Origin of the sequence: Undibacterium sp. TJN19, from assembly GCF_049339485.1 — a bacterium.
In the GTDB taxonomy this organism is placed as follows: Bacteria; Pseudomonadota; Gammaproteobacteria; order Burkholderiales; family Burkholderiaceae_D; genus Undibacterium.
Window position 1 is genome coordinate 342,890 of sequence record NZ_JBMPPL010000002.1, and the last position, 57,671, is coordinate 400,560.

Annotated in this window: 48 protein-coding genes (2 of these 48 running past the window's edge); 36 read left to right on the forward strand and 12 right to left on the reverse strand. The window is 51.5% G+C overall.

The window, feature by feature from the left end; all coding sequences use genetic code 11:
* Together obgE and proB are read left to right on the forward strand one after the other, a co-directional pair.
* Window positions 1-284, forward strand: partial view of a GTPase ObgE gene (obgE, locus tag ACO0LH_RS09745; protein ID WP_422940877.1) — the end only. Its footprint begins 832 nt before the window's first position; the window shows 284 of its 1,116 coding nt (coding positions 833-1,116); its start codon lies off the left edge, out of view; the stop codon is at window positions 282-284.
* Between the two features lie 294 nt (window positions 285-578).
* A complete protein-coding gene (proB, locus tag ACO0LH_RS09750; RefSeq protein WP_422940878.1) occupies window positions 579-1,697 on the forward strand; it encodes a glutamate 5-kinase in 1,119 nt (372 codons plus the stop codon).
* A gap of 73 nt (window positions 1,698-1,770) precedes the next feature.
* Here the strand turns inward: proB and ACO0LH_RS09755 are convergent, their stop codons facing one another.
* Window positions 1,771-2,295, reverse strand: coding sequence for a CNP1-like family protein (locus ACO0LH_RS09755; protein WP_422940879.1), 525 nt, complete (start codon window positions 2,293-2,295; stop codon window positions 1,771-1,773).
* A 3-nt stretch (window positions 2,296-2,298) separates the two neighbouring features.
* Window positions 2,299-2,871, reverse strand: a complete 573-nt coding sequence (locus ACO0LH_RS09760; protein ID WP_422940880.1) for an RNA pyrophosphohydrolase — start codon at window positions 2,869-2,871, stop codon at window positions 2,299-2,301.
* A gap of 224 nt (window positions 2,872-3,095) precedes the next feature.
* On the opposite strand from ACO0LH_RS09760, the gene ACO0LH_RS09765 reads away from it, so the two are divergent.
* The 4 genes from ACO0LH_RS09765 to ACO0LH_RS09780 all read left to right on the forward strand — a co-directional run bounded on the left by ACO0LH_RS09765 (window position 3,096) and on the right by ACO0LH_RS09780 (window position 7,317).
* Entirely contained in the window at window positions 3,096-4,832 is a 1,737-nt protein-coding gene (locus ACO0LH_RS09765; RefSeq protein ID WP_422940881.1) for a proline--tRNA ligase, read from the forward strand.
* Between the two features lie 140 nt (window positions 4,833-4,972).
* Window positions 4,973-5,554, forward strand: a complete 582-nt coding sequence (locus ACO0LH_RS09770) for a lytic transglycosylase domain-containing protein (protein ID WP_422941172.1) — start codon at window positions 4,973-4,975, stop codon at window positions 5,552-5,554.
* 287 nt (window positions 5,555-5,841) lie between these two features.
* Window positions 5,842-6,528, forward strand: a complete 687-nt coding sequence (locus tag ACO0LH_RS09775; protein WP_422940882.1) for a hypothetical protein — start codon at window positions 5,842-5,844, stop codon at window positions 6,526-6,528.
* A 9-nt stretch (window positions 6,529-6,537) separates the two neighbouring features.
* On the forward strand, window positions 6,538-7,317 hold the full coding sequence (locus ACO0LH_RS09780) for a hypothetical protein (RefSeq protein WP_422940883.1): 780 nt from the start codon (window positions 6,538-6,540) through the stop codon (window positions 7,315-7,317).
* A gap of 121 nt (window positions 7,318-7,438) precedes the next feature.
* Here ACO0LH_RS09780 and ACO0LH_RS09785 read toward each other — a convergent pair whose 3' ends face one another.
* Window positions 7,439-7,846 (reverse strand): SWIB/MDM2 domain-containing protein, encoded by a 408-nt coding sequence (locus ACO0LH_RS09785; RefSeq protein ID WP_186952101.1) that lies wholly within the window; start codon window positions 7,844-7,846, stop codon window positions 7,439-7,441.
* 246 nt (window positions 7,847-8,092) lie between these two features.
* Window positions 8,093-9,460, reverse strand: a complete 1,368-nt coding sequence (gene ffh / locus ACO0LH_RS09790) for a signal recognition particle protein (RefSeq protein WP_422940884.1) — start codon at window positions 9,458-9,460, stop codon at window positions 8,093-8,095.
* A 348-nt stretch (window positions 9,461-9,808) separates the two neighbouring features.
* Here ffh and ACO0LH_RS09795 point away from each other — a divergent pair, with 348 nt between their 5' ends.
* The 15 genes from ACO0LH_RS09795 to ACO0LH_RS09865 all read left to right on the forward strand — a co-directional run bounded on the left by ACO0LH_RS09795 (window position 9,809) and on the right by ACO0LH_RS09865 (window position 29,172).
* Entirely contained in the window at window positions 9,809-10,966 is a 1,158-nt protein-coding gene (locus ACO0LH_RS09795) for an ABC transporter substrate-binding protein (RefSeq protein ID WP_422940885.1), read from the forward strand.
* A gap of 296 nt (window positions 10,967-11,262) precedes the next feature.
* Window positions 11,263-12,234 carry an ABC transporter substrate-binding protein gene (locus ACO0LH_RS09800; protein WP_422940886.1) on the forward strand — a complete coding sequence of 324 codons (972 nt, stop codon included), beginning with the start codon at window positions 11,263-11,265 and terminating at the stop codon, window positions 12,232-12,234.
* Window positions 12,235-12,326: 92 nt separating this feature from the next.
* Entirely contained in the window at window positions 12,327-13,145 is an 819-nt protein-coding gene (locus ACO0LH_RS09805) for an ABC transporter permease (protein WP_422940887.1), read from the forward strand.
* 1 nt (window position 13,146) lies between these two features.
* A complete protein-coding gene (locus ACO0LH_RS09810; RefSeq protein WP_422940888.1) occupies window positions 13,147-13,944 on the forward strand; it encodes an ABC transporter ATP-binding protein in 798 nt (265 codons plus the stop codon).
* 103 nt (window positions 13,945-14,047) lie between these two features.
* Window positions 14,048-14,506: a cache domain-containing protein gene (locus ACO0LH_RS09815; protein WP_422940889.1), complete on the forward strand. Its 459-nt coding sequence runs from the start codon at window positions 14,048-14,050 to the stop codon at window positions 14,504-14,506.
* A gap of 32 nt (window positions 14,507-14,538) precedes the next feature.
* Complete coding sequence (locus ACO0LH_RS09820; protein WP_422940890.1) at window positions 14,539-16,353, forward strand: sensor histidine kinase; 1,815 nt, start codon at window positions 14,539-14,541, stop codon at window positions 16,351-16,353.
* A gap of 30 nt (window positions 16,354-16,383) precedes the next feature.
* Complete coding sequence (locus ACO0LH_RS09825) at window positions 16,384-17,745, forward strand: sigma-54-dependent transcriptional regulator (RefSeq protein WP_422940891.1); 1,362 nt, start codon at window positions 16,384-16,386, stop codon at window positions 17,743-17,745.
* Window positions 17,746-17,804: 59 nt separating this feature from the next.
* Window positions 17,805-18,617, forward strand: coding sequence for a cytochrome C assembly family protein (locus ACO0LH_RS09830; RefSeq protein WP_422940892.1), 813 nt, complete (start codon window positions 17,805-17,807; stop codon window positions 18,615-18,617).
* The gene (locus ACO0LH_RS09835; RefSeq protein ID WP_422940893.1) at window positions 18,614-18,856 is read left to right on the forward strand and encodes a PP0621 family protein; all 243 of its coding nucleotides are present in this window, start codon (window positions 18,614-18,616) and stop codon (window positions 18,854-18,856) included. The genes ACO0LH_RS09830 and ACO0LH_RS09835 overlap by 4 nt, the downstream gene beginning before the upstream one ends.
* A 24-nt stretch (window positions 18,857-18,880) precedes the next feature.
* A complete protein-coding gene (locus ACO0LH_RS09840; protein ID WP_422940894.1) occupies window positions 18,881-20,638 on the forward strand; it encodes a sensor histidine kinase in 1,758 nt (585 codons plus the stop codon).
* Window positions 20,635-22,086: a sigma-54-dependent transcriptional regulator gene (locus tag ACO0LH_RS09845; protein ID WP_422940895.1), complete on the forward strand. Its 1,452-nt coding sequence runs from the start codon at window positions 20,635-20,637 to the stop codon at window positions 22,084-22,086. Before ACO0LH_RS09840 ends, ACO0LH_RS09845 begins: the two co-directional genes overlap by 4 nt.
* A gap of 678 nt (window positions 22,087-22,764) precedes the next feature.
* Window positions 22,765-25,698, forward strand: coding sequence for a ribonucleoside-diphosphate reductase subunit alpha (locus ACO0LH_RS09850; RefSeq protein WP_422940896.1), 2,934 nt, complete (start codon window positions 22,765-22,767; stop codon window positions 25,696-25,698).
* A 95-nt stretch (window positions 25,699-25,793) separates the two neighbouring features.
* Window positions 25,794-26,972: a ribonucleotide-diphosphate reductase subunit beta gene (locus tag ACO0LH_RS09855; protein ID WP_422940897.1), complete on the forward strand. Its 1,179-nt coding sequence runs from the start codon at window positions 25,794-25,796 to the stop codon at window positions 26,970-26,972.
* Between the two features lie 680 nt (window positions 26,973-27,652).
* Window positions 27,653-28,534, forward strand: coding sequence for a transcriptional regulator (locus ACO0LH_RS09860; RefSeq protein ID WP_422940898.1), 882 nt, complete (start codon window positions 27,653-27,655; stop codon window positions 28,532-28,534).
* Window positions 28,535-28,623: 89 nt separating this feature from the next.
* Complete coding sequence (locus tag ACO0LH_RS09865; protein ID WP_422940899.1) at window positions 28,624-29,172, forward strand: YggT family protein; 549 nt, start codon at window positions 28,624-28,626, stop codon at window positions 29,170-29,172.
* On the opposite strand, the gene ACO0LH_RS09870 is transcribed toward ACO0LH_RS09865, so the two are convergent.
* Complete coding sequence (locus ACO0LH_RS09870) at window positions 29,169-30,173, reverse strand: LacI family DNA-binding transcriptional regulator (RefSeq protein WP_422940900.1); 1,005 nt, start codon at window positions 30,171-30,173, stop codon at window positions 29,169-29,171. The genes ACO0LH_RS09865 and ACO0LH_RS09870 overlap by 4 nt on opposite strands.
* A 124-nt stretch (window positions 30,174-30,297) precedes the next feature.
* Between ACO0LH_RS09870 and ACO0LH_RS09875 the strand changes: the two genes are divergently transcribed.
* Window positions 30,298-31,575, forward strand: coding sequence for an amidohydrolase family protein (locus ACO0LH_RS09875; protein ID WP_422940901.1), 1,278 nt, complete (start codon window positions 30,298-30,300; stop codon window positions 31,573-31,575).
* An 85-nt stretch (window positions 31,576-31,660) separates the two neighbouring features.
* Here the strand turns inward: ACO0LH_RS09875 and hemL are convergent, their stop codons facing one another.
* Both hemL and thiD read right to left on the reverse strand, forming a co-directional pair.
* Window positions 31,661-32,941, reverse strand: a complete 1,281-nt coding sequence (gene hemL / locus ACO0LH_RS09880) for a glutamate-1-semialdehyde 2,1-aminomutase (protein WP_422940902.1) — start codon at window positions 32,939-32,941, stop codon at window positions 31,661-31,663.
* A 65-nt stretch (window positions 32,942-33,006) separates the two neighbouring features.
* Window positions 33,007-33,822, reverse strand: a complete 816-nt coding sequence (gene thiD / locus ACO0LH_RS09885) for a bifunctional hydroxymethylpyrimidine kinase/phosphomethylpyrimidine kinase (protein ID WP_422940903.1) — start codon at window positions 33,820-33,822, stop codon at window positions 33,007-33,009.
* A 168-nt stretch (window positions 33,823-33,990) separates the two neighbouring features.
* On the opposite strand from thiD, the gene ACO0LH_RS09890 reads away from it, so the two are divergent.
* From ACO0LH_RS09890 to ACO0LH_RS09915, 6 genes are all read left to right on the forward strand, one after another.
* Complete coding sequence (locus ACO0LH_RS09890) at window positions 33,991-34,143, forward strand: rubredoxin (protein WP_186947275.1); 153 nt, start codon at window positions 33,991-33,993, stop codon at window positions 34,141-34,143.
* Window positions 34,144-34,269: 126 nt separating this feature from the next.
* Window positions 34,270-34,662 (forward strand): response regulator, encoded by a 393-nt coding sequence (locus ACO0LH_RS09895; protein ID WP_110255216.1) that lies wholly within the window; start codon window positions 34,270-34,272, stop codon window positions 34,660-34,662.
* Window positions 34,663-34,694: 32 nt separating this feature from the next.
* Window positions 34,695-35,060, forward strand: coding sequence for a response regulator transcription factor (locus ACO0LH_RS09900; protein WP_422940904.1), 366 nt, complete (start codon window positions 34,695-34,697; stop codon window positions 35,058-35,060).
* A gap of 76 nt (window positions 35,061-35,136) precedes the next feature.
* Complete coding sequence (locus ACO0LH_RS09905; protein ID WP_422940905.1) at window positions 35,137-35,721, forward strand: chemotaxis protein CheW; 585 nt, start codon at window positions 35,137-35,139, stop codon at window positions 35,719-35,721.
* Between the two features lie 61 nt (window positions 35,722-35,782).
* A complete protein-coding gene (locus tag ACO0LH_RS09910; protein ID WP_422940906.1) occupies window positions 35,783-38,122 on the forward strand; it encodes a methyl-accepting chemotaxis protein in 2,340 nt (779 codons plus the stop codon).
* A 252-nt stretch (window positions 38,123-38,374) separates the two neighbouring features.
* Entirely contained in the window at window positions 38,375-45,208 is a 6,834-nt protein-coding gene (locus ACO0LH_RS09915) for an Hpt domain-containing protein (protein WP_422940907.1), read from the forward strand.
* 213 nt (window positions 45,209-45,421) lie between these two features.
* On the opposite strand, the gene ACO0LH_RS09920 is transcribed toward ACO0LH_RS09915, so the two are convergent.
* The gene (locus tag ACO0LH_RS09920; RefSeq protein ID WP_422940908.1) at window positions 45,422-46,915 is read right to left on the reverse strand and encodes a cryptochrome/photolyase family protein; all 1,494 of its coding nucleotides are present in this window, start codon (window positions 46,913-46,915) and stop codon (window positions 45,422-45,424) included.
* A 148-nt stretch (window positions 46,916-47,063) separates the two neighbouring features.
* Here ACO0LH_RS09920 and ACO0LH_RS09925 point away from each other — a divergent pair, with 148 nt between their 5' ends.
* The 6 genes from ACO0LH_RS09925 to ACO0LH_RS09950 all read left to right on the forward strand — a co-directional run bounded on the left by ACO0LH_RS09925 (window position 47,064) and on the right by ACO0LH_RS09950 (window position 51,849).
* Entirely contained in the window at window positions 47,064-47,681 is a 618-nt protein-coding gene (locus ACO0LH_RS09925; RefSeq protein ID WP_422941173.1) for a YqgE/AlgH family protein, read from the forward strand.
* Window positions 47,681-48,076: a Holliday junction resolvase RuvX gene (gene ruvX / locus ACO0LH_RS09930; protein WP_422940909.1), complete on the forward strand. Its 396-nt coding sequence runs from the start codon at window positions 47,681-47,683 to the stop codon at window positions 48,074-48,076. Before ACO0LH_RS09925 ends, ruvX begins: the two co-directional genes overlap by 1 nt.
* Window positions 48,073-48,585, forward strand: coding sequence for a bifunctional pyr operon transcriptional regulator/uracil phosphoribosyltransferase PyrR (gene pyrR / locus ACO0LH_RS09935; protein WP_422940910.1), 513 nt, complete (start codon window positions 48,073-48,075; stop codon window positions 48,583-48,585). Before ruvX ends, pyrR begins: the two co-directional genes overlap by 4 nt.
* Window positions 48,578-49,549, forward strand: coding sequence for an aspartate carbamoyltransferase catalytic subunit (locus tag ACO0LH_RS09940; RefSeq protein WP_422940911.1), 972 nt, complete (start codon window positions 48,578-48,580; stop codon window positions 49,547-49,549). The genes pyrR and ACO0LH_RS09940 overlap by 8 nt, the downstream gene beginning before the upstream one ends.
* A gap of 7 nt (window positions 49,550-49,556) precedes the next feature.
* A complete protein-coding gene (locus tag ACO0LH_RS09945; protein WP_422940912.1) occupies window positions 49,557-50,843 on the forward strand; it encodes a dihydroorotase in 1,287 nt (428 codons plus the stop codon).
* A gap of 268 nt (window positions 50,844-51,111) precedes the next feature.
* A complete protein-coding gene (locus ACO0LH_RS09950) occupies window positions 51,112-51,849 on the forward strand; it encodes a lysophospholipid acyltransferase family protein (RefSeq protein WP_422940913.1) in 738 nt (245 codons plus the stop codon).
* Window positions 51,850-51,856: 7 nt separating this feature from the next.
* Here ACO0LH_RS09950 and ACO0LH_RS09955 read toward each other — a convergent pair whose 3' ends face one another.
* The 4 genes from ACO0LH_RS09955 to ACO0LH_RS09970 all read right to left on the reverse strand — a co-directional run bounded on the left by ACO0LH_RS09955 (window position 51,857) and on the right by ACO0LH_RS09970 (window position 56,459).
* Window positions 51,857-52,681, reverse strand: coding sequence for a symmetrical bis(5'-nucleosyl)-tetraphosphatase (locus ACO0LH_RS09955; protein ID WP_422940914.1), 825 nt, complete (start codon window positions 52,679-52,681; stop codon window positions 51,857-51,859).
* Between the two features lie 12 nt (window positions 52,682-52,693).
* Window positions 52,694-53,797, reverse strand: a complete 1,104-nt coding sequence (hemH, locus tag ACO0LH_RS09960) for a ferrochelatase (protein ID WP_422940915.1) — start codon at window positions 53,795-53,797, stop codon at window positions 52,694-52,696.
* A gap of 8 nt (window positions 53,798-53,805) precedes the next feature.
* Window positions 53,806-55,452 carry a DNA repair protein RecN gene (gene recN, locus ACO0LH_RS09965; protein ID WP_422940916.1) on the reverse strand — a complete coding sequence of 549 codons (1,647 nt, stop codon included), beginning with the start codon at window positions 55,450-55,452 and terminating at the stop codon, window positions 53,806-53,808.
* Window positions 55,453-55,565: 113 nt separating this feature from the next.
* Entirely contained in the window at window positions 55,566-56,459 is an 894-nt protein-coding gene (locus ACO0LH_RS09970) for an NAD kinase (RefSeq protein WP_422940917.1), read from the reverse strand.
* A 75-nt stretch (window positions 56,460-56,534) separates the two neighbouring features.
* Here ACO0LH_RS09970 and ACO0LH_RS09975 point away from each other — a divergent pair, with 75 nt between their 5' ends.
* A complete protein-coding gene (locus ACO0LH_RS09975) occupies window positions 56,535-57,221 on the forward strand; it encodes an HAD family hydrolase (RefSeq protein ID WP_422940918.1) in 687 nt (228 codons plus the stop codon).
* Between the two features lie 44 nt (window positions 57,222-57,265).
* On the forward strand, window positions 57,266-57,671 hold the start of the coding sequence (hrcA, locus tag ACO0LH_RS09980; protein ID WP_422940919.1) for a heat-inducible transcriptional repressor HrcA. 614 nt of this gene lie beyond the right edge of the window; the window shows 406 of its 1,020 coding nt (coding positions 1-406); the start codon lies at window positions 57,266-57,268; the stop codon falls past the right edge of the window.

Below are 57,671 nucleotides of genomic sequence, written 5' to 3' on the forward strand. Positions count from 1 at the left end.
CACGTTGGCTGGTATTGAACAAGCTTGATGTATTGACGGCGGAAGAACGCAAGAAAAAGGTCAAGGATTTCATCAAGCGCTTTGCCTGGAAAGGCCCGGTATTTGAAATTTCTGCCTTGAACCGCGAAGGCTGTGAAGAACTGGTCACGGAAATTTACAAGTATCTGGAACAAAAGCGTACGCAAGAACAGCGTTCGCAAGAAACCACCATGAAAGAAGAAGCGCAGGGTATTTTGTCTATTGACCCGGATGATCCGCGTTTCAAGGTGCTGGACGAAAGTTAAGCAAAGAGAATAAGCAAGAAAATTAAGCCTGGTTCTGCCAGGCTTTTTTACGTGCATGACGGATAAAGAGGGATACGCAGGTCGGTAAGAAGTCTGATATTAAAGCCAGGCATGGTTGAAATTTCTTTAAAGCAAGAAATTTCTTTTAAATAAGATAAATCCAAGAAAAATAAGAATAAATTGATTTAATCTAAATTTAATTCCGATTGTGTCGATCGATTCCATATAAAGTATAATTTCTCTAGATGATAGCTATCGCAGTTATCGAAATTTCTCTTTTGCCCTCAATCATTTATGCATTCTGTTATTCAACAGGCGAAGCGCCTGATTATCAAGGTTGGTTCATCGCTGGTGACCAATGATGGCAAAGGCCTGGACAGGGTTGCCATCGCCACATGGGCAGCGCAGATTGCCCAATTGCGCAAGATGGGCAAAGAAGTCGTGCTCGTCAGCTCCGGTGCCATCGCTGAAGGCCGTCAGCGCCTGGGGTTTGACAAGCGGCCTACCGGTATACATGAATTGCAGGCTTGTGCAGCGGTGGGGCAAATGGGGCTGGCGCAAATCTATGAAAGCAGCTTTCGTGCACATGACATCGGTACCGCGCAAATTCTGCTTACCCATGCAGACCTGGCTGACCGTGAACGTTACCTGAATGCGCGTTCCACCCTGTTTACCTTGCTACGTTTTGGCATCGTTCCCATCATCAATGAAAATGATACCGTTGTTACGGATGAGATCAAGTTTGGTGACAACGACACGCTGGGCGCGCTGGTTGCCAATTTGATAGAAGGCGATGCCCTGATTATTTTGACTGACCAGCGCGGCTTGTATACAGCTGATCCACGTAAAGAACCTGATGCGCAATTTGTTCATGAAGCCAGGGCAGGTGACCTGGCGCTGGAGGCCATGGCTGGCGGCGCAGGTTCCAGTCTGGGCAGCGGTGGCATGCTGACAAAAATTTTGGCGGCCAAGCGGGGTGCAAGTTCTGGCACACACACCGTGATTGCCTGGGGGCGTGAAGAAAATGTACTCGTGAGGCTGGCGCAAGGCGAAGCCATAGGCACACAACTGATTTCACAAATGGCACCGCTGGCCGCTCGCAAGCAATGGATGCTTGATCATTTGCAGACGGTAGGGCAAATCGTACTCGACGCTGGCGCAGTACAAAAACTGAGCAGGGAAGGCAAGTCCTTGCTGCCTATCGGTGTCATTGATGTACGCGGTGAGTTCAGCCGTGGTGCCGTGGTTACCTGCTGTGATGAGGCTGGTGTGGCCATAGCCCGGGGTTTGTGCAATTATTCCAGCGCTGATGCGCGCCGCATCAAGCGCCATGCATCGACAGAAATCGCGGCCATACTCGGCTTTGTCGAGGAACCTGAATTAATTCATCGAGATAATCTGGTCTTGCTATAAAGGCTGCTCACCATATTAAAAAGGGTGCAGTTCAATCTTGCGCCCTGGAAGAGAATAAGAACACAAGCCTGTATCAAGAATACGGTGCTTTTTTACCACGCAACCTGTCCAGCAGAGTGTTCAGCTTGCCTGCTACGCTTCTGCCGTCGCAAAAATAGTCAGTGAACAAAGTGCTGTGCTGTGTATTGACGCCGCGATTGGAAATGTCAGTCCACTGGTTGCGGCGTGAACGTGACCAACTGCCATCCGCACGGCCAAACGCATACAGTTTCACCTCATACGACTGGCAGCGTATGCCTTCATAACTGATATTCTTGGCACCACCTGAACTGGTGGCGATCAAGGTATAGCGAACAGTGCCGTCAGAGGCTACCGTCAGGGACTTGGTATCGATAGCAAAAGACTGACTGCCGCTTTTATAAAAATTGATCAGGTTTTCAGGCTTGGGTGCTTCCGGTAATTGCAAGGCGACTTCATGCCATTCCTTGTCATCTTCATCCATTTCTGGCTCAGCTGCATACGCGCTGACAGAAGAAGCCAATAACAGGCTGGCATAAACGAAACAGGCCGTCATGCGGCGAAATTTTAAATGTGACATAAATTATTTAGATTCTTCCGGCTCAGTTTTCTTGGATTCACGACTGGGTTGTCCTTGTTGCTGACTGCGCAAATAGCGGTTGCGATTGGAATTCGGATGCTCGGCACGATGCACATAGCGTGATAATTCCTGCAAGGCCAGTTGGTAGACACCCCGCTTGAATTCAATCACCACATCCAGTGGTACCCAGTAATCATGCCAGCGCCAGGCATCAAATTCAGGATGCGTACTGGCGCGCAAGTTCACGTCGCAATCGCGACCTATCATACGCAAAAGGAACCAGATCTGTTTTTGTCCGCGATAATGCCCACGGATTTCACGTTTGATAAAATGATCTGGCACTTCATAGCGCAGCCAGTCACGGGTGCGACCTATGACTTTGACGTGCTCTGGCAATAAGCCGGTTTCTTCTTCCAGTTCGCGGAACATCGCCTGTTCTGGAGATTCACCGTATTTAATGCCACCCTGGGGGAATTGCCACGAGTGCTCGCGCACGCGCTTACCCCACCAGACTTCATTGTTGGCGTTAAGCAAAATTATGCCAACGTTTGGGCGGAAGCCTTCACGATCCAGCATGTTCAACCTCAAAACTTTCTGTGGCTAAACGGCTTGCTCCTGCAATAGATAGCGTAGAGAGCGTTTGTTTCGTCGGAAAACACCGCATTTTTCAGCGGATAGCCCCCATGGAGGCGAACAAATCGCAGTTTCCTTCATCAAATGTGCAAAGAGTGGGCGCATTAGCCAGCTAATCCTTTAAAATTGAGTCGATTATAACCCTCCATTTAAAAAGAATCACTGTCATGCGTGCTACACGATTTTTTATTTCCACACTGAAAGAAGCGCCTGCCGATGCCGAGATCGTCAGCCATAAACTGATGATGCGTGCGGGCATGATCAAACGCCTGGGTTCCGGCATCTATAACTACATGCCCATGGGCTTGCGCGTCATCCGCAAAGTAGAGAATATTGTTCGTGAAGAAATGAACCGTGCCGGTGCGATCGAGATGCTGATGCCTGTCGTGCAACCAGCCGAGCTCTGGCAAGAAACCGGCCGCTGGGACAAGATGGGGCCAGAACTGATGCGCGTGAAAGACCGCCATGGCCGCGATTACATCATCCAGCCAACTTCGGAAGAAGCTGTGACTGACATCGTCCGTACAGAAATCCGTTCTTATCGTCAGTTGCCTGTGAATTTTTATCATATCCAGACCAAGTTCCGTGACGAGCGCCGCCCACGTTTTGGCCTCATGCGTGGTCGTGAATTCACCATGAAAGATGCCTATTCCTTTGACCGTGATGTCGAAGGCCTGCAAAAATCATATGAAATCATGTATGACGCCTACACACGTATTTTCCAGCGCTTCGGCCTGGAGTTCCGTGCGGTGGCGGCTGACAACGGTGCAATCGGCGGTTCTGGTTCACATGAATTCCACGTCATTGCCGATACCGGTGAAGACGCGCTCGTGTATTGCCCGACCTCTGATTACGCCGCCAATATGGAAGCGGCAGAGGCCCTGCCCACGCAAACCAGCCGCCCAGCCGCAACAGCTGCACTGACCAAGACCGCCACGCCTGGCAAAGCCAAGTGTGAAGATGTCGCACAGTTGCTGAACATTCCGCTGGAAACCACGGTCAAATCCATCGTGCTGGCCGTTGATGCTGAAAAAGACAGTGGCAAGACAGCGCAAATCTGGCTGTTGCTGTTGCGCGGCGACCATGAGCTCAATGAAGTCAAGGCTGCCAAGATCGATGGCATGGCCAACTACCGCTTTGCCACCGAGGCTGAAATTGTCGAACATTTCGGTACCAAACCAGGTTACCTCGGCCCTATAGGCACGCAAAAGCCAGTGCATATTGTCGCTGACAGAACCGTCGCCAACATGGCAGACTTTGTCTGTGGCGCGAATGAAGCTGACTTCCACTTCACCGGCGCCAACTGGGGGCGCGATTTGCCTGAGCCTGTGGTTGCTGATTTGCGCAATGTCGTCGCTGGCGATCCATCACCAGATGGCAAAGGCGTGTTGGCTATCCAGCGCGGTATTGAAGTTGGCCACGTATTCCAGCTCGGCACCCGCTATTCCGACGACATGAAAGCCACTTTCCTTGATGAGAACGGCAAGCCTCAATTGTTGCAAATGGGTTGCTATGGCATCGGTGTCACCCGCATTCTGGGGGCCGCGATAGAACAGAATTTCGATGACAAGGGCATCATCTGGCCTACGTCCATTGCACCTTTTGAAGTCGTTATCTGTCCTATGGGCATGGATAGGAGTGAAGCCGTCAGAACAGAAACAGAGGCGCTATACCATTCCCTGCTGGCTGCTGGTGTTGACGTGATCCTGGATGACCGCGGTGAACGCCCTGGTGCCATGTTCGCTGACTGGGAACTCATCGGCGTACCGCATCGCGTGGTGATCGGTGACCGTGGCCTGAAAGAAGGCAAACTGGAATATCTGGGCCGCCGCGATGCAGAAGCCAGCAATGTCCCTGTTGCCGAAATGCTGAGCTTCATCCAGTCAAAACTCGCTGGAAAATAAGTCGCAGAATGAAGTATTTTTTATTGCGCTTATGCGTATGGCGCAAGCTTAGCCTTGATCTGATGTACAAGCAGCATGCCGGTTTACTGCATGAACTGGCAAGACGATGGACAAAATCCATCGTCTGCAGCCTGGCCTGCATGCTGGTTTTGGCAGCATTACCGGCATTGCCAGCTTATGCCGGTAATCAAAAAGAAGAAGCCATGGCAGATTCTGTGCGACTTGCACTGGCCAAGGCTATTTCTGATTCCACGCCGCCCAAACCGACGTTTGCCAATATCGAAGAACGTATCAAATACATTAACTGGCAGGGCGAAATGGCATCCCGCCTGAAGCGGCGCATCCCCGATCTGCAAACGCGCAAGGAATTGCTCGACGCGATCTGGTATGAGTCCAAACGTGCCGGACTCGATGTCGCCATGGTCATGGGTTTGATACAGGTAGAATCTGCCTTTCGTAAATATGCCACTTCTGTTGTCGGTGCGCGTGGCTACATGCAGGTCATGCCTTTCTGGTCGCGAGTGATTGGTGATGGGGATGCAAAAAAATTGTTCCAGATGCAAACCAATCTGCGCTATGGCTGTTCCATCCTGCGTCTGTATATCGATATGGAAAAGGGAGATCTGTATCTGGCACTGGGGCGTTATAACGGCAGCCGTGGCCGGCCTGAATATCCCAAGGCTGTATTGGCAAACTGGAAGAACTGGGAATTTATCAGTTAGTATCAGCTAGTGTTTGATGAATTGCAGAGCAGCGAATCTGCTGAATACAATAGGGTGCGCATCCGGGCACCCTATTTTCTTATGTCTGAACAGGTGTTGTCTTATGATACCTTGAGTACTTCGCTATGCGCCTTTTTAAAATTCCCTGTTACGCGACGGACTGGAGTTACAAAATACCAGGCTTGTTGCGTATGCCTCAGCTTCTTGCTATTGCCCCTCTTTTGATTTATCAATAAAAATAATATTGCGCATCCAAACTCAGTATTTCAGATCAGGTGAAGGTATCGATGCACGCACTTTATCGTAGTCAAGACTTCCCGTATGCTGAAGGCCAGCCAGGACAATCTCGCTGGCAGTTGTTCTTGCTGGTGTCTGTTGCCCATCTTTTGTTATTTTTGTTGTGGCCCAGTATCAACCGATACAAAAGCGAGGTCATTCATCCGCTGAGCTTTCTGGTCAGGATGCTGGAAGCACCCAAGCAAGTGCAAAGTGTCGCTGCACCGGTCAGGCAAGCACCTGCCGTGAACAGATCAACCAGACTAGCAGAAAATCAGGCCGGCGATAAGCCTGCGCCGACAGATGTCCCGCCAGCAATGGCCACGCATGAAGTGGTGTCTCCTTCATTTGACTCGCTCAATTCTGTCACCCCAACTGCGCCCGTAGAGGCCGCAGGCAGCGGTATCAGCGTTCAGCGCGACATTCGCCAAGTACTAAAGGAGGTGCAACGTGAATTACCGAATCGCAATCTGACCGAGACCAAGCCGGATAAATCTTCTTTCCTGGCGTTTCAAAAAAATGTCAGTGAAGCTGCTCGTCCCCGCGGTACGACGTTCCAGAATTTTGTACTGCCTGATGGGTCAGCCATGACCAAGGTGACGACATCCCTGGGTTCCTATTGCGTGATTGGGGCCAAGCTGGGATGGGATTTCAGCAAGGCACCAGGCGTCAAGACGGTCAGTTGCGGTAGCTATTGAAGAGACCAGATGCAAGCTTCATTGAATCGCGGTTACGAAAAAACAGCCCCGTCTTCTGGCTGGCTAATACTGCTGGGCATCACTTTGTTGCATGCCAGCCTATACTTATTGTGGCCGGTCATCAAGGCAAATGCCGGCTATGACAAATCAAATTCGGGCGACCTGGTTTTCCTGAATGTACCTGCGCTAAAAAAACAGGAATTGCCAGCCGAGGTGAAGACAGATCAAAAAGACTTGTTGTTGCCGGCAAGGCTCCGATCTGTCGTTTCGAAACCCCTGACGACCTCCAGAGATGATGCACCTGCCAAAACAACCCAGCCATCAGGCCAGCCAGCCCCGCCAAAGCTGCCGCAATCTACTGAGTCGGCTGAAGCTCAATCCCCATCTCAATCACCAGCATTGTCATCGGCACCCGCGGCGATCAACCGTGACGTGGCGGGCATCTTTCAAGGATTGAAGAAGGATTTTGAAGTGCGTGACCGCGTCAGCAGCAAGGCAGTGATTCCGCCTATTGCGAAACTGGGCGAACGTATTGCCGGATCCTCGCTTGTCATGCGGGAAGGTTATAAACATGAAGTACATATACTCGGTGACGGCAGGCCAGTGTCAAAAGTCATCACCCCCTTCGGCACATATTGCATCCTGCACCGCAAACCAGGTGAGACCATAGGCAATGAACTGGCAACGGTGCCGGTTACTTGCGGCAATTTATTAAAAACAGGAAAAGGGCCATTGAAGGAGCTAGAAAAAGGCCAGGAAATCAGTAAGCCCCAAGTAAGCCCCAAGTAAGTCAAAAGTAAGTGCGATGAAAACAAAAATGCCCGCGCGATGCGGGCATTTTTGTTTGGGATGGGACTGACTGCTTCCCTTTAAGTCTCCCAAAGCAACTCGGAAACCGTTTCCTGAAAAATCAGGACAGATGACCGGAAATGAGTTTAGTCATTTCAAACATGGACACTTGTTTTTTGCCATCAAAGACAGCTTTCAACTTGTCATCCGCGTTGATGTTGCGTTTGTTTGCTTCATCTTGCAGTTTGTGTTTCTTGATGTATTCCCATACTTTTTTGGTGACTTCAGTACGTGGAATTGCTGCTGCACCAATTACTGCCGCCAGAACTGGGGAGATAGTCATTGGTTTCATGAATGCTGCATTTGGCTTGCGTGCTGCTGCTGGCTTGGCGGCTGCTGCTTTTTTAGGAGCTGCTGCTTTCGCTGCCGGTTTAGCCGCTGCTGCTTTTGGAGCGGCCGCTTTTGCTGCAGGTTTGGCAGCTGGTTTAGCCGCTGGTTTTGCTGCTGGTTTTTTTGGTGCTGTTGCCATAAATAGCCTCCTTCACAAATTTCGTGGATGGAGCTTTGATCGTTTTGAAAAGCTCCTGCATTGCGTCACTTCACGCATCGCTAATAGTGGTGCGGTTTTTACGGGGACGCAAGTGTTTTTTGCTGGTTTTTGCTGAAAAAGTGCCGGAAATTGCAGGTCGTTGGATTTCCGTCGAAAAAAAAGCCGGATACAGCACATTTTCTCTGCTATCCGGCCTTCTTTTTTATTCCTGGCAATAGAGGGAAATCAGCGTTTTCCCGGCATCATTCCCTTCATGCTGCGCAGCATTTTCATCATGCCGCCGCCACGCAATTTCTTCATCATCGATTGCATCTGGTCAAACTGGGCCAGCATGCGATTGACTTCCTGTATCTGTACACCGGCACCGGTAGCGATGCGGCGTTTGCGTGAAGCCTTGATCAATTCCGGTTTTGCCCTTTCCTGCGGGGTCATGGAATTGATCATGCCTTCCATGCGGCGTACCTGCTTCTCAGCCTGATCCATATTGGCGCCGCTGGCAGCCTGCTGCATTTGTGCCGGCAATTTATCCATCAGGTTTGATAAGCCGCCCATGTTCTTCATTTGCGAAATTTGCAGCTTGAAGTCATTGAGGTCAAATTTGCCGCCATCCTTGAGCTTGTGGGCCAGGTTCTGGGCAGCGGCAACGTCCATGCCTTTTTGCGCCGATTCAACCAGTGCCAGGATATCGCCCATGCCCAGAATGCGATTCGCCATGCGGGTCGCATCGAAGGACTCCAGTCCATCGAGCTTTTCCGCCACGCCGACAAATTTGATCGGCTTGCCAGTGATATAGCGCACTGATAAAGCCGCACCACCACGCGCATCACCATCCAGCTTGGTCAACACCACGCCAGTCAAGGGCAGGGCATCATTGAAGGCCTTGGCCGTATTGACTGCGTCCTGACCCAGCATGGCATCGACCACGAACAGGGTTTCGATTGGCTTCAAGGCAGCATGAACAGCGGCAATTTCCTGCATCATCGCTTCGTCAATGCCCAGGCGACCGGCAGTATCGACGATCAATACATCGTGATAATGTTTTTTTGCATAATCCAGCGCAGCCAGGACGATATCGACCGGTTTGTCTGTCGGCAAGGAAGGGAAGAAATCTGCGCCTACCTGCTGTGTGACGGTTTGCAACTGGCCTATCGCCGCCGGACGATACACGTCGGCAGAAACAGTTAATACTTTTTTCTTTTTCTGCTCACGTAAATATTTGGCAAGCTTACCGACCGTTGTGGTTTTACCCGCACCTTGCAGGCCCGCCATCAGGATAACCGCGGGTGGCTGGCAGGCAAAGCTAAGTTGTGAGGCTTCTTCGCCCAAATCGGCACCCATCAGGGCGGCCAGTTCTTTTTGTACGACGCCAACCAAGGCCTGGCCCGGGGTCAGTGAGGAAATGACTTCTTCACCCATGGCTTTTTCTTTGACGCGGGCGATCAGCTCACGTACGGCGGGCAGGGCAACGTCGGCTTCCAACAAGGCCATGCGCACTTCGCGCAACATTTCTGCGGTATTGGATTCGGTCAGACGGGCTTCGCCACGCATGGTCTTGACGACTTTGGCGAGGCGCTGGGTGAGGTTATCGAGCATGGTTGCTTAAGAAATCTTGAATAAAAATCAATGTAGCGGGGCCATCTGGCGCCAATTGCCAACCAGAGGCGAATAAAGCAGGCATTTTACCTGATGTGACTGGAGACTCGGGCATTTCGCTTTTTCGTCTTAATTAGTTGGGGACAAAAGTCTGGAAAACCAGAATCCGCGCTACTGGTTTGTGCGGGTTTTCGCCCGCATGCGGGTTATTACTGATGTAAAGCCTTGGTGTTTCCGGTTAAATCGACATCTCCAGCCTTCATTTTTGCTTGGTATGAAGTCTGCTTATATAAGAAATCATAATAAGAGCACTCTATATAAAGAGGCTCATAAAATCGGGAGACAAATATGAGACGACTTCAATGCGCGTGGCGGTTGCCGCGTGTCCCTGGCCTTTTAACCCTGTTACTGCTCACCAGTCTTTCCAGTTCCTGCCTGGCAGAAGATGGCGTGACCGACAACAGTATATTAATAGGGCAGACCGTGGGCCTGACCGGGCAAATTGCCGGACCTGTCAAGGAAATGAATGCAGGCGCAGCTGCCTATATAGCGCAAATCAATAAAAACGGTGGCATCAATGGCCGCAAGCTTGAACTTCGCATACTCGATGACAAGTTTGACCCTGTGCTGGCAGCCAGCAATGCTGAAACACTGGTAAAGAAAGAGCATGTATTCGCCTTGTTTCAAAGCCGGGGCACACCCCATACCCAGGCTATTTTACCGATATTAAGCAGCAACAAAATCCCCCTGATTGCCCCCAGCACCGGTGCCACGGTATTTCACACGCCGGTCAACCGCTATGTATTTAATGTACGGGCGAAATACCAAGATGAAGTTCGAAAGGCGGTGGAGCAGTTTTCCACTACCGGCCTGAAAGAGATCGCCCTGGTGCATGTGGATGATAGCTTTGGCGGTGACGGGCTGGCGGGTTTCAATAGTGCGATGGCCAGTTTCAAATTGCAGCCTTCTGCCATCGTCAAATACGACAGAGCCAAGCCTGATGTGGCCAGAGCAGTCGATGAGGTGACCAAATCTGCTGCCAAGGCAACGATCATTGTCGGCTCGGCGACCACGGTTTCCGAAATTATCCGCGCCATTCGTGCCAAAGGCAGTGTCATACAAATCATGACGCTGTCGAACAATGCATCGCAGTCGTTTGTTGATTCCTTGGGGCCGGCAGCACCAGGCATTATTGTTTCCCAAATCATGCCTGCACCGCATCTGTTATCCACCGTGCTGGGTCAGGAGTTCAAGACCATTGCAAAAGATGCCGGCGTGACGGTATCGTATGCGGCCATGGAAGGTTTTGTCTCCGCCAAAGTATTGGTAGAAGGTTTGCGCCGCAGTGGCAAGACGCCGACGCGTGAAGGCTTGATTCGTGGACTGGAATCCATGCATAAAGCCGACCTGGGTGGCTTGACCGTAACTTATAGTGATCACGACCATAGCGGCAGTGAGTTTGTCGACCTGACCATCATCGGCCGCGACGGCAAGTTTGTACGCTAGTTTGTATATAAGTGTCGTGTATTCATTCATGCATTCATAATGAATACAAATCCCGACGAAACTTTTAATATAGTGGCATGCTTGCAGGCGAAGTCCATATGTTTGATTTGCATGTTTGTGCGAAAACCCCGACTAGCATGGCCTGCTTATCTGGTACTCCGCACAGCGGTTTAACCAGAACAGGAAAAAAGTGAATAAAATCAGTTGTTTGCTACCGACCTGATGCTGGCACAATACCTGCTAGATATCAAACGTAGGAAAAATTAAACCAAAATGTAAAGTTCCAGGAGACAAATATGTTCAAGAAATTAGTTCTCGCCAGTTTCATCACTTCCGCCATGTTGGCCAGCGCAGCGCAGGCTCAGGACGTCGTCAGATTGGGTAACTTGAAATTCGCCCACTATGGTGCGGTATCTTATATCAAGGAAATTGCGCCGAAATGCGGAATCAAAGTGGAAGAACGGGTATTCGCCAAAGGCCTGGATGCGATGCAGGCCGTGCTTGCCGGTGAGCTTGATGTCGGCGCTGTCTCTTCAGAAGCCGTTATTTCTGCACGCGCCAGTGGCGCTCCCATTTACCTCGTGGCTGGCTTTGCCAAAGGCGGTGCACGCCTGGTAGGCAGGACCGATCTGGGTATCAAAACAGTCAAAGACCTTAAAGGTAAAAAAGTCGGTGTGACACGCGGTGGTATCCAGGACATTTTGCTGGCCGCAGAACTGGCGCAAAATGGCCTCACTTATTCTGACCAGCCAGGCAAGGATGTGCAAATCATTTATCTTGGTTTTCCTGACCTGAACCAGGCTTTGCTGGGCAAGAATATTGATGCCATCATGCAGTCTGAACCGTATTCTTCTCAGGCGATAGGCAAGGGTTATGGCAGTGAAATCATCAAGCCTTACGATACACCCATTGGCGAACCCGTACGTACCATGGTGATGACAGAAAAATTCTATAAAGAGCGTCGTCCAGTCGCAGAAAAATTCATGCGCTGTTTTGTTGAAGCGACCAAGACCTTTATTGAAAACAAGGACCTGGCTGAAAAATATGTACGTGAAAATATGTTCAAAGGACAGGTCAGCCATGAAGATTTTGTCAATGCGATAGAAAATTCACCTTATTCGTATGATGTCACGGCCGAACACATACAGATCACCACGGATCTGATGCAGAAATATGGCGTTGGCAAAATGGCCAAACCGCCGGTCGCCAAAGATTGGGTAAAGACCGATCTTCTGGAACAAGCCAAGAAGAGCTTGAACATTAAATAAATCTCCAGATTGAGTCAGGATGAATGCTGCTTGCAAGTGATAAGCACTCACCTAGGTACGCGCCTGACTCACACTCTCTTGAAGGAAAAAACATGAAATTCAAATGGCGTGAAATTGGCGCGGGGCTGATCGTGCCCGTAATTCTGATTGCGATCTGGCAATTCGTTACCAGCATGGGCTGGGTGAATGCCCAGGTTTTGCCATCCCCACTGGCAGTGGTTAAAAAATGGATAGAGTATGCGTCGCCGTATGAACCAAGGGACGCCGCCACCACCAGTTGGCTGGCCTGGGCTTTTTCTGGTGAATTGATACGCGATACCATGGGCAGCATGTACCGCGTGCTGGTCGGGTTTATCATAGGCGCAGGCCTGGCGTTACCGCTGGGTCTGGCGATGGGCTCCAGCCAAAGGGCTTATGCGTGGATGAATCCCTTGCTCCAGGTATTGCGTCCCATCCCCCCGATTGCCTATATCCCGCTGTCTATCCTGTGGTTCGGCCTGGGTAACCCGCCAGCGATTTTCCTGATTGCCATCGGTGCATTTTTCCCGGTGTTGATGAATACCATCGCCGGTGTGCGCCATGTTGACAGCATCTATATACGTGCAGCGCGCAATCTTGGCGCCAGCCAGACCACCATGTTTATCCGGGTCATGTTGCCCGCTGCTGTGCCATATATCCTGTCGGGTGTACGCATAGGCATAGGTACGGCTTTTATCGTCGTCATTGTTTCGGAAATGATCGCCGTCAATAACGGCCTGGGTTTCCGTATCCTGGAAGCGCGTGAATATTTTTGGTCTGACAAGATTATTGCCGGCATGATCAGTATCGGTTTGCTGGGCCTGGCGATCGATATGGTCATGAACAAACTGAATAACTACCTGTTGCGCTGGCATCGTGGATTGGAAAATTAAGATGAACACTACCCATATCAAAATTCAAGGCGTCAATAAAATTTTCAAGACTGCCGACAAGGAAGTCGTGGCATTGCGCGATATTAACCTGGAGATACCGGAAGGCCAGTTCGTTTGCCTGCTGGGGCCGTCAGGCTGCGGTAAATCGACGCTGTTGAATGCCATTGCCGGTTTCTCCCTGCCGACTTCGGGCAGCATCACTGCCAACGACACGAAAGTCAGTGCTCCCGGGCCAGACCGTGGCATGGTGTTTCAGGAATATGCCTTGTTCCCCTGGATGACGGTTGAGCAGAATATTGCCTTTGGCCTGGAAATCAAGGGCATGGGCAAGGCAGAAATCCAGCAGCGTGTCGCCAGCTTGCTGGCCATGCTCGGCCTGGCAGACTTTAAACTGCGCTTCCCCAAGGACTTGTCAGGTGGTATGCGACAAAGGGTGGCGATTGCACGTGTGCTGGCGCTGGATTCGCCTATCATGTTAATGGATGAACCATTTGGCGCGCTGGATGCATTGACGCGTCGTAATTTGCAAGATGAATTGCTGCGCATCTGGTCTGAATTGAAAAAAACCATCATCTTTGTGACCCATAGCATAGAAGAGGCAATTTATCTGGCTGACCGTATCGTCGTCATGACCTATCGCCCGGGTACGGTGAAAAAAGACCTGTTGATAGACCTACCTCGCTTGCGTGATCCTTCTGCGGCTGAATTCAATGCCCTCAAGCGGGAACTGGGCCAACTGGTCATGGAAGAACAGCAAAGGCATCACAATGATGAGTTGAAAATGGCAGCGGTCGATTAAAAAAGATACAAACTTGAGCAGGCATTTGTCTTGACCCTGGGGAAGTCCATTCCGGTTTTCCCCAGGTTGTAGTGGCAGTTCAAAACTATAAGGGAGATGCATCATGTTGCAATTGATACGCGTAGGTTTTGCCGGTTTTATTCTTTTGTTATCAACCATGGCTTTTGCGCAAGGTGCGCATGGCACTGCCGAAGAAGCAGTTGCGATGGTGCAAAAAGTCATCGCCTCCATCAAGACCAATGGCAAGGAAAAAACCCTGGCCGAGATCAATAATATACAAGGCCGTTTCCGCGACCGCGACTTGTACATTACCATCAACGACATGAATGGTAAAAACCTCGCGCATGGCGCGAATGCCAAGATGCAGGGCAAGGACCTGCTTGATTTGAAAGATGCAGACGGCAAATTGTTTGTACGCGAAAGAATGGAACTGGCCAAAACCAAGGGTAAAGGCTGGCAGGATTACAAGTTTGTGAATCCGGTCTCAAAACAAATCGAGCAAAAGTCCATGTACTTTGAAAAGTATGAAGACATGGTGATCAATTGTGGCATCTATAAATAGTTGTTCTTTGTCTGACGAGAAGTGAGCAAGAAATGATCGTCAACAAACGCTTGCTCATGTTGGTATGCCTTTCTGCGCTGGCAATAGTTCTTGTCGTCGCTGCCTATTTTTTTGGAGCAGGTATTGCCAGAGAAAATATCCAGCAGAGTGGTGAGCGTCAATTGCAGATCATCGCGCTTGATATTGAGTCAGTGCTCGAACGTTATGAGACGCTGCCCTTTGCCATTTCTTACCTGCCATTGACGGCTCAGGCCCTGGCTAAAGCAGATGACATCGCTGTTACCCAGGCCCTGAATCTGAACTTGCAGGAACTGGCCGGGCAGGCCAAGGTGGCGGCTATTTATCTGATCGATGCCAGAGGCAAGACCATTGCAGCCAGCAACTGGGCGACCCCGCAAAGTTATCTGGGGCAGAATTTCGGTTTCCGCCCGTATTTTTCTGAAGCGATACGCGGTGGTGGCGCCGGGCATTTTTATGCCATCGGCAATACCACCAGTATCCCTGGTTATTTCATTTCACAGCCGGTTTATCCTTTGGGCAGCAAGCGCGGCAGTACGCCGCCCATCGGTGTCATTGCCGTTAAAATCAGCCTGGATGAATTCGAACAGGCCTGGCATAGCAGTGAAGAACCGATTGCGCTTAGTGATAGTCATGGCGTGGTGTTTTTGAGCAATCGCCCTTTATGGAAATATCGCAGCTTGCGTCCTTTGCCAGCCGCCGCGCAGCAAGGTTTGAAAGACACACTGCAATACGGTGGTAAAACCATCGCAGCCATTGCGCAATTGCCTGCCACTGATCAGCAGGGTTTCCATGAATATCTGCTGCGTCCCATAGGCAGGTTGAACTGGCAACTGATGTTATTCCCGGATCAGGCAAAGGTCTTGCGCGCCGGTTTGCAGTCAGCCTTGCTGGCCGCCCTAGTGGTCGGTATCGCCCTGGCATTTGCCGCCGTCATTGACCAGCGCCAGCGGCGCTTGGAAGAGGGACGGCTGGCACAACGCGCGCTCAAGCAGGCCGCCGATGAACTTGAACTGCATATCGCGCAACGCACGCAACAACTGACCGAAGCCAATGAAGAACTGGAAGAGAAATACCTGAAATTACAGCAAACCGAAAATTTGTTGCGTTCTACGCAGAATGAAATGGTCCAGGCAGGCAAGCTGGCCATGCTGGGGCAAATGGCGACCGGTATCACCCATGAATTGAACCAGCCTTTGACTGCGATACGGGCATTTGCCGACAATGCCATCACTTTCATGCATCGTGGCAAAAGCGAACAGGCACTCGGCAATCTTGAGCATATTAGCAATGCCAGTGAGCGTATGGGCAGTATCATCGCCCAGTTAAAAGGCTTCGCCAGAAAAAGCCCGAACGCGGTTGCTGTCGTTGATGTACAAACGGCCATTAAGGCCGCCGTCAGTTTATTGCAAAGTGAAACCGAGCGTCGTGGTGTCCACTTGCAAATTCAGGCAGATCAGACCGTCAAGGTATTGGGCGACACGGTAAGGGTGGAGCAGGTTCTGATCAATTTGATACGCAATGCGATGGATGCGGTAGAAAACAGTGCGCACAAGGAAGTGGACGTCAGCCTTACTGCCGAAAAAGACATGGCCAGGATCAGCATTGCCGATACCGGTACGGGTTTGCCTGAGCAGGTAGTGCAGCATTTGTTTGAACCCTTTTTTACCACCAAGGATATCGGACAGGGTCTGGGATTGGGGCTAGCCATTTCTTCTTCCATCGTACAGGCCATGAACGGTAGTCTGACTGCGACAAATCGCCAGCAAGGCGGGGCAGAATTTACCGTGACGCTGCCTGTGTACCTGCCAGTGCAAACAGAACACTGAATTACGCCATAAGTTGAAGGAAGAAATACCATGGCAGACTTGCTTGCTATATTAATAGAGGATGAACAGGCCGTGCGCCTGGCGACTGCACAAACTCTGGAACTGGGTGGTTTCGACGTACAAGCCTGTGCCAGTGCAGAAGCGGCCGAGCTATTTTTGAAACCGGATTTCGCCGGCATTATCGTGACCGATGTGCGCTTGCCGGGAAAATCGGGCCTGGACGTACTGGAAAAAATACGCGCCCTCGATACCGAGCTGCCAGTGATTTTGATTACCGGCCACGGCGATGTCAGCATGGCTGTTGCGGCCATGCGACAGGGCGCCTATGACTTCATAGAAAAACCTTTTGCTGCCGAGCGTCTGTTGGATGCCTGTCTGAGGGCGCAGGAAAAACGTCGCCTGGTCATGGAAAACCGCAAGCTCAAACTGTCATGGCTGACGCATGCGGCAACACCCGATCTGATAGGGCAAAGCAGCCAGATAGAGCGGGTACGCAAATTTATCCAAGGTATCGCGGCGACGCAGGTAGATGTCTTGATCAATGGTGCTACCGGCTCTGGCAAAGAAGTCGTTGCGCGGCAACTGCATCTGGCCAGTGGTCGCAAAGGTGAATTTGTCGCCATCAATTGCGGCGCTTTGCCTGAAGCTGTTTTTGAAAGCGAGATTTTCGGGCATGAAGCCGGCGCCTTCACCAGTGCGCAAAAGCGTCGCATAGGCAAGCTTGAATATGCACAAGGTGGCACGGTATTTCTTGATGAAATAGAAAGTATGCCGCTGAACCTGCAAATTAAATTGCTCAGGGTCTTGCAAGAGCGCAGCCTGGAAAGACTGGGCGGCAACCAGACAGTGACACTGGATTGCCGTGTGATTGCTGCCAGCAAGACCGATTTGCTGAAGCTCAGTGCACAAGGCCTGTTTCGTGAAGACCTGTATTACCGTCTGAATGTAGTCACCATCAATCTCCCCAAATTGAATGACAGGCGTGAAGACATTCCTTTGCTGTTGTCGTATTTTGTACAAAGGGCAGCCATCCGCTATCAAAAAGCCTTGCCATCGTGGTCAAGCGCACAAATGCAGCACTGGATGCAGAGTGACTGGCCAGGCAATGTACGTGAATTACGCAATTTTGCTGATCAACTGGTGTTGGGCGTGGCAGAATTTGCTGACCGTGATCCCATACCCGAACCCGCAGACCAGTTCAGGCCGGACAATGTCAGCAGCTTGCCGGAAAAACTGGATGCGTACGAGGCCAGCCTGATCCAGGCAGCGCTGGAAAACAAGGCCAATAATGTGGCGGCTGCAGCTGAAACCCTGGGCATACCGAAAAAGACCTTATACGACAAGATCAAAAAATATCAAAAAATCCTGTCGGTGATCAATCCGCCATTGTGATGCGAAAGGCAAAATACACCGATCCCGACTTTTACGGCGACATGGTGTAAACTTGCCTGATGCAAATCTATCTATCATTTCTTGCTGCCGCCCTGTATATCCTGAGCATAAGCTTGCCAGGCCGTCTGCTGATGCTGACGAATATCCTCAGCGTTATTGCCTGGTTACTGCATGGCGCATCATTGTGGCTGACTATTTTTCCCACGCCTGACGCTTTGCGGGTTGGTTTTGCCGTGATGTTGTCGGCGGCTTTATGGATATCAGTCTTTGTCTGCTGGCTGGAAAACCGCAAGGCTGCACTGGATGGCCTGCGCCTGTTATTGATGCCGAATGCCGCATTGATGTGTATATTGCCGAGTTTTTTCCCCGGCAGCCTGATCGCCCTGGCGGGAAAAACCACGATGTTCCCCTGGCATGTGGTCGTGGCCTTGCTGGCCTATGGCACGCTGACGATTGCTGCTTTTCATGCGGTGGTCATGACCTTGCAGGATAAACATCTGCATAAATTGCGTGGGCCGCAACAACATCGCTGGCTCAACACCCTGATAGATCGTCTGCCTGCCTTGCTGACCATGGAAAAAATCCTGTTTCGTTTCATCGTCTTTGGTTTCGTCTTGTTGACACTGACGGTCTTGTCGGGCGTGATTTTTTCTGAGCAGATTCTGGGTGTGGCCTTCAAGTGGGATCACAAAACCATACTGTCGCTGCTGTCCTGGCTGTTGTTTGCGATTTTGCTGGCAGGCCGTCACTGGCGTGGCTGGAGAGGTAAAACAGTGCTAAGTTTTACCCTGTCAGGCTTTGTTACGCTGCTGCTGGCTTATGTTGGCAGCCGTTTTGTGCTGGAAGTACTGTTGCACAGGAGCCTGACATGAACCTGGTCTTCTGGCTGGTGTTGGTAGTGCTGGTGGTTCTGGCTTTGAAAAAAAAGAGCCAGTCTGTCATGCCGCCAGAATCAGGCACTACCCCGTCTGCTCCGCCGGCCAGCGCCAAAGAGCCTGCTGCTGAAACCATGGTTTGTTGCGCACGCTGCCAGATTTACCTGCCTGCTTCAGAAGCCGTGCACCGTGGCCAGCAAGTGTATTGCTGTGACGCGCACGCAGATAATTCATGAGTTATACCCTTATGTTACTGCGCCATGCCTGACGCTTACCGATCGGCGTCCGAGCCTACCTATTCATTCTGGCGATCACTGCAAACGCTGAACGGCTCGCGTATTGTGGTGGCGGTCAGCCTGCTGGCCTTGTTAAGTCTGCGCAGCGGCAAAGATATCTGGGTTGCCGAGCATCTGTTTGTACGCGACGTCTGCCTGTTCTACTTCTGCGCTTCGGTCAGTTTTGTTGTCTTCAAACTGCTTTACCGCCACCGGTTTTTGTGGCAACTGACTATCCAGATACTGCTTGACCTCGCTGTTATTTCCATCATGTATGCAGCGGCCGGCGGCAGCAAGAGTGGGCTGGGCATACTGTATTTATTCCCGCTGGCAGGCGCTGCCATACTGAGCCCGCTGGTGTGGGCCTTCTTTTTCACGTCGATTGCCGTTCTGTTCCTGTTGTCTGAAAGTGTGTATCACATTCTGCAGTTGGAAGAAGGTACGCCTTTGTCGCAGGCAGGTTTATATGGTGCTGCCTATTTTGCCGTAGTGTATGTGGTCAGCCGGCTGGCGAACAATGTCATACGCCAGGAGCAATTGGCCACTTTACGTGGTAATGCATTGGCCATACAGCAGGCGATTAACCAGTTGGTGATTGCCGACATGGGCGATGGCATTCTGGTGCTTGATCAGGCTGGCCGCATGTTTGAAATTAATCCGGCAGCAGTACGCATGCTGGGTGGTAATTTGACCAAGGACATGGTTGGCGTTGAGCTGGCACATATCTCGGCCTTGCGCCCTATTGTCGAAATACTGAGTGTTATGCAGGGCCGTCAAAGTTTGCCAGACCGCAAGAAAGAGGAAGAAATTTCCTTTGTTTCCATACGTTGCTATCTCGACGATGCCAGAACCGAGGCGCGTAATACCATTACCGAAACCGAATTGCATGACCGCAGCGACCGCCCGCATTTCGTGACTCACTTGAAATTGCGCTTTGTTGCTGTAAAAGGCGTGAATGTGGCGGGCATGGCTGCACACGCCGGAACTTATACCATCATCTTCATGCAAGATGTATCTGATATAGAAAATCAGGCGCAGCAATTGAAACTGGCATCCATGGGGCGCCTGACCGCCAGTATTGCGCATGAAGTACGCAATCCCCTGTCTTCCATTTCCTATGCGGCATCGCTGCTGAACGAAGACCTGGAAAATCTCGGGCCGGACAGGGCACAGACCAGTCGTCTGTTAAAAATTGTCGATGACAACGTGGCACGCCTGAATCAACTGATAGAAGACATCCTGAAACTATCGCGTAAAGCGCAGCCAGATGTAGAGCCGTATGGTTTGATGGATACTATTCATGCGATGGTGCAGGATTTCGCCGAAACCAAGGGGCTGGCAGGTGATTTGATGCTGGTGGTGAAGGGTCAGGATTTCCAGGTCAGCTTTGACCCCAGTCATTTGCGCGAAGTCGTTTTGAATTTGCTGTCGAATGCGATACGCTATGCCAGTGGACAACCGGCCAGCATACGTTTGTATGCGCACATCAATCCTACCGGACGGCAGGAATTGCATATACAAGATGATGGGCCAGCTATCCCGTATGATGTAAGAGCACATCTGTTTGAGCCGTTTTACACCACCTCACGCATGGGAACGGGTCTGGGTCTGTATATGGCAAGGGAGTTATGCCTGAACAATCATGCCCTGCTTGACTATGAATACCGGGTGGAAGAAAACGAAAGTGGGATGCATGAACCTAGTGGGCGTTTTGTGATTAATTTTTCTGGATACAGCGCATGAGTACGAATGAAGCCAGCGCCTGTCCCCGCATTCTGGTGGTGGATGACGAAGCACATCTGCGTGAGTTGCTTGAAATTACCCTCATCAAGATGGGATTGGATGTCGACAGCGCTGAAAGCCTGGCTATCGCCAGAACGCATCTGGCCAGGCATAGCTATGCGCTGGTGTTAACGGACATGCGTCTGCCTGATGGATCAGGCATGGAACTGGTGCAGGAAGTCGGCACACTATATAAAAACACGCCCATCGCCGTCATTACTGCTTTTGGCAGCGCTGATAATGCGGTCATTGCCCTGAAAGCCGGTGCCTTTGATTATGTCTCCAAGCCAGTGGCGCTTGATCAGTTGCGTAAATTGGTCAGGTCGGCATTGCAAACCAGCGAAGTCCAGAAGGAGCAGCAAGAACAGCCTGCGCACGTCGCCCGCGCATCCAGTTCTTTCCTGATCGGGCAATCGGCCGGTATGCAAGAGGTCAGGGTCCAGATCAGTCGCCTGGCCCGCAGCATGGCACCGGTGATCATTACTGGCGAATCGGGCAGCGGCAAGGAACTGGCTGCCAGGGAAATTCATACCAGCAGTGCCCGTTCGGGCAAACCTTTTGTTGCTGTCAATTGCGGCGCTATTCCCGAAAATCTCATGGAGGCTGAATTTTTCGGTTATCGCAAAGGTGCCTTCACCGGTGCAGCCGATGACAGGGACGGCTTTTTTCAGGCGGCCAACGGCGGCACGCTGATGCTTGATGAGGTGGCAGACCTGCCTTTGCCCATGCAGGTAAAGTTATTGCGGGCCATCCAGGAGCGCCGCGTACGCAAGGTGGGGGCGACCGTCGAAGAAGCGGTGGATGTGCGTATCATCAGTGCCACGCATCAGAACCTGGCGATCTGTGTGGAAGAAGGACGTTTCCGCCAGGATCTGTTTTACCGCTTGAATGTGATAGAGCTGCATCTGCCCCCTTTGCGCGAGCGCCTGGAAGATATTGTCGAATTGTCGTCGAATATTCTGAAAAAACTGACGGGTAACGATATCAGCATGTCGTCACCAGCGATAGATGCACTGATCAGCTATGATTTTCCAGGCAATGTCCGTGAACTGGAAAACATATTGGAGAGAGCGATTGCCTTTGCCAATGACGATTGCATCGAAGTCGCTGATCTGGCATTGCGCGGCGGACGAAAATTGGCGGAGCCGGTTTATTCAGACGCAGTAGCTGTCGAAGCGATGCCCATGATGGAGGTGACCGACAGCGCTACCCATCTGGTCGATGTCTTCAATGCTCCTGACTTACCGTGTTCTCTACCTGAGTATCTGGAAAGCGTCGAGCGTGAAATGATACGGCGTGCACTGGTTCAGACCAAAAACAACCGCACCCAGGCAGCAGAATTGCTGGGCGTGAGTTTCCGGCAATTGCGTTACCAGATACAAAAACTCAAAATTCAGGAACTTGAATAGTCCGTGGATGTGTGGATGCATGGACTTGTTGATCCGTTGTATACAGGCATTTTCACACTGACGCGATACGGTATCAGGGCAGATCCCAGGCCTGTGACGGTGGCCTGAATCCAGCCCCTGCATCAGGCGCAAGTGCTGTGCTTCCCTCTTTTATACGAAGCCGTTTCTGCGACGGCTCTTATTACATCTTGAAACAACCTCGCGCATCGTCTGCTGCCTTTGCCTTCATCGGCAGGAGGCAATTATTTGCCATCAGCGTTTGCAGGTTAGTACCCACTCGCGGCTCTGGCATCACTTTTAATCGCTTTGCGAAAGTCAACACCTTATCTCCGGTTTGCTTAAAAAAATAAATCAATTATTTAAATGAAAAGCGGTTGCATATGCGGGGTTGCGGCACTAGAATTAGGGCAAATAAAAATTAGCGCACTATATCTAGTGGTTGATGATGATTTTCAGATTTGGTTTGTTTTCTTGCCCTGCTTCAATTTCCCTTCTGATTAGTAATTGAATTTGCAATAGATTTAGCAATTGATTTGAAAAAATAAAATGGATATGACTATCCGTGATATCAGGCCCTTAGCTGTAATGCGCAATACTTGTTTAACTCTAATTCACCGTCTGAATCCGCATTAGCAGCGGCTTTCAACGGAAAAAAATAACACTGCATCCGGAGGATCAATGCACTCTTCAATTGAAATTTCCACATTATCCAAGTCAGATATGGGCTTGGCTCTGAATATCCCGGCATCATCTGCCAGCAACATCGGCAGCATAGGTACGACCGCCAGCGGCTACAGCGAATATCGCATCATTCGCCGCAATGGTTCGGTTGTCGGGTTCGAGCCGTCCAAGATCGCGATTGCCATGACCAAGGCCTTCCTTGCGGTCAATGGTGGCCACGGCGCAGAATCGGCAAGGGTAAGAGAGTTGGTGGAACAATTGACAGCCAGTGTAGTCGGTGCCTTGATGCGCAGGCAGCCAGCCGGCGGCACCTTTCATATAGAAGACGTACAGGATCAGGTCGAACTGGCCCTGATGCGTTCTGGCGAGCATGATGTTGCACGCTCCTACGTGTTGTACCGTGCCAAACGCATGGAAGAGCGTCGTCGCATTCATGATGCGCCTGGCCATGTTGAACCTGCTGCGCCGCAATTGCATGTGATCGTTGATGGTCAATCCCGTCCGCTGGATGTGGCTGAAGTACGCAAGATGATCGCCGCCGCCTGCCTGGGTCTGGACAAGCTGGCTGATCCTGATGCGATCCTGGCCGAGACCCTGAAGAACCTGTACGACGGCGTACCGGTAGAAGAATTGTATAAATCAGCCATCCTGGCTGCCCGTGCCCTGATGGAAAAAGAACCTGCATACAGCCAGGTTACTGCACGCCTGCTCTTGCATACAGTACGTAAAGAAGTATTCGGTAAAGAAGTGGCGCAACAGGATGCGGCACAAGAATATGTCGAGTACTTCCCGAAATTCATCAAAAAAGGTATAGAAGCTGATTTACTTGATGCCAAGCTGGGCCAGTTTGATTTGAAAAAACTGGCAGATGCCCTGGTTGCTGACCGCGATCTGCAATTTGGTTATATCGGTCTGCAAACTTTGTATGACCGTTACTTCCTGCATATTCGCGGTACCCGTGTTGAAATGCCACAGGCCTTTTACATGCGCGTGGCGATGGGTCTGGCATTAAATGAAATCGATCGTGAAGCCCGTGCGATAGAATTTTACAATCTCTTGTCCAGCTTTGATTTCATGAGCTCGACACCGACCCTGTTCAATTCGGGTACACAACGTTCACAACTGTCTTCGTGCTACCTGACAACTGTGGCAGATGATCTGGATGGCATCTACGAAGCCATCAAGGAAAACGCCTTGCTGGCAAAATATGCCGGCGGTCTGGGCAATGACTGGACACCAGTACGCTCGCTGGGTGCGCATATCAAAGGCACCAATGGTAAATCACAGGGTGTCGTACCTTTCCTGAAAGTCGTCAATGACACGGCCGTGGCTGTTAACCAGGGCGGTAAACGCAAAGGTGCAGTCTGCGCCTATCTGGAAACCTGGCACATGGATATCGAGGAATTCCTCGACCTGCGTAAAAATACGGGCGATGACCGTCGCCGCACGCATGACATGAATACATCCAACTGGATTCCTGACCTGTTCATGAAGCGTGTCATGGAAAAAGGCGACTGGACACTGTTCTCACCTTCCGATGTGCCAGACCTGCATGACAAATACGGTAAATCTTTTGAACAGGCTTACACTGCGTATGAAGCCAAGGCAGCTAGTGGTGAACTGACATTGTCGAAAAAAATCCCGGCGCTGGACCTGTGGCGCAAGATGTTGTCGATGCTGTTTGAAACTGGCCATCCATGGATTACTTTCAAGGACCCATGCAATATCCGTTCGCCACAACAGCACGTCGGCGTGGTTCACAGCTCCAATTTGTGTACAGAAATCACCCTGAACACCAACGATAGCGAGATCGCGGTCTGCAACCTGGGCTCGGTCAATATGCCGGCGCATATGAAAGATGGCCAGCTGGATCAGGTCAAACTGCAAAAAACCATACGTACAGCAATGCGCATGCTGGATAACGTTATCGATATCAACTACTATGCAGTCAAGAAAGCGCGTGATTCGAACTTGCGTCACCGTCCTGTCGGTCTGGGCATCATGGGTTTCCAGGATTGCCTGCACATGATGCGCATCCCTTACGCATCGATGGATGCCGTGCAGTTTGCTGACACGTCGATGGAAGCAGTTTGCTATTACGCCTACCTGGCATCTACCGAGTTGGCTGAAGAGCGTGGCCGTTACAGTTCTTACCGTGGTTCTTTGTGGGATCGTGGCATCTTGCCGCAAGACTCATTGAAGTTGCTGGGTGAAGAACGCGGCGGCTATCTGGAGGCCGATTTCTCGGAAAGCATGGATTGGTCGGTCGTACGTAACCGTATCAAACAATTTGGCATGCGCAATTCGAATTGCGTGGCGATTGCACCTACTGCAACAATTTCTAACATTATTGGTGTGTCTGCCTGTATCGAGCCGACTTACCAGAACCTGTATGTGAAGTCGAATCTGTCGGGCGAATTTACTGAAATCAATGAACACCTCGTGCGTGATCTGAAAGACCGCGGCCTGTGGGATGAAGTCATGATCGCCGACCTCAAGTATTTTGATGGCAGCCTGGCCCGCATTGACCGCATCCCTGAAGACTTGCGTGCCCTGTATGCCACCGCATTTGAAGTCAGCCCATCCTGGCTAGTGGAAGCTGCATCGCGCCGTCAGAAATGGATAGACCAGGCACAATCCCTGAATATCTATATGGCAGGTGCTTCAGGTAAAAAACTGGATGAAACCTATAAGCTCGCCTGGTTGCGTGGTTTGAAAACAACGTATTACCTGCGTACTATCGGTGCCACACATACAGAAAAATCGACCAGCAAAACCGGCGCACTGAACGCGGTTGGTGTGGATGGTAACCATAGTTCCTATGGTGCCAGTGCTACAAGCGCAGCACCGGCAGCGCAGGAAACTGATGGCCCAGCCTGCATGTTGCGTCCTGGCGACGCCGGTTTCGAAGAGTGTGAGGCTTGTCAATAAGCCGGAAGACCATCGTTGTCTTCAGCGTGGCCAGCCATTTGACCTGGCTGGCCACGCCACTCTAATAATATGTATTCAAAAGTAAGGAATTAAAAATGCTATCTTGGGATGATGAAGTCGCGCCTGCGGCTCCCGCTGCACCGGCACCACGACATACTGCTGCCACCAATTTACAACAGTCTTTGCAGACGCAAGACATCGCTCTGAACCCTGCGCTGGTGACCAAGCCGGTTGTCGTTACACCTGAAGTCATGGCGCGCCGCGTCAATGCCGCCGACAAACGCATTATCAATGGCACCACGGACGTGAACCAGCTGGTCCCTTTCAAATATAAATGGGCATGGGATAAATACCTGGCCGGTTGCGCCAATCACTGGATGCCGCAAGAGATCAATATGCAGCGCGATATTGAACTCTGGAAAAACCCGAACGGCCTGACCGAAGACGAGCGTCGTCTGGTCAAGCGCAACCTGGGTTTCTTCGTCACTGCCGATTCACTGGCTGCCAACAATATCGTGCTGGGTACCTACCGCCATATCACGGCACCAGAGTGCCGCCAGTACCTGTTGCGTCAGGCATTTGAAGAGGCCATTCATACCCACGCCTATCAATACATCGTTGAATCGCTGGGCCTGGATGAAGCTGAAATCTTCAATGCCTATAATGAAGTGGAGTCCATCCGCGACAAGGATCAGTTCCTGATTCCTTTCATCGATGTGCTGACCAATCCTGAATTCAAGACAGGTACGACCGAGTCAGACCAGACCTTGCTGAAGTCGCTGATCGTTTTTGCCTGCCTGATGGAAGGCCTGTTTTTCTATGTCGGCTTCACACAGATTCTGGCGCTTGGCCGTCAAAATAAAATGATGGGTGCGGCTGAACAATACCAATACATCTTGCGTGATGAATCGATGCACTGCAATTTCGGGATCGATTTAATCAATACGATTAAGATGGAAAATCCGCATTTGTGGACGCCAGCATTTCGCGATGAAATTAAATCGTTGTTTTTGCGTGCAGTAGAGTTGGAATATCGTTACGCAGAGGATACAATGCCGCGTGGAGTGCTCGGTTTGAATGCGCCTATGTTTAAAGGTTATTTACGCTTCATCGCAAATCGCCGCGCACAACAAATCGGTCTCGAAGCGCTGTTCCCTCAGGAAGAAAATCCTTTCCCTTGGATGAGTGAAATGATAGACCTGAAAAAAGAGCGCAACTTTTTTGAGACACGTGTGATCGAGTATCAAACTGGCGGAGCCCTCAACTGGGAATAAGTGCTGCAGCAAAAAAGCGCACGCCGGTATCCGGGATTTTTGAAGCTCTGATTACGTGTAGTGAGCGATTTTAGTTTGAAAGTTATACGTATCATGTACGTTGTGCTTTACAAGCGTGAAAAAGCAAATACACTATACGTAATAAATAATTAGAATTCGAATAGGGCTTCGAATTGAACTTCCCGGGATTACTCATCGTTTGCACAAGACGTAAAATGCGAGAGGCCTCACCAAACTGAATGGACAGTCACAGACTACATTGTGTTGAGCTGTTAGTGCCGCAATACCTGGCGTAACTGGGTATTGTGGCTTTTGGTCTTTGTGTTTTGCAAAAACAGGATGGAAGCAAATTGTTACAAGTGACGAGGTGGCAGAAACATTGCGTAGTCGTTTTTACCTTATAAAGTCCTTGTCACGAATTTGTCTGATCCTGAAAAGAATACCGAGGCCGGCAGGTTTAGCCGGCTGATTTAGGTTTGTGAGTTGATCCGATGTCTGGGTTGCACAAACCATGATGGCTGAAGTGCTACATCAATAGAGGGGATGGAGCAGTTCGGCTGGTGCAGAATTCATTAGCGCAAACAGCCTTCTTGTTTGTGCCGATGAATAATCCGCTTGAATGGATCGAGCGGATTTAATTTTTATCTGATTTTTTCCATCTCTACCGAAGGAGAAACAAAATGGCAACAGCACCACAACCGTCACCAGACGAACCAGCAGCAGCTAAGAAACCAGCTGCAAAAAAGGCAGCAGCTAAAAAAGCAGCGGCTAAACCGGCAGCAAAAGCAGCAGCCAAACCAGCGGCAAAAGCAGCAGCCAAGCCAGCAGCTAAAAAAGCAGCGGCCAAGCCAGCGGCAAAAGCAGCAGCTAAGCCAGCGGCAAAAGCAGCAGCTAAGCCAGCAGCAAAAGCGGCGGCTAAGCCAGCAGCAAAAGCAGCAGCCAAGCCAGTAGCTAAAAAAGCGGCAGCTAAACCAGCAGCTAAAAAAGCAGCGGCCAAGCCAGCGGCAAAAGCAGCAGCCAAGCCAGCAGCAAAAGCAGCAGCCAAACCAGCAGCTAAAAAAGCAGTAGCTAAACCAGCAGCTAAAAAAGCAGCGGCCAAGCCAGCGGCAAAAGCAGCAGCCAAACCAGCGGCTAAAAAAGCAGTAGCTAAACCAGCAGCTAAAAAAGCAGCAGCCAAGCCAGCAGCAAAAGCAGCAGCCAAGCCAGCGGCAAAAGCAGCGGCCAAGCCAGCAGCTAAAAAAGCAGCAGCCAAACCAGCAGCTAAAAAAGCAGTAGCTAAACCAGCAGCTAAAAAAGCAGCAGCCAAGCCAGCAGCAAAAGCAGCAGCCAAACCAGCGGCAAAAGCAGCGGCCAAGCCAGCAGCTAAAAAAGCAGCAGCCAAACCAGCAGCAGCTAAACCAGCAGCAGCTAAACCAGCAGCAGCGAAGCCAGCAGCAAAAAAAGCCGCGGCTAAGCCAGCCGCAAAAAAGGCCGCTCCAGCAAAACCAGCGACACCTGATGCGAAAACCGTTGTTAGTCCAAATGCAGCATGGCCTTTCCCAACTGGTAATCGCCCAGCATAATCGTTGATATGCTTGGTTGCCTGGTGTTATTCAGGCACAATACCCACTGTATGATTCGTCATTCAGTGGGTTTTTTTTGAGGGCATAGCGTGTTATACGATATTTTTACTTTTGTCATTGATACGGTGACAGGCTTGTTCGCTGGTTTTTTGCTACTGCGTTTTTGGATGCAGGTGCAAAGAGTCAGGCCACCAAATGGTCTGGCACAGGCAATTTTTCAACTGACAGATTGGCTGGTTCACCCGATACGCCGCATCGTCCCGGGTTTTCGTGGTTATGACTGGGCGTCGCTGATTGCAGCTTTTCTGGTTGCCTTGCTGGCGATGCTGGCCAAGGTATGGTTAATGGCCCAATTTGCCCCGCTGGCCATCTTGTGGCTGACGATTTTCCGTATGCTGCAATGGATATTGTATGGCTTGATGGCGCTGTTGGTGCTGGAGGCTATCTTTAGCTGGGTGAATCCGCATGCCCCGTTTGCACCCTTCATACGCGCCTTGAATGAGCCGGTGTTGTCGCCTTTGCGCAAGTTGATACCTCCATTGGGCGGGCTTGATTTCTCCCCACTGGTGGCATTGATCATATTGCAGATACTCAATATGGTACTGGTCAAGGCGTTTGCGGCCTTGCCCTGGTTTTAACGCTCAGGCCGGGCAGTCGACTGGCGGATGACCAGGCTCGATTTCAGCATTTCACGTCGCAGTGGCGCTTCTGGGTCGACAATGCGGTTGACCAGTATTTGTGCAGTCAGGTTGCCGATGGCCTGCTTGGGTTGGGCGATCGTGGTCAGTGGCGGCGTGCTGAAGGAGGCCAGCGCGATATCATCGTAACCGATGACAGACAGCGCTTCGGGTATCCTGATGCCTGCTTCATTGGCGGCGCGTATGCCACCAATCGCCATCAAATCATTGCTGGCAAAAATGGCGGTGGGCCGTTGTGGCAATGCCAGTAGTTGCTGGAAGGCGTTAAAGCCACCCTGACTGGTAAAGTCTGCATGTATCAGATATTCTGGCCGAAACGGCAGGCCAGCTTCGCTGAGCGCACGCCGGTAGCCGGTGACGCGATCCCCGCTGGGCAGCAAAATATCAGGGCCAGCAACGCAGGCAATGTCGGTATGCCCCAGACCAATCAGGTAGCGCGTCGCTTCATAGCCACCTTGTTCATGGTCGGCTTCAATAAAATCAGCGACGACACCTGATACTTCCCTGTCCACCAGCACTTTGGGGATGCCCTCATCTGCCAGCAGTTGCGTGAGTTCTTCATCCGAACCCGATGACACCAGAATCAGCCCATCAATGCGTTTTTCCATCAACACGCGGATATAGGCGGCCTGTTTTTTCGGGTCATCATACGAATTGCACAAAATAATGTTGTAACCTAGCTTGAATGACGCATCTTCAATGCCCTGGATGATTTCGGCAAAATAGGGATTGGAGTTATTCGGTATCATCATACCCAGGGTATGGGTACGGTCGTTTTTCAGGCTGCGCGCGACCGCGCTGGGGATGTAGCGCAATTCCTGAATGACGGCCAGCACACGTTCGCGTGCATCTTCACTGACGACCCGGGTATTATTGATGACGTGAGAAACCGTGGTGGTGGAGACGCGCGCTTTCTCTGCGACTTGCTTCATTGTTGCCATAAGATTCCTGCCTTTCTGTGCCAAGATTATGACGCAGGATGGGGCTTGTGGCGCATATTTTATGTAATAACTATGTACTAATCGATGTACTAATCGATGTACTAATAATAGAGAGAGATTTCTGATGAACGATCTTGTCATCCGCAATGCCAGTTTGCCAGATGGTCGCAAGGGTATCGATATAGCCATTCAGGATGGCCGCATCAGCGCCGTTGGCGTGGCTTTGCCGGTCAGCGCGGCAGAAGAAATCAATGCCAATGGCAACCTGGTGACGCCACCGTTTGTGGATGCCCACTTTCATATGGATGCGGTGCTCAGCTATGGTTTGCCACGGGTTAACCAGTCCGGCACTTTACTGGAAGGTATCGCCCTGTGGGGCGAACTGAAACCCATACTGACGCAAGAGGCGCTGATCGAGCGGGCTCTGCGTTATTGCGACTGGGCGGTGGCGCGTGGTTTGCTGGCGATCCGTTCGCATGTCGATATCTGTGATGACCGCTTATTGGCTGTGGAGGCCTTGCTGGAAGTGAAGCGCCGGGTGGCGCCTTATCTGGATTTGCAACTGGTGGCATTTCCGCAAGATGGCATTTTGCGCAGCCCGACTGCCATGGCGAATCTAAAACGGGCGATTGCCATGGGTGTCGATGTGGTCGGCGGTATCCCGCATTTTGAACGCACCATGGCCGATGGTGCAGAATCAGTGCGCCTGTTGTGCGAGTTTGCCGCTGAACAGGGATTGCGGGTAGACATGCATTGCGACGAATCGGACGACCCCATGTCGCGCCATATTGAAACCCTGGCTTATCACAGCAACCGGCTGGGTTTGCATGGCCGTGTTGCCGGCTCACACCTGACTTCCATGCACTCCATGGATAATTATTATGTCAGCAAGTTGCTGCCGCTGATCCGTGAGGCAGGCGTTGCCGCCATTGCCAATCCCCTCATCAATATCACTTTGCAGGGGCGGCACGATACCTATCCAAAACGTCGTGGCATGACCCGTGTGCCAGAAATGCTGGCTGCCGGTATTGATGTTGCCTTCGGCCATGATTGTGTGATGGACCCGTGGTATAGCCTGGGTTCGGGTGACATGCTGGAAGTGGCGCAAATGGGTTTGCACGTTGGCCAGATGACTGGTCAGGCCGCCATGCGCCAGTGTTTTGACGCTGTGACAGAAACGCCAGCACGCATACTTGGGCTGGAAGCCTATGGCTTGCAAGCAGGATGTTTTGCCGATCTGGTTTTACTGGACGCCAGTGACACGATAGAAGCATTGCGTTTGCGTTCTGCTAGATTACTGGTACTGCGACGTGGCAAAGTCATCAGCCAGACGCCAGCGCCACATGCAAATTTGCACTTGCCTGGGCGGCCATCACATATCGAGTTCAGGACAAAAAACTGAACGGCATCTCCGATTGGTAGTGTGGTCCTGGTTTGAAAACACTCAAACCAGGTTTGGCAGCCAGCAGGAGGTTGATGCCGGTGACTTACAATTGCGCGAAAGCCTTGCCAGCGATGGCGATGGTTTCGGCAATGACGCCATCATCATGTTGTGCTGAGACGAAGCCGGCCTCAAAGGCGGAAGGCGCAAGGTAGACGCCCTGATCGAGCATCAGATGGAAGAAGCGGTTGAATTTTTCCTTGTCACTGGCCATCATGGCGGCGTAAGAATCCGGTACTTCTTTGGCAAAGTACAGGCCAAACATGCCGCCGACAGCATCGGCGCAGAACGTGACATTGGCAGTTTTGGCGGCAGCACTTAAACCATCCACGAGCTTGCGGGTTTGTGCTGTCAGGTTTTCATAGAAGTCTGCCTGCTGGATAATTTTCAGGGTAGTCATGCCCGCCGCCACGGCGACCGGGTTGCCTGACAAAGTGCCGGCCTGATACACGCCACCCAAAGGTGCCATGTGTCCCATCAGATCTGCACGACCACCAAAAGCCGCCACTGGCAAACCACCACCGATGACTTTGCCAAGGCAAGTCAGGTCAGCCTGCACGCCATACAGTGCCTGTGCACCATGCAGGCCAACGCGGAAGCCGCACATCACTTCATCGAAAATCAATACAGTGCCATGCGCGGTACACAGCTTGCGCATAGTGTTGATGAACTCTTGCGTGGCACGGATCAGGTTCATATTACCTGCCACCGGTTCAACAATTACACAGGCAATCTGGTCGCCTATAGACTTGAAAACTTCTTCCAGTTGCTCACAGTTATTGTAATCAAGCACCAGCGTGTGCTTGCTGAAGTCTTCCGGTACGCCGGCAGACGTCGGGTTGCCAAAAGTCAGCAAGCCACTGCCAGCCTTGACCAGTAAAGAATCAGCATGGCCGTGATAACAACCTTCAAACTTGATGATCTTGTCGCGTTTGGTAGCACCGCGTGCCAAACGCAGGGCGCTCATGGTCGCTTCGGTGCCGCTGGAGACCAGACGCACCTGCTCTACGCCAGGGACCAGTTTGCAGATTTCTTCGGCCATCTGTACTTCGCCTTCGGTCGGTGCGCCAAAACTCAGGCCACGTGCAGCGGCGGCTTGCACTGCGGTGATGACCTCGGGGTGGGCATGACCGACAATTGCCGGTCCCCATGAGCCTATATAGTCAATGTAGCGCTTGTCTTCGGCATCCCAGAAATAAGGGCCGAGTGCACGGGTGATGAAACGGGGAGTGCCACCCACCGAGCGGAAGGCACGAACTGGTGAATTGACACCGCCTGGTGTGGTTTTTTGCGCACGTGCAAACAGAATGTCGTTTTTATCAGTCATAAATGTGTCAATGAATTATCAGTGTATGTTACAAATCGTTAAATTTCGGTGGAACAAACCAGCCTTTAGCCTGGTTCTCTGGCCCAGAAATAGCGATCAGGGATGAGCCTGCCCATGCCCAGTCTTTGCGCATGGTTTAAGGCGGCATGGGTGAACTCCTGTGCTTCCAGCACAGCGTCGGGTATGTCCAGGCCATTTGCCAGCAAGGCGGCAATCGCTGCTGACAAGGTTGAGCCGGCGCCAGCATGAGAACCGGGAATTCTCTGCCAGGTATCGCGCCTGACCACCCCGGCATCGCTAAATAAAGTGTTCGCGACCTCACCAATATCGCTACTGGTGCCGGTTACTAATATATACTCGCAGCCGGATTCGATCAGTGTCATGGCGTCGGCTTCCAGATCTTCCGGTTCCGGGCCTTCCTTCCAGGTTTCTGCCAGGCGTGACAGCTCAACCGCAGAGATCATCAGCAGGCTGGCTTGTGGAACCAGCAGTTCTCGTATCGCCAGGACCAGATCTTCGGCTTCCGGACCCTGTTCGGTGATGGCAGCATTGAAGGGGTCAAGTACCAGCGGCAGTTCGGGATAGTCAGACACGATTTCGGCAATGACGGTGACATTTTCCACGCTGCCAACCTGGCCAACCTTAAATGCCAGTACCGGCATGTCTTCGAGAATGGTGCGCGCCTGTTCATCGACCAGATCGGCCTCAAGCGGATGCAAATCGTCAATTTGTGAGGTATCGCCAGTTAAAATGGCGGTGATGACGGGCAAGCCATAACAGCCCATGGCCGCAAACGAGGCGAGGTCGGCATGAATGCCAGTTGCCGCCACAGGATCTGAGGCGCCAAAGCTAAGTATTAGTGGAGAAATTTGGTTTTGCACGTTTGGTAGATTAATATAGCTGACTTCGTGGGGACTTAAATTACTCGCGCAAATGCCATTAATAACACAATGCAAACAAAAGTTTGCAGCAGTTTCAATATTTTACTTGATTGAAGGGTTTTAGTCGTGACTGATACGGTAGCGGAGAAGGGTGCCTACAAGGCGTGGATGTGTTTGATTTGCGGCTGGGTATATGACGAAGAACAAGGCTCGCCAGAAGACGGCATCGCTGCCGGCACGCGCTGGGAAGATGTACCCATGAACTGGACCTGCCCGGAGTGCGGTGCACGCAAAGAAGATTTCGAAATGGTCGCAATTTGACCGAATTGACAATTTTGACGCGAATCGCACGTGAATCGTATGTTTATTCATGGAAAAAAAGCGCAAAAGTGCTATTTTTTGTTACAGTGATATGTAACCTTAATACTGCCGGGAAGAGATGATTTTATGTCAACGTTGACGGGCAATGAGAACCTGAAAATCATGGTGATTGACGATAGCAGCACCATACGCCGTTCGGCGGAGATTTTTCTTGGGCAGGCCGGATACAAAATCGTGTTGGCTGAAGATGGTTTTGATGCTTTAGCCAAAATCAATGATTCTCATCCAGACCTGATTTTTTGCGATATCCTGATGCCTAGACTCGATGGATATCAAACTTGCGCTTTGATTAAGAAAAGTGCGAAATTCCGGGATACACCGGTAATTATGTTGTCTTCTAAGGACGGGTTATTTGACCGCGCCCGTGGTGCGATGGTCGGATCTGATGAATACCTGACCAAGCCCTTTACAAAAGATAGTCTGCTGAAAACGGTAAAAAATTACACGTCAGCGACCTAGTTCTAATATTAGTTAATGTGAGGTAAAAATATATGGCCATTCAAAAAATTCTGATTGTGGATGATTCTCCAACAGAACGTTATTTCCTGACCGATGTACTGGTTAAAAACGGTTTCTCGGTTTCCACTGCTGAAAATGGCGAAGAAGCGCTGACGAAAATCAAGGCTGACAAGCCACAACTGATTTTGATGGATGTGGTGATGCCTGGGCAAAACGGTTTTCAAATTACCCGTGCCATTGCCAAAGATCCAGACACGCAAGACGTGCCAGTGATTATCTGCACCAGCAAAAATCAGGAAACTGACCGCATCTGGGGTTTGCGTCAGGGTGCCCGTGATTACTTGGTAAAGCCTATTGACCCGGCAGAACTGCTGGCGAAAATTTCTGCGCTCGGTTAAGCAGGATTGGTCAGGATTTATCAGGATAGTAAAGTTTTATTTCCTGTATCTACAATAAGATATCTTCGGATTGCTCATGAATCAGACTGTACTTGAACCTGCTGCCAAAACCCCGGAAGTTGTTAAGACCGACAAGGGTGTGCGTCGTACCCGGCTGCGTGAATTTCAGGCGCAGTTGCTGGAACGTATGCAGGCCGCCCAGCGTGGCGGCTATACCAAACTCAGTCAGCTGGGCATCATGATAGGGCATGGGCGTTACCTGCTGGATTTACGTGAATCTGGTGAGATTGTTACTGCCGGTGCTTTAACCAGGGTGCCATTGACGCGTGACTGGTATATCGGCCTGTCTAATATCCGGGGTAACTTGACCGGTGTTATTGATTTGCCGCGTTTCCAGGGACTGGATGCGACCAAGCTCGATGGGTCTTGCCGTATCGTTGCTTTTGCACCCGGCATGGCATTCAACAGCGGTTTGCTGGTGTCACAGGTTTTGGGTTTGCGTACGGTTTCTGAAATGGAAGAACTGCCTTTTGAAGCCGGTGAACTTGAAAATAAGGCCTGGCTGAAAAAGAAGTACCGCGACCGTGACGGCAATGTATGGTTTGAACTCAGCCTGGCCATGCTGGTGCAGGATCAGGATTTTTTGCAAATAGGTTTATAAGTCAGTATGCGCAATCAAGCAAGAATACTGACTGCTTTTCAATCGTTTAGGAGACTTAGTAATGGCATTTAATCTACCGTTCGTGTCCAAGGGTAAAGAAGATCCGGAAGTTGACGGAGCAGAGGTCGCGGCGAGGTCATTCGGGAATGCTGATTCGGTTGAAGTTGAAGAAGCAAGCAACGTCAAAATGTTGTCACCCGAAGCGCATGGCAGCACACACAGCCTGGCTACAGCAGAGCCTGCTGCGCTAAAGGCTGACGCACATGCCGATGCGACTTTTATTGGCGATGCGCTGGAAAAAGGCGGCGATATTCGTTTGCCTATTATCGGCAGAATGTCGCTGCAACAGCAGATGCGTATCTTGTCCATCATCATGGCGCTGGCCTTGTTGCTGGGTGCAGTTTTCGTCTGGTTGAACTCCAACCAGTCAGCATTGCTTTCCACGCAGGCGCAGATCGCCGGTGAGGCGCTGATGCACTCGCAGCGTATCGGTAAAGCGGCACCGAATGCGATTCAGGGTAATGTTGAAGCGTTTAAACAGCTCAAAGACAGCCGTACTGAGATGAACAACGATTTAACAGTCCTGTTAAATGGTGGTAACTACCAGGGCCGTACAGTTGATAAAGCCGATTCTAATCTTGAGCCGGTCGTCAAGGATGCGAAGAAAGCCTGGGACAACTCCAATAAAGCAGCGGAAACTATCCTGAACCGTCAGAAAGAATTGACCGGTTTCGGCCAGACACTGCAAAAAATGAATGCCTTGTCCCCAGTCTTGCTGGAATTGACCGAGCAGATTTCGACCTTGAAAGTACAGGGCGGTGGTTCTGCGCGTGAAATTAATGCGGCAGGTCAGCTCGTGATGTTGACGCAGCGTCTGGGTCGTAGCGCGAATGAATTCCTGACTTCTGAGGGTGTTAATCCTGAAACGGCGTTCTTGCTGGGTAAGGATACAAATACTTTCCGTGATCTGGTCGATGGCTTTCTGAAAGGTAGTGATGTCTTGCGCCTGACCGCCACCAAAGATGCGGACACACGCGACAAATTAACTGAACTGCAAAAAACATTTACCGAATACCAGGTATCGGTATCAAGCATTCTGGGCAACCTGCAAAACTTTATTGCTGCCAAACAGTCCGAACAGTTGCTGTTTAATGAAAATGAAGATTTGAAAAACAAGCTGTCCAAGCTGCAAAAAAATTACACGGCACAACAGGATTCGGTCAATCTGTCTTTCTGGCTGATGTTGGCAAGTGCCTTCGTTGCCTTGCTGGCTGCGGTTGGTGTGGCGTTGGTACTGTTGCAGGATAGCCGTAACCGGGCGAAAGAGGCGAATGAACGCCGTCTGGAAGCTGGTGCGCAAATGATGCAGGCGCAAAAACAAGAGGAAGAAGCGAAAGCTGCAAACGATCAGAATCAGGCCGCGATTTTGCGACTGATGAATGAATTGCAGGAAGTTGCGGATGGTGACTTGACTGTGCAGGCGACGGTTTCCGAAGATATTACCGGCGCGATTGCCGACTCGGTTAACTACACGGTGGAAGAGTTGCGCGGACTGGTAGGACGGGTTACAACAACGGCAGAACAAGTTACTTCCGCATCTAGCCATGCGCAAGGTATTTCTACTGACTTGTTGAGCGCTTCTGAACAGCAATCGCGTGAGATTTCCGATGCAGGTCAGGTTGTTCTGACCATGGCGGCTGAAATTACTGACGTTTCCCGCTCTGCGAATGAATCAGCACTGGTTGCGCGTCAATCGGTTGCTGCGGCGGAACAGGGTGCGCATGCGGTGGAAAACGCGATCAAGGGTATGAACGAGATCCGCGAGCAAATCCAGGAAACTTCCAAGCGTATTAAACGTCTGGGTGAATCGTCACAGGAAATTGGTGAGATCACTGAACTGATTTCCGACATTACCGAACAAACCAACGTACTGGCGCTGAATGCGGCGATTCAGGCGGCGTCAGCGGGTGAAGCAGGTCGAGGCTTCTCGGTGGTTGCGGAAGAGGTTCAGCGTCTGGCGGAACGTTCGGCTGAAGCGACCAAGCAGATTGGTGCGCTGGTACGTACGATTCAAACGGATACCCATGACGCGGTTGCCGCGATGGAAAAATCCACTCAGGGTGTGGTTGAGGGAGCGAAACTGTCCGATGCGGCCGGTACGGCGTTGTCTGAAATCCGTAGCGTTTCGAACCGCCTTGCGGAACTGATTCAAGGTATCTCGCTGGCGACGGAACAACAGGCAACATCAGCCAATGGCGTGGCACAGAATATCCAGCATATTTTGACCATCACCGAGCAGACACAAAATGGTACGCAGCAAACGGCGGTCTCCATTAAAGAATTGTCCATGCTGGCTGAAGAACTCAAGAACTCAGTGTCACGGTTCCGGGTTGCTGCCTGATTTTCACGCCCCGGTTGTGAGAGTGGACTGTAAAAGTGAAAAGCAAAGTGCTTGCCATGTGCGCGCCGACCAGAGCTGCGTTGCAAATACTCGCGATAGCCCAGCTATCGCTACGTTTTGCGCCTTGCCCTGGTTCGACGGGCGCATGTCCTTCACTTTCGCTTTTCACTGTTACAGTCCACTAGCTGCAACCCTATCATATTTGCTCGGTAATGGACTGCGGTTCATTGCCCTTGAGTTTGCGGAGTACGCATGACATCCGATTTTTCAAAATCGCCAGATCTTCCACAGGAACAGTTCGACATCGGGCCGCTTTCCTGGGTGATGGGAGAAGTGCGGGAAGCAATCACGAATGCCGGCAAAATGCTGACAGACGCGCTTGCTCAAGACGCAGAAACCCGCCCCACGACCATATTGCATGCGAAAAGCTATCTGCATCAGGCCCATGGTGCCTTGCAGATCGTTGATATTGATGGCGTTTCCATCGTTACTGAAACCATAGAAGAATTGCTGGAACGCCTGCAAAGCGGCCAGCTTGAGATGACACAGGCCAATGTGGAAGTGATTGTTGACGCTTTTCATGCTGTCTTGCGCTATCTTGAGGATCTGCTTTCCGGCGCGCCGCATCAGCCGGTACGTTTGTTCCCTTACTATCGTGCGTTGCTGGAACTCAAAGGTGCAGAGAGAATTCATCCTGCCGATTTGTTTTTCCCCTCCCTGTCTGCCAAAGAGCAGATACCTGAACTGGCTATCAGCGGCAAGGTCAGTCCCGTCAGTTATCCCCCATTACGTCAACGCTTCGAAAGACTGCTGCTGACCGTATTGACAGGTAAGGACAAAGAGCAACAGCGTGTGGCGACACAAGCCATGCATGACGTGATTGCCGAAATTGAAAACGGGCAAACCAATTCGCAGGCCAAGGCGTTTTGGGTAGTCATGCGCGCCTTTGTCGAAGCTGTCAGTCATAGTGCTTTCGATAACCAGCAATATGTAAAACAGATATTCGGCCGCATCAACTTGCAGATACGTCGCCTGGTCGAAGGTGTTACCACCATCCCTGAACGCCTGTTGCGTGATGCCCTGTTTTTCCTGGCGCAGGTAGAGTCGCCATCTCCTTTCGTCGCGCGTGTGCGCAAGGCTTACCAGCTCGACGACAAGGTGCCAGTTGATTATGATCAGAAAAACTATGGTCAGATCACCGCCGGGGCATTGGCCACGGCCAAAGAACAATTATCAGCCGTTAAAAACTTGTGGGGCAGGATTGCCAATGGCGAAAATGGCCTGGCAGAAAAATTCTCACAAAAAATGAAAGATCTGGCCGATACCGGCACAGGTTTGAACGCTCCCCCATTATCCAAATTATTGCGTGAACTGGCAGGCATTGCCCGCCATGTTGCCCATTCACCTGATGGCAGCAAGCTGGGTATAGAACTGGCGACCAGCCTGTTGTTTGTTGAGCATGCACTCGATCACGTGACACGTTTGCCGGCACACTTCGCTGAACGTGCAGATGAAATCACCACCCGCTTATTGTCCGTAGTTTCTGGTGAAGTGCCACAAACCCAGGTAAGCTGGATGGGTGAAATTTCCCGCGAAGCGCAGCAACGTCAGACCATGGGCGTGCTGGTCGCAGAAATGCAATCAAGCTTGCGTCATGTAGAAAAAATTCTGGACGAGTATTTCCGCACGCCCGCCAATAAAGATTCACTGAAACCGGTAGATGGTGCCATGCACCAGATCGGTGGTGCGCTGGCCATGCTGGATCAGGACGATGCCATGCTGGCGGTCGAACATACACGTCAGATGGTCAGACAGTTCATTGAGCGTGAAACTACCGATGATAAGCAACATGGCGCTGAACAGATCGCTGACCACCAAAATGTCGCGCAAAATATAGGTGCCCTGTCTTTCTTCATTGAAACCTTGCAATCGCAGCCAGAGACCGCGAAAAAGAAATTCAGCTTCGATAAAGAAGCCGGTATTTTCCGTTCCAATCTGCTGGAAGCGACAGCTGGCAAGGAATTGTTACCTGCTGCCGATATTCATTTGCCGCATGATGCGCATGCCCATGATACGCGTGCCGCAACAATGCAAACTGCAGAGCAGGAGCTGGCTAATCAACAGCAGGAATCAGCACGTCTGGCTGCCTCACTGGTAGAAACACCAGATGATGCCAGCCTGCATGCACAATTGAAAACCTCGTTGGAATCAGAACGTTCGGTGGCTACTCTGCTTGATGATGCCGCCGCATCCGACCGGGCAAAATCAGCCATAGACTTGTTGGGCAAACCAGACTTTGCAGCATCTTCGGAAGCGCTGCAAGAAATGGTCACCACCACAGCACCTGCTGAAGCCACATCAGTCGCAGCACCTAGCCAGGATCTGCCACAGGGTGATGAGGCAATAGATGCCGAGTTGCTTGAAATTTTCCTGATGGAGGCGGAAGAGGTACTTGGCTTTGTCCAGGCGACATTGCCTTCGTCGAGAAGGAATCCGGATAATCAGGAACATCTGACCAGCTTGCGCCGTTCTTTCCACACGCTCAAAGGCAGTGGCCGCATGGTCGGTCTGATGGTGTTTGGTGAAGCTGCATGGAATATAGAACAAGTCATGAATTTGTGGCTGTCTGATTCCCGCGATGGCAATGAAAACCTGTATGCCCTGCTGGAACGCACCGCCAGCGAAATGGTTGAATGGGTCAGTGAATTAAAAAATACTGGCGTGTCCGCCCGTACTGGCGCCGCCATCATCCGGGCTGCCGAACGCGTTAAAGCGGGTCTCGATTATCAGGACGAACAAGAGATACCAGAAGCCCCTGTAGCGACTGTAACGGAAACAGTTCGGGAAATCATTCCTGCAACGCCGGAAGCGATACCAGAAGCAACGCCAGACACGACGCCAGAAGCAGTACAAGCGATACCAGCCTTGGAAGAACTGTTGCCAGTCAGCTTGCCAGAAGTGGTAGCTGAGGAATTGATCGCTGAGCCTGTGGTGGAAGAACTGGTAGCTGCCGCCTTGCCGCCAGAAGAAATGCCAGTATTTGAGCTGGCTGCATTTGATGAATTGCCGGCGTCTGTCGAAAATGTGGCAGAGCCAGTTGTTGAGCACGCTTCAGAAGCGCCAATGATGGCAGATCTGGCTGACCATGCGCTGATACCTGACCTGACAGAATTGGCCGCTGCGCCAGTTGAAATTCCTGCTGTTCTGGAAATCACGCCAGCGCATACCGATACTGAATTGGTCGTAGATGGATTAGAAGCATTAGATGGATCAGATGCATTAGAAGCATTACCGGTTATTGAACCCGCAGCGCTTCATGAAAACGTAGTGGATCAGTCCTTGCCTGAAGCGACAGAAACACTGGCAGTGGATACTATCGATTTTGCAGAAACTGCAATTGCGCCTCACAGCTCAGCGGTTGAAGCGGAAGAGCATACTCTGGCCTTACCAGAGCCTGTTCTGACCGAAGCGCTGCCGGATAGGGTTGCCAAGGCTGAAATTATTGCCGCTGATCCCTTGTTGCCATCTGAGCCACCGCTTATTAACTTGCCTGCGCCTGAAGTAGCAGAAGTGCATGCGGCGCCAGCACCGGAAGTCGCTACTGCGAAAATCATCGATTTCCCTGATTTGTCTGTATCGGCTTCCAGCCTGGACGACAATATCAAACGCATAGGCGACATCGAAATCAGTCTGCCCCTGTATTCGATTTACATGGCAGAAACCGATGAAATTGTTCGTTTCCTGGCGCAGGACTTTGCCGAGTGGCGACACGAACCGCATCGTAACGTGTCTACCCATGCCATACATGCCAGCCATTCTTTGGCAGGCAGTTCGGCCACGGTAGGCTTGAAGCCACTGCAAGAGCTTGCACACAGTCTGGAATTCGTCTTGCAAAGACTGGAACGTCATCCCGTTGTATTGCTCGACTCAGAATACGATGTGCTTGACCGTGCACTGGAAACGTCCAAGCGCATGTTGCAAAAATTTGCCTTGTCGGAAATGGCCGCATCTGCGCCAGAAGAAATCCGCCAGCTTGAGCAGTTACTGCAAGTCGTCATAGAGCGTTCCAATGCAGGTGCCGACGAAGAGTTTATTACTTCGACCAATGAAAAACTCGACCTGGATACGCTGGCCGCGGACGAACATCTGATGTTGACAGACGTACTGGAAGCAGCACCTGTCCAGGTTGAAACATTGTCACCGGCTAATGATTTTACTGCCATCCCGGCTTTCCTCGAAGAACTGCATCTGGATCCAAAACCAGAGTCGGCAACAATACAGGAAGCAGCAGAAACAGTACCAGCAGCAACTGAAACAGCAGCAACTGAAACAGCAGACATCGCCCCATCCACATTGGAATCTGTTGAGATTCCGGCGCTGATCCCTGAGCCGGCTAAGGCTGAGGCAGCACCGGTAGAATATGAGTTCATCGCTGAAACCCTGATTCTGCCTGCAACGCCTGAAGAGCCAGCGCTTGTTGAAATACCAGTTGTTGCTGAACCAGTACACGCAGAAGCAATTTCTGCATTGCCAACTCATGCAGAAACGCAGTTACAAGCGCCGGTAGCACCAGCCGCCAGCGAATATGTTGACCCAACTGGCGACCAGAGCATGCAGATCAAGGATGATCTGGATGCCGATCTGTTGCCAGTCTTCATTGAAGAAGGTCATGATTTGCTGCCCATGGTGGGTCAATTGCTGCGCTCATGGCAAGAACGTCCAGAAGACAATGCCATTCCGCAATCCATCGCGCGCTTGATGCACACCATCAAGGGCAGTGCGAGGATGGCCGGCGCGATGGGCTTGGGTCAGCATATCCATGACATGGAATCACGCATAGAAAGCCTGATGCATGGCGGCAGCGCTGTGCGCGCTTCCCTGCTTGATGACCTGATGGCTCGCCACGATCACAGCATGCATATGTTTGATCGTTTGATCCATCCTGAAGCCTATGCCGCACCAGCGCCAGTAGACACTGGTCTGACTGCCGCGCAGGACCTCGATCAGTTCCAGGAACAAATGGCAGCCAATACGGTAGAAGTGCCAGTCGTCAAGAACGAACTGGTGAATCTGACGCCTGTCGTACCTGTCATGGCACGTGGTAATTTGCCACCAGCGCAAGTTGCCGCACCATTGGCGGCGGGTGCACCTGTAACACTGGTACGTGTACGCGCTGATATTCTTGACCGCCTCGTCAATCAGGCTGGTGAAGTATCGATCTCGCGTTCACGTCTGGAAAATGAAGTCAGCACCTTGCGTTCATCTCTCAGCGAATTGACAGAAAACGTCAACCGTCTGCGTGACCAGTTGCGTGAAGTTGAGATTCAGGCGGAAACCCAGATCACCTCACGCATGGCGCTGTCTGGCGACCGTGAGTTTGACCCGCTGGAATTTGACCGCTTTACCCGCCTGCAAGAACTGACACGCATGATGGCCGAAAGCGTCAGCGACGTGGCTACCGTACAGACCAATCTGACGCGCACTATTGATGGCGCATCGAATGACTTGCACGTACAGGCTCGCCTGACACGCGAATTGCAGCAAGATCTGATGCGCGTGCGCATGATTCCGTTTGCCAGCATTTCTGAGCGTTTGTACCGCGTTACCCGCCAGACTTCGAAAGAAGTCGATAAGCGGGTGAATCTGGATATCCGTGGTGCAACGGTAGAAATGGATAGGGGTGTTCTGGAAAAAATGGCCGGGCCATTTGAACACTTGCTGCGTAACGCGATTGTCCACGGGATTGAAACCCGTGATCAGAGACGGCAAAAAGGAAAAGAAGAAACTGGCGAACTGCTGATAGAAATTCGCCAGGAAGGTAATGAAGTTGTGATCCGCTTCAGCGATGACGGCCAGGGTTTGAACCTGAAGCGTATTCGTGAAAAAGCCATCACCCTGGGCCTGATCGAAAACGATGAAAATCCTGGCGAAATCGAAACCGCCAACATGATTTTCGAAGCAGGTTTCTCCACCGCGACGGAAGTCACCGAACTGGCCGGTCGTGGCGTCGGTATGGACGTGGTTCGTTCCGAAGCCGCATCGCTGGGTGGCCGGGTAGAAGTGGTCACCAATGAAGACAAGGGCGCAGAATTCACCATTCGCCTGCCTTTGACGCTGGCTGTGACGCAGGTTGTATTGCTGAAATCTGGCGGCAGGACGTTTGCCGTACCGTCTGTTCTGGTTGAACAGGTGCAGCAATTGAAATCGAATGCATTGGCCAATGCCTACAATGATGGCGCAGTGGTCTGGCAAGGACAGCGCGTCACTCTGTATTACCTGTCTTCCATGCTGGGCCAGGACGATGTCGCACCGTTGACACAGCAATATACGCCTTTGCTGATCATGAAGAGTGGTGGCGAACGTGTTGCCATTCACGTTGATGACATTCTCGGTAACCGCGAGGTGGTGGTTAAAAACATCGGGCCACAACTGGCACGTATGACCGGTATTGCCGGTGCCACAGTACTGGGTTCTGGTGAAATCGTTCTGATCCTCAACCCTGTGCCGCTTGCACATCGTATGGAGCATGAGCATGCACGTCTGCAACACCTGAATGCCGAAGCCGGTGCTGAAATCAATGCCGTGCCTTCAGGTGCGGCAGGTTCCAGCAGTGTTCCTGGTGCCATGGGAGCGGTGGCTAATTTGCACAGCGCCACGCCATTTACAGAAACCAAAACCGAGCCAGTGGCAGGCTTGCGCACTCAGCATACCGTCATGGTCGTTGATGATTCGCTGACTGTACGCCGCGTTACCCAGCGCTTGCTGACACGTGAAGGTTATCAGGTCATTCTGGCGAAAGACGGTATTGACGCACTGGAGCAGTTGCAGTCTGTCACACCTGACGTCATGCTGGTTGATATTGAAATGCCGCGCATGGATGGTTTCGATCTGACACGCAACGTACGCAGTGACTCACGTACCAGCCATATTCCTATCATCATGATCACCTCGCGTACTGCTGACAAGCATCGCAATTACGCCAAGGAACTGGGTGTGAATGAATACTTCGGTAAGCCTTATCGTGAAGATGATTTGCTGGGCGCGATTATGGGGTTTGTGGGTAAGGATGCGGCAGTGATAGTGTAAGTAAGCTGTAGATTTGATGTAGTCAAAAAAGCAGAGAGTGATCTCTGCTTTTTTGTTTTTGTCTTGCTTTCGTTTTCATTTGTAAACGATGGTCCTTTGTAGGCACAAGCCCGATCTCGGCCAGACGGCCAAATGTCCTTCTTTGCTTCGTCACAGAACTGCATCAAGACAATCAGGTATCAAAGACAACAATAAGTTACCGCTGAAATTGTTCTACTCATCACCCTCTTGTGTAGCCACCTTCTTCACCACCGCATACCGTGTCAAAGTCTGCTTGCGTGCCACATCATGTTCGATGATGGGAAGAGGGTAATCCTTGCCCAGCTTGACACCGGCCTGCTCCAGCAATAACGGTGCGGTTTTCCATGGCGCATGAATGCTGCGCTTATCCAGTTTTGACAGTTGTGGCAGATAGCGCTTGATGAACTTGCCTTCGGCGTCAAATTTTTCTGACTGTGTGATGGGATTGAAAATACGGAAATAGGGCTGGGCATCGCAGCCTGAAGAAGACGCCCATTGCCAGCCACCGTTATTGGCAGACAGGTCAAAATCATTCAGATGCAGGGCAAAATAGGCTTCGCCACGACGCCAGTCTATGCCCAGGTCCTTGATCAAAAAGCAGGCCGTTACCATGCGCAGGCGGTTATGCATATAACCGGTCTGGTTCAATTGCAGCATCGCCGCGTCCACCAAGGGGTAGCCGGTGCGGCCTTCACACCATGCTGCAAAGCTGGCATCTGCTTCGGCACCGGTTTCCCATTGTATGGCGTCATAATCCGGCTTGAAAGAGCGCTCGGCCACGTGCGGGTGGTGATGCATGATCATGAAATAAAAATCGCGCCAGATCAATTCTGACAGCCAGGTTTCTGCGCCACGATTGCTGCCAGCGCGAATCTGCTGCATCGCTTCCCTGACCAGATGTCGTATCGAGACGGTGCCAAAGCGCAAGTGCACAGACAGGTAAGACGGGCCCTTGATGGCCGGATAATCGCGTGTCTGGTCATACAACTTCATGCGTGACAGAAAATCTTCCAGCAACATCCTGCCGCCAGCCATGCCAGCAGCGACAGGCATGGCGTGCGCCGCTGCGGCTGCGAAGCCTATGCCTGCAAGTGATGGCAAGTCATCGTTGCCGATGCTTGCTGCCAGCTTGTGTGCATATTTTTCTATCGGGTAGGGGCGTGAATAAAAGTCGCTGCTTTCAGCATAAAACTTTTTCAACCAGGCGTTTTTGTAGGGAGTGAACACTGAAAAAGGCGTGGCTGCCAGTGACAAGACTTCACGTTTTTCAAAAATCACCTGATCCTTGAAACTCAGAAATTCGCAAGCTTGTGCTGCCAAATCTTGCCCGACGGCAGCGTCACGCGCTATTGCCTGAGGCTCATAGTCATGATTGGTAAAGACGGCATTAATACCCAGCTCGCTGACCAGCCCTGGAATTGCTTCTTCTGCGTGGGCAAAACGTACTATCAGGCCACCGCCCATGCGGGTCAGTTCTTGCTGCAATTCCCGTACACTGTCGTGGATGAAAGCAATTCGCCTGTCATTTTCTGGCAAATTGTCTATTATTGTTTTATCAAATATAAACACGCAATAGACTGCATCACTTTGTCGCAATGCGTGATATAAGGCTGCGTGATCAAAATTGCGCAGATCGCGGCGGAACCATACCAGTGAACGCTGGAAATGTTGTTTATTTTCTTGCATGAGAACAGGCACCATGATGATTAAAACACAGTGTCGCACCTTAGCACACATCGAAAATGCACGCTAAAAATGCTAAAATGACGGTATGGCGAAGCAAACAAAATCCTTACATACCAATCTGCACGACGAAATAACACTGTCGTCCCCGATGACTTCCAAACACAAGTTCCAAGTGAAAACTGATGATGATATCAATTTGGAATTAAATCTGACCAATCATTTCCTGATTGCAATGCCCTCCATGCTGGATCCGGTTTTTGGTGGCACCGTGATTTATTTGTGCGAACACAGCCCGCGCGGTGCAATGGGCATGGTGATTAACCGGCCCATCGAGTTGACGGTTGCGGGTTTGTTTGACCGTATTGACCTGAAGCTGGAAATTATTCCTGATTCCCATCCCTTGGGGCGACGACCAGTCATGTTTGGCGGCCCGGTGCAAGATGACCGCGGTTTTGTCCTGCATACACCGGTTGGGCAATATACATCTTCACTCAGAGTGACCGATGATATTGCCTTTACCACTTCCCGTGACGTACTTGAGGCCGTCGCTGCTGGTGATGGCCCTGATCAGGTACTGATCAGTGTGGGTTACGCAGGTTGGGGTGCTGGCCAGCTGGAGCAAGAAATTCTGGCCAATGGCTGGCTGACCGTTGCCGCCGACCCCGGTATCCTGTTTGATCTGCCGATGGAAGAGCGGTTTGCTGCCGCCATTAAATTATTAGGCATAGACCCCATGATGCTGGCCGCTGAAGCGGGACACGCCTGATGGGTGCGACTGACGGCACCATCCTCGCATTTGACTTTGGTTTGAAGCGTATAGGCGTTGCGGTCGGAAATACTTTTTTACGGCAGGCAGAAGCGCTCAGCATTATCCATGCACCTACCAATGATGGCAAATTTGCCGAAATCACCAAACTCATCGATAGCTGGCAGCCGGTTCTGTGCGTGGTAGGTTTGCCCATGCACGGCGATGGCGCAGCCAACGAAATGACACAGCGCTGCAAGCGTTTTGCCAATCAGCTGCATGGCCGCTTCAATGTGGCAACGGTATTGGTGGATGAACGTTATTCTTCAGCCGTCCTCACTGCCCAGCGTGGTGAATATATCGATGACGACGCTGCTGCCCTGATACTGCAACAATACTTTGATGAAACGCCATGACCTCCACGACTTCACCATTAGATGCAGAAGCGCTGTATCAGCAACTTTTGCAACAGATCAGGCCACATGCGGTGGCGCAAGACAAACTGGCCATCATCGGCATTTATTCTGGCGGTGCCTGGATAGCTGAACGTCTGGTCGCGGATCTCGCCCTGAAAAACAAGCCGGGCCTGATTGATGTTTCTTTTTACCGCGATGATTATGCTGCCAAAGGTTTGCATGCCGAGGTCAAACCGACGCATATTCCTTTTGATGTTGATGGCGCGCAAATCATTCTGGTGGATGACGTGCTCTACACCGGTCGTACGACACGCGCTGCGATCAATGAATTATTCGATTATGGCCGGCCGGCGCGCATCATGCTGGCTGCCCTGGTTGATCGTGGTGGGCGCGAATTGCCTATCGCCGCAGATTTTGTTGCACACGTTGCCTCATTTGAACCCGCCGTCTCTGTCAATCTGCACCGCGCAGTTGATGGCAAACTCAGCATCTCTATTGACCATGCATAATCCCCAGCTCAATAAACACGGTGAACTCCAGCATTTGCTGACGATAGATGGCTTGCCCAAAGCCATTGTCAACCATATCCTCGACACGGCTTCTTCCTTTGTCAGCATCAGCGACAGGGAAGTCAAAAAAGTGCCATTGATGCGTGGCAAGAGCGTGTTCAATCTGTTCTTTGAAAATTCCACGCGTACCCGCACGACCTTTGAAATTGCGTCCAAGCGTTTGTCTGCTGATGTGATCAACCTCAACATCGCCGCTTCCAGCACCAGCAAGGGGGAATCCCTGCTTGATACCATCGACAACCTGGCGGCCATGCATGCCGATATGTTTGTCGTGCGGCATGCCACTTCCGGTGCACCGTTTCTGATCGCCAAGCATCTTAACGATACCAAACAGCACCATGTGCATGTAGTCAATGCCGGTGATGGCCGCCATGCCCACCCCACCCAGGGTTTGCTGGATATGTACACCATACGCCATTACAAAAAAGATTTTACCAATCTGACAGTGGCCATTGTTGGCGATGTATTGCACAGCCGCGTGGCCCGTTCTGATATCCATGCGCTGACCACGCTGGGTGTGCCGGAAGTGCGCGTCATCGGCCCACGCACCCTGTTGCCGGGTGGCCTCGAGCAAATGGGTGTGCGGGTTTTCAACAACATGGATGAAGGTCTTAAAGGTGTCGATGTCATCATCATGTTGCGCCTGCAAAATGAACGCATGAGTGGTGCTTTGCTGCCTTCAGCGCAAGAATATTTCAAGAGCTATGGCCTCACGCCAGAACGCCTGGCGCTGGCCAGGCCAGACGCCATCGTCATGCACCCCGGGCCGATGAACCGTGGTGTGGAAATTGATTCTGCCGTCGCCGATGGTCCGCAGGCAGTGATTTTGCCGCAGGTAACTTTTGGTATTGCCGTGCGCATGGCTGTGATGAGCATCGTTGCCGGCAATAGCGGCGGGGCATGAGGACAATATGAAAATACATATCAGAAATGGCCGTGTGATCGACCCGGCCAGTGGCACAGACGCTGTACAGGATGTGTTTATCGCTGCCGGTAAAATTATCGCTATCGGGCAGGCACCTGCTGATTTCGCTGCCAATAAAGTGGTAGATGCCAGCGGCCTGGTGGTGGCTCCTGGCCTGGTCGACCTGAGTGCGCGCTTGCGCGAACCCGGTTTTGAATACAAGGCCACGCTGGAATCTGAATTGCAGGCAGCCATGCGCGGTGGCGTCACCAGTCTGGTGTGCCCGCCCGATACCGACCCTGTGCTGGATGAATCTGGCCTGGTAGAAATGCTCAAGCAAAGAGCGCGCATGCAAAACAAGGCGCATGTCTATCCGCTGGGTGCGCTTACGGTTGGTTTGAAGGGGGAATCCCTGACCGAGATGGCTGAGCTGACGCAGGCAGGCTGCATCGGTTTCTCTCAGGCTGAAGAAACCATCGCCAATACCAATACCCTGCAAAGAGCTTTGGATTACGCCGCTACCTTTGGTTTTACAGTCTGGTTGCGTCCGCAAGATGCCTACATAGGCAAGGGCGGTGTTGCCCACAGTGGCCCGTTGGCATCGCGCCTTGGCTTGTCTGGTGTGCCTGTCATGGCCGAGACGATAGCCTTGCATACTCTGTTTGAACTCATGCGTGCCACTGGTGCCAAAGTGCATCTGTGCCGTATCTCTTCTGCTGCCGGCCTGGAACTGGTACGCAAGGCCAAGCAAGAGGGCTTGCCGCTGACTTGCGATGTCGGTGCCCACCATGTGCACCTGACCGATGCCGATATTGGCTTCTTCGATTCCAACGCGCGCCTGACTCCGCCTTTGCGCAGCCAGCGTGACCGCGATGCCATTTCTGCTGCATTGAAAGATGGCACCATCGATGCCATCTGTTCTGACCATACACCGGTCGATGATGATGAGAAATTGCTGCCCTTTGCTGAAGCCTCCCCCGGTGCCACCGGCCTGGAATTATTATTGTCGCTGGCTTTGAAATGGGCAGAAGACAGCCGTGGCGACGTCAGTCTGACCCTGGCCCTGTCCAAGATCAGCCAGCATGCCGCCAAAGTCGCGGGTGTACCCGCCGGGCAAATCGCCGTAGGCCAGGTTGCCGACATCTGTATCTTTGATCCTGTCACACGCTGGAAGGTGGAAGCAAAAGCCCTTGCCAGCCAGGGCAAGCACACGCCTTTCCTGGGTTATGAATTGCCAGGCGTGGTCAAGGCGACGATAGTCTCAGGGCATATTGCGTTTGATACGCTGCATTAACATCGAAGATGAGAAGTAATCAACTTACCCGTGGCGAGCGAAGGCGCGTTATGGATGTGCAAAACAAGAACGGCTTGATCGATGAAGATGCCTAAGAAGTGGCAAGGTTGCGCGCCTGAAGCAGGCTAAGGTAGTTATCAAAACTACTCAGTGAGAAATTCGTTTGATTGAGTGGGAGTACAGGCAGGTATAGCCTTACTCCCGCTTTTGTTTATTGAGCTTGGCTATTTTTAATTGTTACTCTACGTGAGTATTTTTGTGAGTCAGTATGATCGTTTGGCATTTTTTCAGGATATTTCTCCATCTTACGGCAGGTCTGCTGACTTGCGCCGTGATCTTTCCGTTTTCCTCTGATGCCAGACGCGACGAATTGGTGCGTCGCTGGTCGGTCAAATTGCTGGCCATTTGTACTGTTGATGTCGCTTTCAAGGATAAAAGCGAGGGTGAGGTGTATGCGGCGGCGATGATCGTGTCCAATCACGTATCATGGCTGGATATTTTTGTCATCAATACGCTGCATCCTTGTCATTTCGTCGCCAAGTCAGATATCCGCAACTGGCCTTTGCTCGGCTGGTTATGTGAAAAGGCAGGCACGATTTTTCTGGTACGCGGCAGGCAGCGCGATGTGCGACGTATATATGAAGGTCTGGTACATCAGATACAAGCGGGCAAGCGCATCGCGTTTTTCCCTGAAGGTACAACAGCAGCACAAGGCAATCTGCTCTCTTTTCACGCCAACCTGTTTGAAGCAGCAATAGAGGCGCAAGTACCTGTGCAGCCCTTTGTTGTTCGCTATCTTGATGCACAGGGACAGTACCATGCAGCTGCTGATTTTATCGGTGACATGACTTTTGCAGAGAGCATGCGCATCATCTTGCTGGCGCCACCCATGACAGCAGAACTGGTACGCCTGCCTGCCATTCCTACTGAAGGCGCACACAGGCGCGAAGTATCACGGGTGGTACGTGCTGCTGTCATGCAGGAACTGGGCTTGGCTGAAAGCTAAGCGTTTTTCACCCTGGCTTTTGTTGTTGCGGGCAAGCGACCTGTACCAGATCGCGGTCTTCCAGGCAAACTGCGCTCAGTTTGCCACCCCATACGCAACCGGTATCGAGGCTGATCAGGTTTGGCCGTAATACCAGGCCCAGGGTTGACCAGTGTCCAAACACGGTAGTGCCTACTTCTGTCGCACGCGGCAAATCAAACCAGGCTGAATAACCATCGGGCGCGGTACCCACGCCATCTTTGCTGTCGAAATCCATGACACCGTTTGCACTGCAAAAACGCATGCGTGTCAGTGCATTGATGATGCAGCGGTAACGTGCGTGGCCTTGTAAATCTTCTGTCCATTGCGCTGGCGTGTTGCCATACATATGCTGCAACAGATCCAGCCAGTTGTCACCGCGCAACTGGTTTTCGACTTCATGCGCCAGTTGCATCACCTGCTCAGGCGACCATTGTGGAAAAACACCTGCATGTATCAGCAAATGCCCGCTCTTGAAAATTGCCATGGGACGTTGGCGCAACCAGTGCAATAATTCATCGCGGTCAGGGGCATTCAATATGTCGTCAAGCGTATCGTTGCGATGCGCGGTGCGTATGCCATTGGCGACAGCCAGCAAGTGCAGGTCATGGTTGCCCAGCACGCTTTCGGCGCGGCCGGTTTGCTGCAATCTGCGTATCAGGCGCAAGCTGTCCAGTGATCTGGGGCCGCGGTTAACCAGGTCACCGGCAAACAGGTAATGCGCATTGGGTGAGCGCTGCTCTATTTTGTCGAGCAGTGTTTCCAGTTGCGCACCACAGCCTTGTATGTCGCCAATAAAGTAAGTCTTTGCCATTGCGATGAGTGCTTATTCTGCGCCCATGCGCTTTGATTCAGAACGGCTGATCAATGCCTGCTGCTTTTGCTGTTCGCGCAGGATGGCGGTCATCATGGTCGGCCAGCCTATCAAGTGTTGTTCGGCGATTTCCGCCAGACCGCGCATCCATGCAGGGGATTCGTTCAGGCAGGGGATGTAATTGAATTCCTTGCCACCCGCCTGTAAAAATTCACCCCTGACTTCCATGGCGATTTCTTCCAGGGTTTCCAGGCAGTCAGCAATAAAACCGGGGCAGACGACATCTATGCGTTTTATACCGTCTTTAGCCAGTTTTTTTACAGTGGGCGCGGTATAGGGTTGCAGCCATTCCGCTCTACCCAGGCGCGACTGGAAGGTGACGAGGTAATCGTCTTTACCCAGTCCCAGCTTTTCTGCCAGCAGGCGGGCAGTTTTATAACACTCACAATGGTAAGGATCGCCACGCAGCAAAAATGCCTTGGGCAAGCCGTGAAAACTCATGATCAGTTTTTCAGGGCGGCCATGTGTTTGCCAGTGGCTGAGTATGGATTGCTTCAGTGCCAGGATATACGCATCATGATCATGATAATTCTTGACCAGGCGCAGTTCGGGCATATTGCGTACCTGTTTGTAATATTCAAACACGGCATCAAAATTGGATGCCGTGGTGGTGGCAGAATATTGCGGGTAAGCTGACAAGATCAGCAGGCGTTCATAGCCTTCATCTTTCAGCTTTTGCAGCACCGAGGGTATGGATGGCGAACCATAGCGCATCGCATATACAACATTGACTTCATGCCCGCGTTCACCCAGATAACCTTTTAACAGCGCAGCCTGTTTTTCGGTATGTATCTTCAACGGCGAACCATCTTTGGTCCAGATCGCCGCATATTTTTTTGCTGACTGACCAGAGCGAAACGGCAAGATGATCATGTGCAATATAAACCACCAGATCAGGCGTGGCACTTCGACCACTCGCCTGTCCCACAAGAATTGTTTCAGGTAGGTGCGTACCGCAGATGCAGTAGGTGCCTCGGGTGTGCCAAGGTTGATCAACACGACCGCAGTCTTGCCAATTTTTCCGTGTGAGTAGTCAGGTTCTTTCAGGAAGCGCATAGTAGTTCTTATGATGCCAGTAATTCTCTGGCGTGTTTACGGGTGGTTGCAGTGATTTCCAGACCGCCTAGCATACGGGCGATTTCTTCCACACGCTGTTTATTGTCAAGGGCTTCAATTTGCGAAATAGTCTTGCCTTGATGATTGCCCTTGCTAACTTGAAAATGCTGATTGGCCTGGCTGGCAACCTGGGGTAAATGGGTAACGCACAAGACCTGGCGGTCTTGCCCCAGTCGTTTCAACAGGCGACCAACGACCTCGGCAACGCCGCCGCCTATGCCGCTGTCAACCTCATCAAAGATCAGGGTAGGGGTGGCCGTGGCGCAAGAGGTGATGACAGAAATCGCCAGTGAAATACGCGCCAGTTCACCACCAGAAGCCACTTTGGCCAAAGGCCGCGCCTGTACGCCGGCATGACCTGCGACCATGAATTCTATCTGTTCGAGACCATGAGCAGCAGGCTCGGCTTCATGTAGGGCGATGGCAAAGCTGCCGCCGCTCATGCTCAAATCCTGCATGGCTGCCGTGACCGCCTTACCCAGGTCTTGTGCAACTTTGCGGCGCGCCTTGCTCAGTTTCTGGGCGATTTGCATATAGCTGGAGCGTGCTTTTTCTTCCTGCGCTTTCAGGGCATCCATGTCTGTGGCATTTGCCAATTGCTGTAATTGCGCTGACAGGCTGGCAAATTCTTCATGCAGCTTTTCTGGCGCGACATGAAAGCGGCGTGCCGTGGTATGGATGGCTTCGACCCGGCTTTCGACTTCGCGCAAACGCGCTGGGTCCAGTTCAGTGCGTCCCAGATAGTCGTTGAGCGCATACGTGGTTTCTTGCAAATTGATGCAGGCAGATTCAAGTGCGTCGGTGACCGGTTTTAAGGCAGCATCGTAATCGAGCAGCTTCAGCAGTTTTTGCTGTACGTTAGTCAGTTGTGACAGCACAGGGTGTTCGGATTCAGAAATCAGCTCGGCCGCTTCCTGCGCACCTTCAAGCAGGCTGGCGGCATGCGCCAGGCGGCTGTGCTCAGCGCTGATAGTTTCCCATTCGCCAGGCTTGCTTTGCAATTTATCGAGTTCGCCTACCTGCCATTCGAGGCGTTCACGCTCTTGCAAGACACTCTTGGCATTGGTTTCAAATTCTTCGCGCTGCTTGCTCAGGTTGCGCCAGGCTTTATAGCGCAAGCCGGTTTCTGCCACTTGTTCTTGCAACCCGCTTTGCATGTCGAGCAGGGCGCGCTGGGCTTCTGTCTTGAGTAAGGACTGATGGGCATGCTGACCATGAATATCTACCAGCAAATCGCCAATCTCGCGCAACTGGCTTGCCGTAGCAGTGATGCCATTGATCCAGGCTTTTGAACGTCCGGCATTGTCGATGGTACGACGCAAGATCAGTTGCTGGTCATGGTCACTGAAGTCATTTGCCTGTAACCAGTTGGCAACGCTTTCATTGATGGCAAATTCAGCACTGATATCGGCTTTGGCCGCAGATTCCCGCACCATGCTAGCGTCGCCGCGGCCACCCAGGGCCAGAGTCAGGGCGTCAATCAATATCGATTTGCCCGCACCGGTTTCTCCGGTAAGTACACTGAAACCGGAAGAAAATTCCAGTTCCAGGGTATCAACAATGACAAAATCACGAATGGCGAGCGTGCGCAACATAATAGAGAGGGTCAGTAAAAAGGGTCAGTGAGTGAGTTAAGACTTCATCGAAACTAAATTCATACAGCCAGGTCGCAAATAAAGCTGCCAGCCGCTATTTTAGCAACAGGCGTTTAATTGAGTGCGCCTTCGACTGAAGGATATTCATTCCAGTGCAATTTTTCGCGTAGGGTATCGTAATAATTCCAGCCCTGAGGGTGCAGGAATGTGACCGTATGGGCGGACCGGTTGACGATAATCCTGTCCCTGTACATCAGGCTGGCAAAATTCTGCATGTCGAAGTTCAGGCTGATGTCGCGTCCCGCCACAATTTCAATCACGATTTCACTGCTGTCCGGCAAAACGATGGGGCGGTTTGACAGGGCATGCGGCGCAATCGGCACCATCGCCAGGCCCGACAAGCTGGGGTGCAATAAAGGCCCGCCTGCTGACAGGGCATAGGCGGTTGAGCCGGTAGGGGTGGAGACTATCAAGCCGTCAGAGCGCTGGTTGTACATGAAGTGACCATCTACTTCAACGCGCAATTCCACCATGCCTGAACCAGCACCACGCGATACCACGATATCGTTAAACGCCACGCCGCTGAAAATCTGATTGCCTTCACGAACCACGATAGCCTGCAACAGGCTGCGTCTTTCAGACACATATTTACCGTCCAGCATCTCGGTAATCACCGGTATCATGCGGTCCAGCGGTATGTCGGTAATGAAGCCCAGCCTGCCCTGGTTGATACCTATCAGGGGAACATTGTACGGCGCCAATTGGCGCGCAATGCCCAGCATGGTGCCATCGCCACCAACCACGATGGCGGCATCGGCAGATTTGCCAATCTCAGGCACGGCCATGGTAGTGAAGTCAGCCAATTGCATGTATTGGGCGGTTTCTGACTCTATCACCACACGGTGGCCAGCCTGATCCAGAAAATTCGCCAGTTCGGTGATGGAGTCAGCAATGCCTGCGGCATTGTATTTCCCAACGAGAGCTATGGTTTTTGCCTGAACAGTCATAAACGATGGTGAGGTGACATGATGGCTCAGATTAGACCATAATTAGCGTCACAATGAATGAACTGAGTGCTGTTTATGACAATTAAAGCAGTTTTGCTGGACCTGGATGATACTTTGTGGCCGGTTGCGCCCGTGATACGTCATGCTGAAGCGATGTTGCAACAGTGGATGCACGCGCATGTGCCTGTGGTCGCGCAAAATTACACGATAGAAAAAATGCGGGAATACCGCAATGCCCTGGTGCCGACTGACCCGCGCTTTCAATATGACTTGTGGGCCCTGCGCATGGCCTTGCTGGAAAAGATTTTTGCCGAGCATGGTGAAGACCGCAGCAAGGCTGAACTGGCCATGGCGGTGTTTGCCGATGCCAGGAACAAAGTCAGCCTGTATGAAGATGTGTTGCCCAGTCTTGAGGCACTGGCGCAGAAGCTGACACTGGGAACCGTATCAAATGGTTTTGCCGATTTGCAGGCGATAGGACTTGCCAGTCATTTCAAGGTATCCATCGCTGCTTATCGCTTTGGTTGTGGCAAGCCTGACCCGCGTATTTTCCTGGCGGCCTGTGAGGCGCTGGAAATGGAGCCGCAGCATGTTTTATATGTTGGTGACGATTTGTTGCTGGATGTGCAAGGCGCTCAAAAAGCCGGTTTGCGTGGTGGCTGGATGAACCGACATGGTTTAAAAATAGAGGATGAACGCCATCTGCATATACAACCCGATGCAGAATTCAGCAATTTGCATGATTTGTATCGTTATCTATGAATTTTTCTATGTCCTTGTATGGCAGGCTCGCATAAAATAAAACCATGCAACTTGATATTCGCGCTCAAAAATTATTAAAAGCCCTGGTAGAACGGTATATCGCCGACGGCCAGCCTGTAGGCTCACGTGCACTTTCAAAGATTTCTGGCCTGGAACTGTCGCCCGCGACCATACGCAACGTCATGTCTGACCTGGAAGAAATGGGTTTTGTTGCCAGCCCGCACACTTCTGCCGGGCGGGTGCCAACGCCACGCGGTTACCGGGTTTTTGTCGACAAGTTGATGATCGTGCAAGAAATCGATGAAGTTGGTTTGGAGTCGCGTTTGCAACCCAGCCTCTTGTCGCAGCCGCCGCAAAAACTGATCGCCAATGCGGCGCAGATTTTATCGTCGCTGTCGCAATTTGCCGGTGTGGTGATGACGCCGCGTACAGAATCGATTTTCCAGCAGG

Bases quoted from the DNA above. Each gene is read 5' to 3' on its own strand.
- proB (WP_422940878.1), top strand. From the start codon at position 579: ATGCATTCTGTTATTCAACAGGCGAAGCGCCTGATTATCAAGGTTGGT.
- ACO0LH_RS09755 (WP_422940879.1), bottom strand. From the start codon at position 2,295: ATGTCACATTTAAAATTTCGCCGCATGACGGCCTGTTTCGTTTATGCC.
- ACO0LH_RS09760 (WP_422940880.1), bottom strand. From the start codon at position 2,871: ATGCTGGATCGTGAAGGCTTCCGCCCAAACGTTGGCATAATTTTGCTT.
- ACO0LH_RS09765 (WP_422940881.1), top strand. From the start codon at position 3,096: ATGCGTGCTACACGATTTTTTATTTCCACACTGAAAGAAGCGCCTGCC.
- ACO0LH_RS09770 (WP_422941172.1), top strand. From the start codon at position 4,973: ATGCTGGTTTTGGCAGCATTACCGGCATTGCCAGCTTATGCCGGTAAT.
- ACO0LH_RS09775 (WP_422940882.1), top strand. From the start codon at position 5,842: ATGCACGCACTTTATCGTAGTCAAGACTTCCCGTATGCTGAAGGCCAG.
- ACO0LH_RS09780 (WP_422940883.1), top strand. From the start codon at position 6,538: ATGCAAGCTTCATTGAATCGCGGTTACGAAAAAACAGCCCCGTCTTCT.
- ACO0LH_RS09785 (WP_186952101.1), bottom strand. From the start codon at position 7,846: ATGGCAACAGCACCAAAAAAACCAGCAGCAAAACCAGCGGCTAAACCA.
- ffh (WP_422940884.1), bottom strand. From the start codon at position 9,460: ATGCTCGATAACCTCACCCAGCGCCTCGCCAAAGTCGTCAAGACCATG.
- ACO0LH_RS09795 (WP_422940885.1), top strand. From the start codon at position 9,809: ATGAGACGACTTCAATGCGCGTGGCGGTTGCCGCGTGTCCCTGGCCTT.
- ACO0LH_RS09800 (WP_422940886.1), top strand. From the start codon at position 11,263: ATGTTCAAGAAATTAGTTCTCGCCAGTTTCATCACTTCCGCCATGTTG.
- ACO0LH_RS09805 (WP_422940887.1), top strand. From the start codon at position 12,327: ATGAAATTCAAATGGCGTGAAATTGGCGCGGGGCTGATCGTGCCCGTA.
- ACO0LH_RS09810 (WP_422940888.1), top strand. From the start codon at position 13,147: ATGAACACTACCCATATCAAAATTCAAGGCGTCAATAAAATTTTCAAG.
- ACO0LH_RS09815 (WP_422940889.1), top strand. From the start codon at position 14,048: ATGTTGCAATTGATACGCGTAGGTTTTGCCGGTTTTATTCTTTTGTTA.
- ACO0LH_RS09820 (WP_422940890.1), top strand. From the start codon at position 14,539: ATGATCGTCAACAAACGCTTGCTCATGTTGGTATGCCTTTCTGCGCTG.
- ACO0LH_RS09825 (WP_422940891.1), top strand. From the start codon at position 16,384: ATGGCAGACTTGCTTGCTATATTAATAGAGGATGAACAGGCCGTGCGC.
- ACO0LH_RS09830 (WP_422940892.1), top strand. From the start codon at position 17,805: ATGCAAATCTATCTATCATTTCTTGCTGCCGCCCTGTATATCCTGAGC.
- ACO0LH_RS09835 (WP_422940893.1), top strand. From the start codon at position 18,614: ATGAACCTGGTCTTCTGGCTGGTGTTGGTAGTGCTGGTGGTTCTGGCT.
- ACO0LH_RS09840 (WP_422940894.1), top strand. From the start codon at position 18,881: ATGCCTGACGCTTACCGATCGGCGTCCGAGCCTACCTATTCATTCTGG.
- ACO0LH_RS09845 (WP_422940895.1), top strand. From the start codon at position 20,635: ATGAGTACGAATGAAGCCAGCGCCTGTCCCCGCATTCTGGTGGTGGAT.
- ACO0LH_RS09850 (WP_422940896.1), top strand. From the start codon at position 22,765: ATGCACTCTTCAATTGAAATTTCCACATTATCCAAGTCAGATATGGGC.
- ACO0LH_RS09855 (WP_422940897.1), top strand. From the start codon at position 25,794: ATGCTATCTTGGGATGATGAAGTCGCGCCTGCGGCTCCCGCTGCACCG.
- ACO0LH_RS09860 (WP_422940898.1), top strand. From the start codon at position 27,653: ATGGCAACAGCACCACAACCGTCACCAGACGAACCAGCAGCAGCTAAG.
- ACO0LH_RS09870 (WP_422940900.1), bottom strand. From the start codon at position 30,173: ATGGCAACAATGAAGCAAGTCGCAGAGAAAGCGCGCGTCTCCACCACC.
- ACO0LH_RS09875 (WP_422940901.1), top strand. From the start codon at position 30,298: ATGAACGATCTTGTCATCCGCAATGCCAGTTTGCCAGATGGTCGCAAG.
- hemL (WP_422940902.1), bottom strand. From the start codon at position 32,941: ATGACTGATAAAAACGACATTCTGTTTGCACGTGCGCAAAAAACCACA.
- ACO0LH_RS09890 (WP_186947275.1), top strand. From the start codon at position 33,991: ATGTGTTTGATTTGCGGCTGGGTATATGACGAAGAACAAGGCTCGCCA.
- ACO0LH_RS09895 (WP_110255216.1), top strand. From the start codon at position 34,270: ATGTCAACGTTGACGGGCAATGAGAACCTGAAAATCATGGTGATTGAC.
- ACO0LH_RS09900 (WP_422940904.1), top strand. From the start codon at position 34,695: ATGGCCATTCAAAAAATTCTGATTGTGGATGATTCTCCAACAGAACGT.
- ACO0LH_RS09905 (WP_422940905.1), top strand. From the start codon at position 35,137: ATGAATCAGACTGTACTTGAACCTGCTGCCAAAACCCCGGAAGTTGTT.
- ACO0LH_RS09910 (WP_422940906.1), top strand. From the start codon at position 35,783: ATGGCATTTAATCTACCGTTCGTGTCCAAGGGTAAAGAAGATCCGGAA.
- ACO0LH_RS09915 (WP_422940907.1), top strand. From the start codon at position 38,375: ATGACATCCGATTTTTCAAAATCGCCAGATCTTCCACAGGAACAGTTC.
- ACO0LH_RS09920 (WP_422940908.1), bottom strand. From the start codon at position 46,915: ATGCAAGAAAATAAACAACATTTCCAGCGTTCACTGGTATGGTTCCGC.
- ACO0LH_RS09925 (WP_422941173.1), top strand. From the start codon at position 47,064: ATGACTTCCAAACACAAGTTCCAAGTGAAAACTGATGATGATATCAAT.
- ruvX (WP_422940909.1), top strand. From the start codon at position 47,681: ATGGGTGCGACTGACGGCACCATCCTCGCATTTGACTTTGGTTTGAAG.
- pyrR (WP_422940910.1), top strand. From the start codon at position 48,073: ATGACCTCCACGACTTCACCATTAGATGCAGAAGCGCTGTATCAGCAA.
- ACO0LH_RS09940 (WP_422940911.1), top strand. From the start codon at position 48,578: ATGCATAATCCCCAGCTCAATAAACACGGTGAACTCCAGCATTTGCTG.
- ACO0LH_RS09945 (WP_422940912.1), top strand. From the start codon at position 49,557: ATGAAAATACATATCAGAAATGGCCGTGTGATCGACCCGGCCAGTGGC.
- ACO0LH_RS09950 (WP_422940913.1), top strand. From the start codon at position 51,112: ATGATCGTTTGGCATTTTTTCAGGATATTTCTCCATCTTACGGCAGGT.
- ACO0LH_RS09955 (WP_422940914.1), bottom strand. From the start codon at position 52,681: ATGGCAAAGACTTACTTTATTGGCGACATACAAGGCTGTGGTGCGCAA.
- hemH (WP_422940915.1), bottom strand. From the start codon at position 53,797: ATGCGCTTCCTGAAAGAACCTGACTACTCACACGGAAAAATTGGCAAG.
- recN (WP_422940916.1), bottom strand. From the start codon at position 55,452: ATGTTGCGCACGCTCGCCATTCGTGATTTTGTCATTGTTGATACCCTG.
- ACO0LH_RS09970 (WP_422940917.1), bottom strand. From the start codon at position 56,459: ATGACTGTTCAGGCAAAAACCATAGCTCTCGTTGGGAAATACAATGCC.
- ACO0LH_RS09975 (WP_422940918.1), top strand. From the start codon at position 56,535: ATGACAATTAAAGCAGTTTTGCTGGACCTGGATGATACTTTGTGGCCG.